The organism is Neobacillus sp. GCM10027624, assembly GCF_042675345.1.
Classification (GTDB): Bacteria; Bacillota; Bacilli; order Bacillales; family Cytobacillaceae; genus Neobacillus; species Neobacillus cucumis_D.
In genome coordinates, this window is record NZ_JBHTHD010000005.1 from 115,344 (window position 1) to 173,014 (window position 57,671).

Here is a 57,671-nt window from a genome sequence, read left to right on the forward strand (position 1 = left end):
TGTCAAACAAGTGGAATTGAATATGTAATTTGGCAATTTATAATATTGCCTATATCATAATTGAAGAAATTAAAAAAGCCAGGAGCTTACCTGGCTTAGTCACAATGGAAATGAGCTGGAAACATACTGGTTGAAGGTAATTATTTTATATATAATACTGCATATGTGGAGTTTAGTTTTGGGTATTTGCCTATTTTATAAAATATGGGCGTCCAACGGAGCATAATAGACACCTTTAGTAACTAATAGACACCCTAAATAGATACGTAGAAATACATAATTTATGAAAATAGGGGGGCCAGTTGCAGGCTCCCTTTTGAAAACATTAATGCATCGAATTGATCGCCTCATGGTTGACGATGACACGGCGGATAAAGAATGCTAGAACCAGACTGAGCAGCGTTACGATCATTGCAAACAAGAACACGTGCTGTGAGCCGAACGTCATTGCGTTAGCCATCTCGGTCGGTTGGGTTGGAGCAGGGGATACGTGCTTATACTTCTCCATACCGCTCGTTAGGATAATGATTGCAATAGTTGTTCCTATTGCACCAGCGACCTGCTGCAGTGTGTTCATGACTGCCGTACCGTGTGGATAAAGCTCCGGCGGCAGCTGATTTAGGCCGTTCGTCTGCGCAGGCATCCAGACCATGGAAATGCCGACCATTAGTCCGATATGCAAGGCGACAATAAAAGCAATTGAAGATGAAGGTGATATGCTGGAAAGACACCATAACATAATCGCGACGACGACGAGGCCGGAAATAACAAGCCATTTCGGCCCATATTTGTCGAACAAACTCCCCATGCGAGGTGACAGAATTCCGTTCAGCGCGCTACCTGGCAACAACAATAGCCCAGCAGTAAACGCGGATAGTTTCATACCGTTTTGAAGAAACATTGGCAGAATAATCATGCTTGACAGGATTATCATCATACAAGACAGTACCATAAGCAGCCCAACGATATACATTGGATACTTAAATACACCAAGGTCCATCATCGGCTCACGCATAAATATCTGCCTTAAAGTGAACAGCACGAGTGCAGCCAGCCCGATTGCAATGGAAGAGACCACGGCCGGGCTGGTCCAGACTTCCGCCCCTTCACCCGCCTTGCTAAAGCCAAAGACAATGCCGCCAAAGCCGAACGTTGAAAATATGACAGAAAGTAGATCAATTCGAGGCTTCGTGACTACGGTAACATTTTCTAAATACTTCAGCCCTACTAAAAGCCCTATCACTAAAAACGGCAGAGATAGCCAGAAGATGTAGTGCCATGTTAAATATTCGATTAGAAGACCTGCCACGGTCGGACCAATGGCTGGTGCGAACATAATCACAAGTCCGACGAAACCCATCGCCGCCCCCCGCTTCTCTGGTGGATATACGACGAGGATCGTATTGAACATAAGTGGAATCAGCAGGCCCATGCCGACCGCTTGAAGAACACGAGCGACCATAAGCATTTCGAAATTGAACGATAGAGCCGCAATCAATGTGCCTACGATGGAGCTAACCAGCGAACCGATAAACAATTGCCTGGTCGTAAACCATTGGAGGAGCAACCCAGTCATCGGCATCAAAATGCCGAGAGTGAGCAGGAACCCCGTCGTCAACCACTGTGCGGTAGCAGCCGAAATTTGGAAGACGACCATTAAATTACTAATCGCAATGTTGAGAGCAGTCTCACTGAACATGCCAACGAAACCGCAGATAAGTAGTGACGCCATGATAGCACGCGTATTGTATTGCTTCATTTTTGGATTCCACTTCCCTCTGATATCTATTTTTACACTCCTATATTTGTGTTACCTGTTAAATTTTAGTGTCCACAATTATCCAAGTCAATAAGAGAACACTGTAAGGGGAGCTCTTCTTTTTTTGAAAATTTTTTTATTGTTCCTGTTTCTTTCACTAAATATCTAATTTCAATATGTGCTAAATTCAAATTAACATTATATGTAAGCTCGGACAAATTAAGATATATAATCCAAGTGCCACCACCAAACGGTTAGCAAGGAAGAGGGATTAGGCAGGATAATAAAATAGAAGATAAAAAGTGAAGACTTGGAACCGAGGAAATTTTTAGTGAAGTGTGCAGACACTTATGCAACAGCGAGGCAAAAAGGACATCCTGTTATTGGGTTGATTGTAGAAACGCTATTTCAGGCGGCTTTTTGGCGCATGGGCTACAGTCGAATCGAATTATTGCATTAGACGATGAAAAAATTACGATTCAATCGATTTCCAAAGCTTTGGCTGCCCGAAATACAAAACGTTGCAGAACTGGAGGAAGCGACGAAAAAGGTACCTGCGATGGCATAGGATGTTCGCAGCTATAGTACATTAGGTGCAAAATACAAACTAGTTTCAAATATTAATCCTGATCAACCAACAGACACAGAGCAAAATATTGAAGAAATAGAACAAACTTTGGTTGAAGCGATTAATAGTGTGAAGGGCACTGTAACAGATTTAAATTTTTCGGCTAAAAACAAAATCAGCATAAGCTGGGGGACGTGTTGCAACAATCAAGGTCGGAAGCTGTTGAAAGAACAATGGTAATTCGACCACATGATCTTATAGAAATATCAGAGCTATCCCTATTGAAATGGAATGAAGGGAATGATTGGGTAGGTCCCTCTTTGGAACGTACTCCCTTCGTAGTTGTTCGACGTACGGAAAGGTCAAATCAGGATTATATCCCCTTTGGAATTCGGGGATATAAGCACAATCAGCGTGAAGCTGCATTCTTCATCAAAATGGTATTAAAAACATCCTTTCTCCTTATTGGCTGAAAGAACAAAAAATGTGGCAAAAATTAAATTGTGAAAGAAAACAGACGCCTGTCATAGCTGTGATGGATTTAGTAATGGAAATCAGGGCAGATTGGCGCTGGGGTCCTACTGGGAGTGCCGTTTTGGAAATAGCTACAGGATTTCCAGCTTTGAAAGTAACAAGTGATCTCGATCTGGTTATAGATGCGCCGCAGGAATTTAATTTTTACAAAGCAAAAAAACTGCTTCAAAAATTAGATACATTAAGTATTCGTATTGATATTCAAGGGGAGACGGGGAACGGTGCGTTTTTATTACGAGAATTTATTGAGCAACGTACGAAAACGGTGGTTCTACGCACAAAATTGGTCCCAAGCTAGTCAGAAATCCATGGGATATTACCTTTTTATCCAAAACAAAACTTTGACAGTAAGAGTAAAATAATAAAAAAATGGAGAAATATAATTCAAAAAACAAAAAATTACTCTTTTTCCCGAGTGTAAACTAGTAACTTGGGATTTTATTATATTTATAAGTTGAACTAATGATTTATCGTAAATACTTTTAAGTTACAGTCAATACCATTTTCTCTCTTATAGATTTGTAAGTAGACCTTTAACCAACCACGTAACCAAAACATTTCAGATGGTCCTTCGACCCAAAAAAACTACATTAGATAAAAGCACATCCCCAGTTAATTACACCTAATTCAAGGTCGTGTCGAAATTATCGATCCATTTTGTATTATGTTAATATTGCCCATTATGGATTTGAAGAAGGAGAAGTGTCTATTGAATTAATTGAATAAGAAGAGGTTCTTAAAGTATTAAAAATTAATCCAAACCCATTTGTAATTATTGATTCAGATAATACCGGTGTTGGTACAGCAAAATTTCAAAGAATGCTAAGAATTGCAAGGAAATTAAATGATATAAATCAATATAATCCTAAATTTAAACATCTGTATCTTAGTGAAATCGATGAAAATAGCATACACCAAATCTCAAATTTAAGGGTTCTTAAGGGACGAGAACTAGAAAATTACGCTCACCCAAAATTATTAAAGGAAATATATGAAAACCGTTCAAAATGTTTACTAAACAGTTTGATGTGGATTGGGATTCTAACCCATGGCGGGCCGATGGATTCCCCGATTGCGGACAATCGGCATGAGTGCAATCCCTTAAGGGGTTGCACTTTTTTAAAATAAAATTATTAGTCCCCTATTTCCTTTATTTCCAAAGATAAATTACCATATGGTTTGGTGAAATATCCTTTTGCCTGTGATGATTTATTATTCGCTTCAAATAGAACTTCCTTTTCAATTTTTTTAGCTTGTTCTTTTTTGTTTACACCAAAGCGAATTGTTTTTGAATAATCACCCATTTTTAAAATAATTGAAAAGTACCAATAGCCAGTGTTTAAATGATATTCATTTAAAGGTTTCAGTAATTGTAATGATTTTTCGATTTTATATACATATGGACGAATTTGTTGGAAAGAAACATCCGTTATAAAAGAAATAGCTCGATCACGTTCTTTAATTAATAGCTGTACTTCAGGTCTTGGGTGATAAGATCCTGGATGGATTTCCATCGAGAGCAGGGCTTTAAAGTGAAAATGATTGTCTTGATCCCAATAGCTATCTTCCAATTCTACTTTTGTAAATGATTTTACAGTGGACCCAATATCAAAACTAAGATTATCATAGTCTTTCGTATAGTAGGGGATTACTGGAATTAATTTGTCGCCTACATCGGTAAAGGATGTTAAAAATTTATTGGCGACGGATTCTATTCGTTCCTTTCCAATACGAACCCTTTTTTTATACCCATCGACTTTTAGTTCAATAAATAAATCTAAAGGACTTAGTTCGGAAAGAACTGACATGCATTCTTTAAATTCTAATTTTAAAAGAAAACCGCTATTTGTAACAGCATGGTTTGGAATTTTGTATTCCGCCAATTGTTCGTTGTTTAATGAAAAGATTGATACCGGAAATGCCATTTCTTCTTTTGTTTGCCGATTAACCAGAATGGCTGAAGCCGTTTGTGAATCGCTTTTTATATAGGATGAATAAATATAACCGTTGATTACTATATTCTGACCATTCCAATCAATGGAGAGTATTTTGTATGACACCTTGTTATCATTCGTAATATCTCTAAATGTAATGGGCAGGTCTAGATTAGGTGGATGGTTAAGAATAATTCTTCCATTTACGACCTCTCCTAATAAATTGTCTTCATTTGAAAGGAACTGAATCAACCCATTTAGATTGCTTTCTTTTATAAAAAAAAGACGTGCTCTAATTTTATCCGTTAGTTGTTGTTCAATTTCCTCAGTGATATTTTTTTCTACAAATATTTTTAACTCTGTTAACCATAATTCTTTTTCCTCAAAAGACGAGTTTTCTATACAAAATGTTTTACTTCGCCCTGTATTAAATTCTCTTTTAAGATATTTAACTAACAAAATATCTCTTTTTTCTTTATCGGGGCTATAGGTATGAATCATATCAATTGCATTGTTTATTGTTTGATAAAATTCCTTTGGATTGACCTGAATGGAAGATGCATGATTTCGATTAACATCTTGAACGACATAATAGCTAGGGTAGTCTGCCACAATTGAAATTCCATTCGCTAAAATATAGGCCTTTAACATAAAAGGCTGATCTTCAGCCGTAGCTGTTCCGATAGGAAACCAAATGTTTTCATCCCTTAAAAAAGAACTTCTAAACATTTTAGTGGGACCTAATGTATTTATAATAGTTGATTGATATATATCCGTTTTCTTTTGATTAAACTGAAACATCGATTTTGCCACATCTCTGCCGTTGACCCCAACCATTTTTCCTAAAATAATATCTGTTTGATTGGATACACCCATTTTATACAAGCGTTCTATGGCCTCTGGACCTAAATAGTCATCAATATCGACGAAAAAGATATATTCACCTGATGCCATCTCAATCATTTTATTTCGAGGTAAACCAGGGCCTCCTGAATTATCTTGGTGAAGTAAAATCATGTTACTAAGCTTTTGTGAGTAATGTTCTAAGATTTCTCCACTTTTGTCTGTTGAACCATCATTTACAACGATGATCTCAATGTCTTCTTGGAGCATGGTTTGAGCTAGTATTGAATCTAAACATGTGCTGATATATTTTTCAGAGTTATAAACGGGGATACCAATTGTTACTTTTACGTTCTTCATATTGCACCTCGTAGGATGATATTCAGTTGTCCAAGCCTGAGCTCTTAAATATTGTACAAATCTTACTAAAATTAATTATTAAATCTTCATTAATATTTAAAACAATTAAGCTTAAGAATATTATTTAAAGAAGTATATAACGTATTTTTTAGACTAAGGTCTGTGGTGAATCGTCCTATTATTGGGCGGATTTAATAGAAAATATCATCCATCTTTTGGAGAATACAAGGGTAATCGTGAGATTTTCCTTTCTATTGGAGATATATTACTCAGTATTCCACTATCAATCTGCTTAAAACATATGAAAACCACCGACATTTTGTAGGTGGTTTTCATAACTAATATATTCGAACTACATAATGTTTTTAGCTGACACTTTTAGCAGTGGTTGAAATAGTTTTTGATGTAGATTTTTTATGCAACCATTCATAAATAATCGGAATAATTATAAAGCTGTTGATTGTTGATGCTACCATACCACTAATTACCACAATGCCAAGTGTTTGAGAAATAACTGTATCCGCATTATGTGAAAATGCAAGTGGTAACAAAGTTAGGATTGTTGCTACTGCTGTCATAAAAATAGGTCTAATCATTGAAAGACTACATTCATTACAGCCTCTTTTACACCACTCCTCCTTTTCGATTTCTTTCAATTTTATCAATTAATACAATACCGTTTGTAACCACAATACCTGTAAGCATCAGAACCCCAATTAATGCAGCTTTAGAGAAATGTGCTGGCTCGATTATCTTAATGATTTTTCTGAAACCGATGAAATGAATACAAGCGTAAAGGTTTATTTTTATTTTTTGGATTTGATTGTATTGTGTATGGTTGGATTTGTTCCAAGCAAAATGATGTAGATATTTAATTTCCACTTCACTCTTATTGTGACTTCCTTATCAACAATTGGAATGGCTATTTTTAGCTTCAAATACTCTAAATTTTTTACCAATATATTCAAATACCTAAGAGAAAAAGAGTATTCTTTAGTTAATGCTGTCGTCGGTATCGAAGAAACACAAAGGGAAGATAGTAGGGCTTATTTTATAATGAAAATTGAGCCTTATAAAAAATTACAATAAAATAATATGAAATTGACTCAAATATGTAAAGATACGGAAAAATTATTTCTACTCATTTTTATGTATAATGTCTATGAAAAACTAAACAAAACTATAAATGCTTGTTTATGAAATAATAATTGTAACGTTCAGCCGTTAGCATTTGTAGACGTTCATTTCAACTTTAGACCCTCAGATAGAGTAGGAGTATAGGGGAGGGTTAGTTTGAAGGATTTTGTTATTTGTTCTTCTTTATAGAAGGATTTAAATGAGAGGAAATAATGATAGAGCTAGATGTTAAAAAGGAACAGGTTATGCAAGAAATAATAGAAAAGATTGAACAGCGTAAATACCTTATTTCGAAAGACGTAAATGGATGATTAGATTTTTACTAATTTAATTCGTTATAGACGGATTTTACATGAAAGTAATGTACTAAAATCAGTCTCTCATCAGTCAGAGATAAGTTATTGATAACTGCTTCTTTTTAAATCAACTTTTAGTAACTTACACGTAGGAGAGAAGATGAATGTCAGAAGAAACGTATCGTTCTCGTCACGAACGAAAACAAGCTGTAAAAATAAGACAAAATCAAAAAAAAAGTAATAAAACGCCAAAAAAAGCATCCTTGTTGAAAAAAGTGTTAATTTCCTGTTTGGTGCTGGGATTTGTTTCGTCAGGAGTAGGTGCCATTACCTTCGCTACTATGATTAAAGATGCGCCTAAATTAAATTCTTCAAAACTAGTAGATCCACTACCAACAAAATTTTATGATAAAGAAGGGAATTTCATTTATGAATACGGTAAAGAAAATCGAACGAAAATTACGTATACTCAAGTTCCAAAAGTGTTGGAACACGCATTTATTGCTACCGAAGACGCAAATTTTTATAAAAATGACGGTATAGATTTTAAACGGACCGCTATAGCGATTTTCAAGAATCTAACCGGGCACTTCGGTTCTCAGGGCGGTAGTACCATAACACAGCAGGTAATTAAAAACTCCTTTTTGTCTCCAAAGAAAACCATAAAGCGAAAGGTAAGAGAATGGTACTTGGCGTATCAATTGGACAAAAAATATTCTAAACAGGATATTTTAACGATGTATTTAAACAAGATCTACCTTGGAGATGGGGCCTATGGAGTGGCCGCTGCTGCAAAAACTTACTACGGAATTGATGCAAATAATTTAAATAAATTAACGCTTCCGGAGGCTGCTATGCTGGGAGGGCTCCCACAAAGTCCAACTAATTACGATCCGTCTAAACCAGCAAATAGAGAGGCTGCCACCAATCGACGTAATCTTGTGTTAAGCTCCATGCATAAACAGGGCTATATTACAGAGAAACAAATGCAGGAAGCGATGAAAGTACCCGTAACGGAGGGCCTTGTTCCGAAAACCACTCAACAAGGTATTCCTTATGAAGCATTTTTTGATGCAGCTGTTAAAGAAGTGGAAGGAAAACTTAAAAGTGTAGACATCAGCACAGATGGATTATCTATTTATACCACTTTAGATCCAAAAGCACAGGATTATGCGGATAAAATGATGAACACAAATAATATCATTGCTTATCCTAATTCTAAGTTTCAAGGTTCATTTGTTTTTTTAGATACAAAAACTGGTGAAGTCCGGGCAATAGGGAGCGGACGAAATGAATATAAAGGAACATTTCTAGGAAACAACTTTGCAATTGATATAAAACGTCAACCAGGTTCTTCGTTTAAGCCGATTTTTGATTATGGTCCCGCGATTGAATATTTGAAATGGTCAACTGCTCACCAAATCAATGATCAGCCGACAACGTATACAAATGGTCAATCTATTTCAAATTGGGATAATCAATATCACGGGATGTTGTCAATACGGACGGCACTACAATATTCTTATAATATCCCTGCGCTTCTTACTCTTCGTGAGGTTGGCATGGATAAGGCAAAGAATTTTGCAGAAAACCTCGGTATTCCTTTTAATAACAACCAAGTGTACGAATCCTACGCGATTGGAAGTAATACAGTTAATCCTTTAGAAAAGGCAGGGGCCTACAGTGCTTTTGGAAATGAAGGAGTATACAATCAACCGCATTTTGTCCAAAAAGTAGTCTTTCCTGATGGCAAAGTTATGAGCTTTACGCCACAGCCAAACCGTGTTATGCATGATTACACAGCCTATATGGTAACAGATATGTTACGTACAGTCGTAAACTCTGGAACTGGAAAAACGGCAAATGTCCCAGGATTGGATATTTCTGGTAAAACAGGTACAACCAATTTTGACCATAAGACCAGTGCTCAATTTGGGTATCCATCCAACGCAGTAAATGATAGTTGGTTTGCGGGTTATACCCCACAATACACGATGGCTGTATGGACTGGGTATGTGAATAACGGTCCAGGCAACTATATGCTTGGAGATACTACCAAAATCTCGCAACTAATGTTTAAGGACATGATGCAAGCGTTTGGAACAGATTCAACCAGCTTTAAGCAGCCAAGTGACGTTAATAGAGTGAATAATGAACTGTACGTTAAAGGAGGAAATTCTGACGATGCTCCGAACCAGAATAAGGAGCATGTTACAAGCTATGATTCAAATTCTCAAGATTGGCAGGAGATGCTTCAGACAATCTCTTCTGCTATTGGAATAAATCAAAGCAATATAACTGTATGGTGGTTAGGGAACGACAAAAGCAACCCAGGCGGCTCAGTTGGGATTGTATCAGCAAAAGGAAATGGCACGCAAAAATATCGTGTGTATGTCCAATGGGATGGTTCAAGCTATAAAGCAACAAAGGTTGAACCAGCTTCATAAAAAGGAAAAGGGGCTGTCCGATAATTTCTAAAAAAAAGCAAGTGAAGAAAAACGGATAGTATTTCTCCACTTGCTTTTGTATTTTTATAATTTTTTTCTGAAAGTATCTGGCGGATGCCTGCTACTTTTAGTTTATTTTGGGCTAAAGCCACAATTTGAGGGAATTGTTGGGATAACGCTCCACAAGAGTCTTTTTTTGGCCATTTTAAGGATGAGGCATTTATAAACCAGTGTAATTCTTTAGAAGAACAAAAAAAGAAATAAGGCGTTATATGATCTACTATAACAATTTTAGTTATCAATGGAATTTAAAGAAAATGACCCCTTTTCACTTCATGTACAATCAATAATCTTAAAATTTTTATGTGCTAAACATTTACGAACGAATCTATATCTATGGTATGTTCTATTTTTCTTTTCACTCTTTGTAAAGCATTATCTATTGATTTTATATGTGTATTTAACTCCTCCGACATTTCTACATACGATTGTCCGTCTAAATAAAGGGCTAACACTTTTCTTTCTAGTTCACTCAATAACTTAGTTAACTTTAATTTAAATTCACAATCCATTTCTTTATTTAACACCAACGACATAGGATCGCTATTACTAGTACAAGGAATCAAGTCCATAAATGTAACAGAACCATCTTCCTCATATACAGGCTTATCTAAAGAAATATAAGAATTTAGAGGTTTGTGCTTTTGTCGGGTAGCGTGTTTAACAGCAGTAATCAATTGTCTTTTGATGCACATATCAGCAAATGAAAGAAATGAGGACGTTTTTTCTTTCTGGTAATCCCTAATTGCTTTGTACAATCCAATCATTCCTTCTTGCACAATATCTTCTCTGTCTCCACCTATCAAAAAGTATTTACTTGACCTTGAACGGACAAAGTTCTTATATTTAAAGATTAATCGTTCTAACGATTCACTATGTCCGTTATGTATATTATCTATTAATATCTCATCTTCAAGCTCATTGTTTACTTGAATCCCATTAACACATATCGCCATTCTTACCACCCTTTCGCCCAGAGTCAGTTGTTAATTTAATGAAAGCGTTATTAAATAATAGTAACTTAAACTACCTCTTTTATAAATGGAGATTCGTTATTAATGATAGACGAATTACGACAAAATATGAAAACTCTAATTGTTGTACTATCTCCAATTTATATCTATATTCTAATACAGAAATATGCACTAATTAACTTGATGAAAAATCTCCTTCCAATGTAAGTAATAAATAACCAACATTTTTACAATGCCATAGTTCGCAAAAGTACACTTACGAACGTTTTATAGTAGTTAGTTTTAAAATTTCCAACTTCTCCTTATTGATAGATTTTTATATTTGGATAAAATTAACTGTAAATATTCAACTTACTTTCAATTTTTCAGGATAAGGTAACCCGTCAAATAGTGAATTGTTATCTACAGTTGAAATGAGGAAATGGTATGCAAAAAGACACTTTAGAAAATAAAAATTTTATAGAGACGGAACTTCGGCAGCCCTTTTTATTCCGCTAAAGGGGCAGGTGTGCGGCCGAGCCTAGGTCGTATCATATAGCGGGTGGGATTCCCGCCGAGTAAGAACTAGCCATTCGCTCGTAGCGAGTCTTGGAGGGCTAAAGGTAACTTTAGTCTTTAAGCGTAGACAGTTAGGTGGCGGGCCGAAAGCTAAGTGGTTGAAGGGATTGAGCTCCATAAACTTTAGTAAAACCGAGAGGGCTGATGCCTTACCTGCGTGCAGAAAGCAACATTTTATCCATCGTCAAAGGCAAGAAGGATAAAACCTCTCTGGAGTCAGAGACCTTGGCACGTTACACATTGATATGATACGGCAACTCGGGAGACCCTACCGGTCTTTTCTACTTTATAGAAGAGTATGGTGTACAAGCGATAACAAGCAAGGAAACCAAATGCCGTGTAGGGAGTCGGATAGCAGCGTAGTACCAATGAAGTTGGGTAATGCCGATGGAGGGAAGGCTAGCTACCAGTTATCACCCTTACTAGGGACACATTTACTACACACAGAGGTAGGAATAATAAATGGAAACAAAACTAATAAGGATAGCAGAATTAGCAAAATCTGAGCCTAGAATGAAATTTACATCACTTGCACACTTATTAAATGAGCAATCCTTAACACAGTGTCATCATGAACTACCTAATAAAAAGGCGACTGGTGTTAATGGAACGACTAAAGAACAATACAGTGAAAGCATGGAAGAAAACATAAAGGATTTAGTAAGTAGGCTTAAAAGCAAAAGTTATCGACCTGTTCCAGTAAGAAGAATGTATATTCCAAAACTTAATTCAAACAAGAAAAGGCCTTTGGGGATACCTGAACATGAAGATAAAATAGTACAAAAGGGTATTACTAAAATACTAAATACCATCTATGAAAATGACTTCCTAGATTGTTCATTTGGGTTCCGTCCTAATCGAAACTGCCATGATGCCCTGAAAATACTGAACCATTATATTGAGAAAAGGTCAGTAAGTTATGTAGTGGATGTAGATATCAAAGGTTTCTTTGACAACGTTGACCACAAATGGATGATAGAGTTCTTGAAACTCCGAATCGCTGACACTAACCTACTAAGAATAATAAGTAGGTTTCTTAAAGGTGGATACATGGAGGAAGGGAAGAAGTACAAGACAGACAATGGTACACCGCAAGGTGGAGTAATATCTCCGATATTAGCCAACGTATATCTCCATTATGTTCTCGACTTATGGTTTGAGAAAGTGGTTAGGAAACAATGTAAAGGACAGGCATACATAGTAAGATACGCAGATGACTGTGTGCCACGAAAGTAAGCAAAGTGTGCCTGACGGCACATTCAGCAAGCTGTGCTGCACTCAAGATGAGAGTTGGCCTCTCGCAATCGCTATACAGGTAGAGATTGCAAACCACCCTAAGGTGCTATAGTCAAAAGCTATGGTATTGAGCGTTAGGGAAAAGGCAGAGCGAGACTTTGTCAGGTACATATTAAGGAGACGAAAACCATTGAACCGCTGAAGAAGTATCGAAAGCGTAGGGATGTCATCAAAACTGAGGGGGAGTCGTTAACTCAGGATAAGTTCGGAGGAAACCTGTTTACTGTCCGTTCGGTGACCGGTATAAAGGCGGCGTGAACTTAATATAGGCTTGGGTGTGGAACGTGGGAACCTACGACATGGATGCCAAGGGAGAGATTTCAAGTGGAAGCCCCACAAGAATCAGAGTACCAATGCCATGTATAGGGGCGGAATAACTCGTAGTAGCTATGAAACCTCCTAACGGAGATGGAGCAAAGGGGTTATGTTATTCAGTTTTATTAACAGGTCAACCATTAAAGTGGGAGGAACTTATGAATAAAACAAAGCCGTACAATATATCTAAAAAGGCAGTCTATGAAGCCTTTCTTAGGGTAAAAGCAAATAAAGGGTCAGCAGGAATTGATGAAGAGTCAATAGCAGAATTCGAAATGAACCTAAAGGATAATCTCTATAAACTCTGGAATAGGATGTCCTCAGGAAGTTATTTTCCACCAGCCGTTAAAGCGGTTGACATACCAAAGAAAGCTGGAGGTACTAGAACATTAGGAATCCCAACGGTAACGGATAGAATTGCACAAATGGTTGTGAAATTGTACTTCGAGCCGTCAGTAGAACCTTTCTTTCATGAAGATTCTTATGGATATAGACCTAATAAAAGTGCCATCCAAGCAATTGAGATTACTCGTAAAAGATGTTGGAGATTTAATTGGGTTCTTGAATTCGATATTAAAGGCTTATTCGATAATATTGATCATGACTTACTAATGAGAGCAGTTGAAATGCATACACAAATTAAATGGGTTAAGTTATACATCAATAGATGGCTGAAGGCACCTTTTCAAATGAAAGATGGAATAAATGAACGTACATCCGGCACACCGCAAGGTGGGGTCATAAGTCCAGTATTGGCAAATGTATTTCTACATTACACATTTGATAAATGGATGTCTATTAAACACCCAAACAATCCGTTCGCAAGATATGCGGATGACGCAGTCATCCATTGCAAGACAGAAGTTGAAGCAGAGGGTCTTCTTAAATCTCTAAACAAAAGAATGAACGACTGTAAACTTGAACTACATCCAACTAAAACAAGAATTGTATATTGTCAGGATGCAGATAGGAAAGGAAAGTATGAAAACATCGCATTTGATTTCCTAGGATACACGTTCAGACCAAGGCTGTCCAAGAACAGATGGGGAAAACATTTTATAAACTTTACACCTGCCATTAGTAACAAAGCAAAGAAATCAATTCGGCAAAAAGTAAGGGACTGGAAACTTCAGCTGAAAGCTGAAAAGGACCTTACGGACCTATCAAATATGTTTAACTCAAAAATCATAGGCTGGATTAACTTCTATGGCAAGTTCTACAAATCCGAAATGTACTCAACGTTAAGGCATATTAACAAAGCCTTAATTATGTGGGCAAGAAAGAAATACAAAAGGTTAGCTCGTCACAAGAAAAGAGATAAGCTATATTCAGTAAATGATGACTAGGAGGAGCCGTGTGCATTAATAGTGCAAGCACGGTTCTCTTCTACTCGACTAGTTGAACAATCGTCATTAGCTTTCCTAATGAAAAAGGAGGAGAGTATTTGGAGATTAAATTAAGCCGACAGATTTTTAATTCTCTTGAAGATTCACAACTCGTAAGAGCATGTTTTGAACCGCTTATCCCGCTCATTCGCGGGAAAAGTAATAAGGTAAAAGAGGAGATTTACGATCAGTTAACAGCCGAGCAAAAGAAATTATTCATTTTTAATGCCTATTACAACCACGCATGCAATTCATTGGCTGAATTTTACTGGTGGAGTGCCTTTTATTTGGCCCAACCGAAAATATGGTCTGAACTAAAAAGCGTACTGCGATATTTCAATACGGATGGAATGCTGAAGATCCTTTTTGAGATGGAACAGATTCTTAAAATACAAAACCACTCCAAAGAAGTAGAAAATTTTAATGTTTTATATAATGACCTCGACCATAATCCAGAGCTGTATTCATTTGTTAGTCCCCTTTTTAAAAATTTCAACGAAGTCTCTCATGCAACCTTAAATTTAATTGGGAAGGCGATCAGGAACAACCCCACGGCGTTTATCCTTTTTGATGAATAGGGATATTTTGGTCCAAGAATAAAATTTGGAAATTAGCAAACTCTATTTTTACAAGAAGATGATTGGGCGGGGTTTATATGAAATTTGGTTGTCATATCAGCATTAAAAATGGATATCTAGGAGCGGCTAAACGGGCGGTTGCATCTGGTGCATCCGCTTTTCAATATTTTCCGAAAAACCCGAGAAGTCTTTCGGTTAAAGATTTTGATTTGGAAGATACGGTCAGCTGTAAAAGTTTTTGCGAAGAGCATGGGCTAATTTCCGTTGCCCATACACCCTATCCTACAAGTCTTACGCCAACGGAGGATAAACGGGAATTAACGATTTTCTCCTTGTTAAATGATTTGGAGATTGCTAACACATGTGGCTCGGTAGGGGTAGTTGTGCATTTTGGCAGTCAAATCAGCAAAACAGATCCACTGGCCAGCTATCACTTGATGCTCGATATGTTAAATTCGGTTCTTCGCCAGTGGGACGGGGACTGTCTGGTATTATTAGAAAATAATGCGGGGACGAAAGGGGCACTTGGCACCACATTTGAAGAATTGGTCCAAGTCAAGAATTTATGTGAATATCCGGAGAAAATCGGTTTTTGTCTCGATACTTGTCATGCTTTTGCAAGTGGACTCTGGAACGGTGAAAATGCTGAGGAATTATTTGCAAAAGGCCAAGAATTGGGTTATTGGGAAGAGTTGAAAATTATACATTTGAATAACTCGAAATATCCAACCGGTTCAAAGAAAGACCGTCATGCCAATATTTTTGGCCCTGGTCATATTAACGAAGAGCAATTCGAAACCTTCATACCTTCGACACTTTTAAGGGAGATTCCTTTTATTTTAGAAACACCGGATGACGAGGGGATTAGTCATAAAGTGGAGATTGAGATGCTTAAGAGGAAATGGGGGTGAATTGCAAATTGTCGATATCCCTTTAAAAAGTGTTGATAATTCTAGTTTTGTGTCGATAATTCCCCTCTAAAGAATATTGATATCGGCTAATAATGTGTTGAATAGCCCCAGCGAGTAAAGGATTTCCGCCTCCGATTGTCGAAATCCTTAAAATATAAGGGGGATTTAATCGTGAAATACAACTGGAATCAATTAGAAGCCTACATTAATGAAAAAATGAAACAAGAACATATTGCCGGAGCCGCAGTTGGAATGATGAAAAATGGTAGTATCATTTTTCAAAAAGGCTTTGGATACCGTGATCTAAAAGCACAATTACCGGTTACACCGGAAACAAATTTTGGAATTGCTTCCGTCACAAAGTCATTCACCGCATTGGCGATATTGGAAATGGAAGCGAAGGGATTGCTTTCAGTCGACGACCCGGTTCAAAAATTTCTTCCTGAGTTTAACCTTAAACAGGTAAAAGACATAGAAAGCATCAGCATCCATCACTTACTCTCCCATACAACCGGACTCCCACCGATTGAACGGAAAGAGTACCTAACTGAATTTAGCAAACACCTTTCCTATTTAGCAGAGTTAGAGATTAACATGTTGGGGAAACCAGGAGAATTTTTTAGTTATTGTAATGATATGTTTCTATTATTAGGTGCCATAATTGAAAAAATTTCCGGTAAACCGTACCATCAGTATATGACAGAAACCTATCTGCAGCCATTTCAAATGAATCGGTCTACCTATTATCTTGAAGAGCTTTTTCAAATGGAAAACGTATCGATCCCCTACGATTACAATCCAAAGGCAGGGCGATTAGAAAAGGTTGCATGGCCAACACTAGGAAACTATGAAGTTGGAGGTGGGATTCGTTCCAATGTAGTCGATTTGTTAAAATACGGTCATGTCTATTTAAATAACTCGTATACGAATAAAATGTGGAATCCTATACATAAAATTGGAAGAAATTCGTTTTATGGCTATGCCCTGAACGTAACTCCCAATTATGCAGAACAATATACCCTTGTTCAACATGGAGGCGGTCAACCGGGTGTGTCTTCAAATTTCGGCTTTATCCCAGAAGAAAATTTATTTGTAGTTGTATTAACAAATGTAGGCGGTGTCAGTGCTGGGGATCTATGGCTTGCAGCGGTTCATACTGCGTTAGGCCTTCCATTGGAAGAAAAGATAAGTGAAGAACCGGAATATGAAATGACTTTAGATGAAATGCGAAAGTTTCAAGGAATTTACTCCTCATTGGAAGGAGATCGGCTGAAGATCCAAATAGAGGGAATTCAAGCTTTTGCAGTTGTTGAAGAGCAGAAATATCATTTACGGGCAAGTGCTCCAGATACTTTGGTTATGATTCAAAATGAAAAGCTGCTTCGTTTCTTTTTCAATGAATTGAAGCAACCGTGGGCGGTTATGTATGGCTTGCGGATGTTGGTAAGAGAAAATGAATTTTAGAAGTAACTTCTGTTAATAAATGGATGTAGATGATATACTCAAAGTGATAATAGTGGTCTTAGTGACCGAACATGAAAAAAATCCGGTTCATCGGTCACCGAAGTCCAATGTCGATGCCCGACAGAGGAAAAATCCGGTGTCCATGGTAACCGAAGAGCAATCTCGATGCCCAGAAGAGCAATAATATGATGTCCGCGGTAACCGAAGACCAATCTCGATGCCCGACAGAGGAAAAATCCGGTGTCCATGGTAACTGAAGAGCAATCTCGATGCCCGGAAGAGCAAAAATATGATGTCCATGGTCATCGAAGATCGGCCTTAGTGCCCGACAATGCGCGAAAACTAGATCATCGATCACTGTGCCATTTTTAGAAATTCTTCCTTTAAAATCGCATACATTTTTAAATCCCAGTGATTTTCTTTAATAAACAAAGCTTTTTTCATGATACCTTCAAGAGACATGCCTGCTTTTTCCATGACTCGAGCAGACCCAATGTTTTGAACAAAACACCTTGCTTGGATCCGCACTAAATCCATTTCTTCAAAGCCATATTGAATAATTTTCTTTGCAGCCTCCGTGATGATTCCCTTTCCCCAATAATTTGGTGAAAGAACATAGCCAATTTCCGCTATCTTATGGTGCTGCTGCCAGGAAACAAAGTCAATCGATCCAATCATTTTGCTCGTTTCTTTGTATTCAATTCCCCACGGCGCAATTTTCTTTTGCTCATATTGATTTAAAGCAAAATCAATAAACACCTGTGAGTCCGCTAACGTCCGGTGTGTATTCCATGTAACATATTTGGTTACCTCTTCAATGGAACCATAGGAAAAGATGTCTTCCAGATCTTCCTGCGTTACTTTTCTAAGAATGAGCCTTTCTGTTTCTAAAACAGGTAACTCGAAATCCATAAACCCACCTTCTTAATGTTAGTTATTTCCATTATATATGAAACTGGTAAAATATAAAGTAAGGGGGAAGCGAAAATGGACGATAAAATTCAAATTTTAAAACAGTGGCTAGAGGAATCGAATTATACCGTTATATTTACAGGGGCAGGAATGTCCACGGAGAGCGGATTACCTGATTTTCGCTCCGCTTCATCCGGTTTATGGAAAGATCAAGATCCTATGAGACTAGTAAGTACCGAAGCGATGCAAAATAATCGCTATGAGTTTATTGAATTCTATCAAAATCGGATTGAAAAGATTGATAAGTATAAGCCCAATATCGGGCATGAAGTTCTAGCTCAATGGGAACGGGAAGGGAAACTTAACGCGATTATTACCCAAAACGTGGATGGCTTTCATCAGGAAGCAGGCAGTAAAAATGTAGCCGAATTACATGGCTCATTAAGAACCTGTCATTGTTTAGAGTGCCGAGATATTTTTCCAATCGCGAGATTTATGGAGCAAAATTTATCCTGTGAATGTGGTGGATTCATCCGCCCATCTATTGTCCTGTTTGGCGAAAGACTGCCGGAAGCAGCTTTAATACAAGCAGCACGGGAAACAAAGAAAGCTGAGCTGTTTATTGTTCTCGGTTCCTCCTTAAATGTCTCACCGGCAAACTTTTTTCCGCAAGAAGCAAAAGAGAATGAAGCAAAACTCGTCATTATCAATATGGAGCCAACGGGAATGGATGATGTAGCTGATTTGATGATTTATCACAGGAAAATTGGCGAGGTATTACAGGAATTAATTCAATAGATTTTTTAAAAAATATACGGAACGACCTTTCTCATAGAAATATATTTTCAGGGAAAGTGCGAACAGGAAGATTGGGGGTCTTATAGATGAAAACGTCAAACGATCAAACAAGTTTTATGGTAGACAAATCGAAAATAAGCTATCATAGATGTTCTGAGGTAGAGGATCATTTTATTCATCAAGCCTTTCAAGATGGTTTTTCGGATTATATGATAAAAATGGAAATTTCAGAGCAGGATTTTATCCAGCGCTTTTTTGGTCCTGAAGGCAATTCAAGAGATACCTCCTTCATCGCTTTTTATGAACAACAGCCTGTGGGAGTAATATTGGGCGGCATTAAAAAGTATGAAACCATTAAAACGATGAGATGTGGAACATTGGCGATTCACCCTGATTTTAGAGGAAAGGGCATCAGCCAAAAGCTATTTGGCCTCCATAAAGAAGAAGCAATTAAGCAGGGATGTAAGCAGCTTTTTCTTGAAGTAATCGTCGGGAATGACCGAGCGATTCATTTTTATAAAAAATTAGGCTACGAAAAAATCTATGATATTGTATATTACTCAAATCAAGATTTATCGGGACTAAAAATTATTTTAGAAACAAAATCAGCAGCGATCATAAGAAGTTTGGATTTTAATGATTTTCAAACGCATATTCAAAAATGGACCTATCATATTAACTGGCAGAATGATATCGATTTTTTAGAAAAATTGACCGATAATTATTATTTTGGGGCCTACCAAAACGAAGAATTAGTTGGTTGTCTATCCATCAATTCGAATGGCGGGATTAGTTTATTAATGGTGGATAAAAATGTAAGAGGACAGGGCATTGCAACATTGCTTTTGCAAACCGCCTGCAAAAATCTCGATTTATCAAAAATGTCTACTGGATTTCCGAACAATAGTTTACTTGAGGGTTTTTATAAAATGCATGGTTTTCAAAAAGGAAACCTCGCACAATATGAGATGTATCTGATCCTTTAATAGGAAAAAAGCATTGGTTGAAGTGACCAATGCTTTTTTCTTTAGACAAACAAATATTCCTTCATTTCCCCATATTTACTAAATCCGAGTTTCTCGTAAAGCCGCAGCCCGGCTGGGGTTGCATGGAGAATCGCGGTATGATATCCATCAAGTTTCGCTTTTAAGAGTAACGCTGTCATAATATCCATACCGATGCCTTTTCCTTGGAAGTCCAGTAAGGTGGCTACATTGTATATTCCTGCTATTCCATTACGGTAATAAAGCGTTGCAGTCGAAACTACTGTGTCATCTACATAACCAACAAAATTGACGATATTGGGATCCTCTTTATGGATTAGTTCACCAATCGGCTCAAGAAATTGCTTTGGAATACCGAATGAAGTGCAGGCACATTGAGAGAAATTTACTGCATCTCTTTTCATACCGATTGTTTGTATGGTTAGTTCAGGAAGCGGTGGTGTGAGCGGTTGAAAGGTGTCCAAGTTGATCGCCATCAAGATCGTACCAGGAATTTGCTGGGCACCATTTTCGAGCAATACTGACCCGATTTCAACTGGTTCATCATGGTCCCAGATGCGCCAAAGAAAAGGGATTTGCTGGCTTTTGTAATCGTTTACAATTGAATCTACAAATCTATGAACGTCCTGAACGACATTTGTTTTTAATATATTGTTAAATAAAGGGTGTTTAAGTGGCGATTTAATTCGAAAACAATTTTCGTTCTCGATCACTTGAAGTGCATCGGATAATCCTCCCCAGGTATGCATAAGGCCAATCATATTATCCTGTGTTAATTTAATTACTTCAGGAACGGTCAAATCTTCCAAGGAAAAATTCATTCACGTACCCCCTTTTTCTCATCCTATGGATATGTTCCTAGTTTGTCTTTAGAACCATTTCACAAAAAAACAGAAGATTGACACTAATAAAAATGCCCTATACAATATTTTTATATATTAGTAGATTGGGGCTAAGACATGCTTAAAACTGAGATAAACACCGTTGCAACCTTATGTCAGCTTCATACAGACCTATCAGATGAAGAGATCCAAAAGATTCAAGAAGTGGTTCAAAACCTCCAGTTAATTGCGGACCTGAATCAAGCAAATGTATTTATCGACTGTCAAACGCGGGAAAAGAAACATGCGATTGTCGTGGCTGAGGCGGCACCTTCGACGGCCAAATCTGTCTATAAAAATCCGGTTGTCGGTAAATTTGCTTATGAAACATTTGAACCCGCTGTTTTTTATGCCTTTCGAACAGGAAAGCCGCTTTTTCTCAATCATGCCTTTACCCAAGAAGGTAAAAAAGTCGAACAAAGTGTGGTTCCGATTATGGGTGTTCATAACCGGGTTATTGGCACGTTAATCATGGAGAAGGACAATAGCGATAAGCTTCAAAATCAAAATAAACTGAAAGCGCTAACAGAAGCAAATGAGACACTCAGTGAACTATTATTGGGAATGGCCGAAAACCGTCCGTTTATTCCGGAAGTCATAGAGGAGTCCTTATTCATTATTGACCAAGATTTACGAATTCAATATTCGAATCCTGTGGCGATGAACCTTGTGTTAGAAATGTGTTCGATGGAGTGTAAAAGTGGAAATCTTTTTACCACCTTTTTTCCTAATTTAGAAGAAATCTGTCTGCGATCAGATGAACTTGTGATTCAAGAAGTAACGATTAAGAATAAAGTCTTTCAAATGAAAAAAATTGCGCTTGTGCAAAATGAACAAAACAGCGGCTCTTTTATTATTTTTCGTGATTTAACAGAGCTTCGTGAAAAAGAGCGAGAGCTTACTGTGAAGACGGTAGCGATCCGCGAAATTCACCATCGAGTGAAAAATAACCTGCAAACAGTCGCAAGTCTACTCCGTTTGCAGATGAGAAGGGGAATTCCCGAGGAGAGCAAGGTCCATTTCGTCGAAAGCCTTAACAGAATTTTAAGTATTGCTTCTGTATATGAAATTATTTTATCCAACTCGCAAAACCAGGATGATGTGGAGATTGTTAGTTTGATAGAAAAAATTGGCAATATGCTGGTCTTTAGTGATGATCATGAAGGCAAAACGATTATGATTGATTATTCAGGACCGAAGCTTTTTATTAAATCAAATTTAGCTGTTTCGGTTGCCCTTGTTATTAATGAATTAATTCAAAATTGTGTGAAGCATGCTTTTACGGAGATGTATGAAGGACAAATACATGTGGTCATCGAGGAAGATGTTTCAGCCATAAGGGTTCTGGTAAAAGATAATGGAATTGGCTATACCTCTACCATGAAACCATCTTTAGGGCTTGATATTGTCAAGATGATGATTGAACATGATTTATCGGGACATTTTGAGATCGAGGGAACGAGTGAAGGCACAGTTGCGACCGTCGAATTTCCCTTTACGAGGGAGGATTAAGGCATGAAAAAGCGAATTATGGTAGTAGAAGATGAATCCATCGTCCGATTGGATGTTTCGCTGATGTTAAAGGATGCCGGCTATGATGTTGTTGCAGAGGCGGCAGATGGCGAAAAAGCAATTGAATTAGCTTATTCCCTCAAGCCAGACTTAATCATCATGGATATTAAGATGCCAAAGTTGAATGGTTTGAAGGCGAGCGAGATTATTTCGAATAAATTCAATATCCCGATTTTGCTGTTAACGGCCTATAGTCAAAAGGAATATATTGAGAAAGCGAAGAGGGCCAATATTTTAGGGTATTTGGTAAAACCAATCTCGGAGGCAAATCTGATTCCAGCGGTTGAAATTGCCTTGATGCAGGCTGAAAATGCAAACTTTTACAAAGAAAAAGTAGAAGAAATGAATCGAGAGCTGAAAAACCGAAAGCTGGTAGAAAAAGCAAAAGGAATTTTAATGAAACAATTGAATTTACCGGAAGAAACGGCTTACAATAAGATGAGAGACCTCAGCATGAAAAAACAGCTGCCAATGGAAAAAGTGGCAAAGTACATTATTTTGAAATACCCAAGTTAGTTTACAAGTGAATAGATGAAGCAATGGTGCTTAGTAGGGTTTATTTTTGAGAAAAAATAAAGTCTATTAGGCATTTTCTTTTTTTAGGAAATGGAGAGGTGATCGTGATGAGTGAAGAAAAAAAACGGTTTATACAAGAGTTTGTCCCAGGGAAGCAGGTAACCTTAAGCCATATTATTGCGAATCCGGACCCGGATATGTTTGAAAAATTGGGGATTCAGGAGGCTGGGGCTCTTGGAATTTTAACGTTAACGCCAAGCGAGACAGTAATCATTGCCGGGGATTTGGCGACGAAATCAGCAAATGTTAAGTTAGGATTTTTGGATCGTTTTACCGGAAGCCTTGTGATTGTCGGCAATGTTTCTGAGGTAGAAATGGCGATGGCAGAAATCAATCGGTTTCTCGCGGATACGCTAATGTATACGCCGGCGAAAATAACGAAGTCGTAGATTTGTTGATATATTCGTAAAAGTGTTGATATCCTTTAAATTTTTGTCGATATCCGTCCGAAAAGTGTTGATATCATTTAAAATTGTGTCGATATCGGGTGATTTTGTGTTGATATCCGATGAAAAAGTATCGATTTCGCAAAATTTCTCATGAAAGGAGGCCATCCTGTGGCTAAAAAGAACCGAGCGATGCTCATCGGCTCCGTTGGTGCGGGAAAATCGACGTTAACCAACGCGTTACTTGGCCGGGAAGTGCCTGCTGTCAAAACCCAGTCGCTCATCTATTATGATTGGATTGTTGACACCCCGGGAGAATACAGTGAAAACCCGTTCTACTATAAAAATATTATGTCAACTGCGTTAGAGGTCACCCATGTCCTCTATTTGCAGGATGCGACTAAGAAAAAAATGGTATTTCCACCTGGATTTAGTACAGGGATTAATAAAATCCCAATTGGAATCGTCACAAAAAGTGATTCAGATCAAGCGGATGTGGAGCTGGCCATTTCTTTATTAAAAAAGGTAATCGTGAACAAGGGACCCATCATCATTACCTCTTCAGTTAAAAATGAAGGAATCGAGGAGATTCGAAAGCTAGTAAACTTAAGCTCGATCCAGGAAATGAAACAGTATTTAGAAAAATATCCATCTCCATTTGTAATTTTTTGAATGAAAGCCTTTACAGTATCCAGAAAATAATTTATATTATGAATAACAAATGAATTTAACGGCAATGGCGCCTCTTATAAACTATTCGAAATTGGATAGTTTACAAGGGGCGCTTTTTGTTTTTTGGGGGAGTTGAGATGAATTTCAGAGGCCCACAAAAAGAAATGATGATCAGTGCCGGAATTGATATTGGCACAAGTACAACCAAGCTCGTAATCAGCCGTTTCACCTTAATGAATATGGCAGGCGGGGCACATGTGCCGCGGATTGAAATCATTGATAAACAGGTCATTCATCGAAGTCCGATTTACCGGACACCGCTGACTACACCAACAACCATTGATATCGAAAAAATTGAAGACCTTGTCAAAATAGAATATCAGAAAGCAGGGATTGAACCGAAGGACATCCAAACAGGGGCAGTGATTATCACGGGTGAAACAGCCACAAAAACCAATGCCGAAGTGATGCTCCATCAGTTATCAGACCATGCCGGGGAGTTCCTAGTTGCAACTGCAGGGCCGGACTTAGAAGGGATTATTGCCGCAAAAGGCTCGGGTGCTTATGAATATTCTAAAGAGACGGGAAAGGTTATTGCCAATATCGATATCGGCGGCGGAACGGCAAATGTAGCGGTCTATAAATCAGGAAGGCTTTGTGGAACCTGTACGCTCCATATCGGCGGCAGATTGATTGAATTTAAAGAAAACAAAATTCAAAGTATCTCTCCTCCAGTTAAGGACCTGCTTCAACGATGGGGGGCCAGAATGGAAGTGGGGCAAAGCCCTGATCCAATCGAATTAAAAAGAATTACCAATTTCATGGCCGAGGTTATCGTGAGAATGTTAAAAAGGGCACTCACTCTTGAAGACCACGCATTATTGCTGGGTCATGAGCCAAACTGGGTGGAAGACATAGAGGCCATCATGTTCTCGGGCGGGATTAGTGAATGTATCTATCAGTACGAGAACGGTTCCGGACAAACGGCACAATACGATGATATCGGGCTGATGCTGGCAGCTTCCTTAAAGGAATGTACCAGTTTATCAGAATGGACTTGGGTTATGCCGCAGGAAACAGTCCGGGCCACGGTGCTCGGCGCTGGAATGCAAACGACGGAAATCAGCGGGGCGACCATCGAGGTTGATAACGGAAAATTACCGATAAAAAATTTACCGGTTTATCAGGTCCGATTTGAGGCTGATTTTAAAACCGAAATGAATCAATTTTCTAAACGAATTGAAGAAGCAATTGAACTCTATGATCCGCAGCGGGATGGGCAGAATTTTGCGGTTTATTTTTCAGAGCTGCCTTACTTAAGGTTTCGTGAAATTGATGAGTTTGCCGACACCATTCTAACTGCAATGAAACAAAAACCGAATCCGGCACAGCCGCTGGTCCTGGTTCTCGATCGCGACTATGCAAAGGTTCTTGGGCAAACGCTCAAGCGAAAGGATCCTACACAGTCGGTCATTTGCATTGATCAAATCAAAGTTGAAAATGGGGACTATTTGGATATTGGCCAAGTGCTTGAAACCGATGTTGTTCCTGTCATCATAAAAACATTAACATTCCAGAAATGACGAAAGGGGGACTTTTTTGTGAGATTAAAAACCACCTACTTAGGTACCGTCTACCAATTTTCCTCACTAAAGGATTTATTTGCAAAAGCAAATGAAGAAAAATCCGGCGACCGCTTAGCGGGGATTGCGGCTGAAACCGTTCAGGAAAGGATTGCAGCTAAGCAAGTATTGAGCTATTTAACACTACAGGATATCAGAGAAAATCCCTTGCTATCCCCTGAAGAGGATGAGGTTTCAAGGATCATCGAAGGGCAAATAAACGAACCAATCTATCAATCCATCAAAAATTGGTCCGTTTCCGAGCTTCGCGAATATATCCTGAACGATACTACAACTGGGGAGGATTTGAAACGGCTCAGCAGAGGGTTGAACAGTGAAATGATCGCGGCAGTGGCAAAAATCATGTCTAACCTTGATTTAGTCCATGCAGCGGGCAAAATTGAGGTTTTATCCAAATGTAATATAACCATCGGGCAAAAAGGCGTTTTAGCATCAAGGCTGCAGCCAAACCATCCGACGGATAATGTCGAGGGCATGATGGCCTCGATGAAAGAGGGTCTTGCTTATGGAATCGGCGATGCGGTGATCGGGATTAACCCAGTGGATGATTCCGTGGAAAGTGTAAAACGCCTACTGCATGCAACGCACGATTTTATTCAAAAGTGGGAAATTCCAACACAAAACTGTGTGCTTGCCCATGTTACCGCGCAAATGAAGGCGGTCCAGCAGGGGGCCCCTGCAGATATGATTTTTCAAAGTATTGCTGGAACAGAAGCAGCCAATCGTTCCTTCGGAATCACGGCTTCGCTATTAGAGGAAGCTAACGAAATGGCTAAAATTTATGGAACCGGAACGGGTCCGCAGCGTTTGTATTTTGAAACAGGCCAAGGCTCGGAATTATCCGCAGAAGCTCATTATGATATTGACCAAATTACCTTGGAATCACGAAATTACGGCTTTGCCCGCTACTATGACCCGTATATCGTCAATACGGTAGTCGGCTTTATCGGACCTGAGTATTTGTACAACAACAAGCAGGTTATTCGTGCCGGTCTTGAGGATCATTTTATGGGAAAAATGCATGGGATTCCAATGGGCGTAGATATATGCTACACGAACCATATTAAGGCAGACCAAAATGATATCGAGGATCTTGGAGTGCTGCTGACAGCGGCTGGGGTGAATTTTATCATCGCTGCACCAATGGGGGATGATTGTATGTTAAATTATCAATCCTTGAGCTATCACGATGTCGCTACATTGAGACAGACGCTGAATAAACGGCCGGCACCACAATTTGAAGCATGGCTTGAAAAAATGGGGATTTTTGAAAACGGGAAATTAAGTAAATATGCAGGAGATCCAACGATTTTTTCGCGATAGGGGGTGTAGGAAATGAATCCTGAGTTAGTGGAACAAATCACGAAAATGGTGGTTGAAAAATTGCAGACAAAGGCTGTGGTTGGCAGTGAGTCAACGGTGGAAGAGGTTCATACAAAGGTAACCGATGAGCCAGCCGCCAGTGTTGAAGTAAAGTTTTGGAATCACCGTTCAAATAAGGTTGAAGAGAATTGCACATCGGATTGTACCGAGTCTGAGCCGGAAAAGGAAATAGCAGTGGAACCAAAACCGCCGGTAGGTCTCGAAAATCCTTTTAACAAAGAAGAGCTGGATCTTCTCATTAGTAAAACACCAGCAAGGATAGGTGTTGGCCGTGCGGGCTTACGGCCAAAAACGGATACATGGTTGAAATTTCGCTTTGACCATGCGGCCGCGGTTGATGCGGTCTATGGTGATGTCGATCCGAAAATCTTGGAAAGCCTGTCCTTATTCAAGGTCAATACAAAGGTTGCTGACAAAGAGGTATATGTCCGCAGACCTGATTTTGGCCGTAAGCTTTCGGAAGAGGCCAAACAATTAATCAACGAAAAATGTAAAAAGTCTCCGACTGTACAAATTATTGTTTCTGATGGCTTGAGTTCAAAAGCGGTTGAGGAAAATGTAGAGGATGTCTATCTCTCTCTGAATCAATCACTTCAAAGCTTAGGACTGGATGTTGGTACACCATTTTTTATCGAAAAAGGCCGGGTCGCGGCGATGGATGATGTCGGGGAACTGCTCACACCGAAGGTAATTGTTTATCTAATCGGTGAGCGACCAGGGTTAGTTAGTGCGGAGTCATTAAGTGCATATTTATGCTACGAACCGCGCCAGGGCACTATTGAAGCCGACCGGATGGTTATTTCCAATATTCATAAGGGCGGCATCCCGCCGGTTGAGGCAGGGGCCTATATCGGAACGGTTGTCCAAAAGATCTTAAAATATGAAGCTAGCGGGGTATCGCTGGTCAATAAGGAGGGGTAAAAAGTGGCTTTAGAACGAATTCATGCAGAAATTTTAGCAGTTCGGATTATCCCAAACGTTGACCCTGCCTTAGCTGCCCAGTTTCAATTAAAACCGCATCAACGGAGTTTAGCGATTTTTACTTCAACGATTGATGATGTCGGCTATACCGCTCTCGATGAAGCAACCAAACGGGCGGACGTTGATGTCGTTTATGCACGTTCTTTTTACGCAGGATCCGGGCATGCCTCAGGGCCTTTGTCGGGCGAAATGATTGGCGTGTTGGCCGGCCCGAGTCCGGATGAAGTGAAAAGCGGAATTGATGCGGTCATTCAAACTGCGGAGAATGATGCCTATTTTGAAGCATTAAATGATGAAAAAAGCCATGCGCTATATGCCCATGTGGTCGCGAGAACGGGTTCTTATTTATCGGCTGAGGCAGGGATAAATCAAGGGGAGGCGCTTGCCTATCTGATTGCACCGCCGCTTGAAGCAGTGTATGGAATTGATGCAGCCTTGAAGGCAGCGGATGTGGAACTGGTTAAGTTTTTTGGACCGCCATCGGAAACAAACTTTGGTGGCGGGCTGTTGACGGGGTCGCAATCAGCATGCCAAGCGGCTGCAGATGCATTTCGCGATGTCATTATCGAGATTGCGAGAAATCCGAGGCAGTACTAGATTGATTTTTGATTCGCGGATAAATTGATGTAATTCGCGGATAAAGTACTTACATTCGCGGATAAACTGCTGTAATTTGCGGATAAAACACAAATAATTGCGGATAAACTCGAACTGAGAGTAATTTTACACTAAAAAACAAGAGAGAAAGGAGTGTCCCTGGTGCAATTTGATTTAGATCTTCAATCCATCCAGGAAATGCGGGATGCACTTCAAAAAGCAAAAGAAGCACAGCAAAAATACTTATCGTATTCACAAGAACAAGTCGATAAAATCGTCAAACGGGTCGCTGAAGCTGCTGCTGCAAAATCACTTGAACTAGCCCAGATGGCGGTGGAAGAAACCGGTATGGGTGTTGTTGAACATAAAAAAATGAAAAATGATGTGGGTTCGCTGGCAGTCTATGAATCCATTAAAAATGAAAAAACCGTTGGAATTATCAACGAGGACAGCACAAAAAAAATCATGGAGGTCGCCTATCCTTTTGGTGTCATTGCCGGGATCATTCCAACGACGAATCCAACATCGAGTGCGATTTTTAAAGCATTAATTGCCTTAAAAACAAGAAATGGAATTGTTTTTAGTCCACATCCACGTGCGGTAAAATGCTCGGTCGCTGCTTTAAAAATTTGTTTGGAGGCAGCGGTTGAAGCGGGGGCTCCAGACGGAATTATCGGCTGGATCTCAAAACCAACGATGGCGGCAACCACCGAATTAATGCACCATCGCGATATTGATTTAATCTTAGCCACAGGCGGGAAAGACTTAGTCCGTGCTGCTTACAGCTCTGGTAAGCCAGCCTACGGTGTAGGTCCTGGAAACGTACCGGTTTATATCGAAAAAACAGCCAATATCCAAAAGTCGGTCAAAATGATCGTCGAGAGTAAAACCTTCGATTATGGCACAATTTGTGCCACGGAACAGGCGATTGTTGTTGACCGGAATGTAAAAGAAATGGCTGTAAGGGAGTTCAAAAAGAACGGTGCCTACTTCTTAAATGAGCAGGAAAAAGAGCTTTTAGAAAAGGTGATCTCGCCGTTTCCAGGAAAGCTCAATCCGGACATCGTTGGGCAAAGTGCAGTAAAAATTGCTGAACTCGCTGGAATTTCAGTTCCGGCCGATACATCGATCTTAATTGCGGAAGAAACACGGATTGGGAAGGAAGTTCCTTTTTCCATCGAAAAATTGTCACCGATCTTCCCGATTTATACAGCAGAAAGCTATGAAAACGCGAAAGAGCTTTGTGTGAAAATATTAAATTTAGGCGGGATGGGGCATAGCTTATCGCTCCACACCAATGATGACAAGGTGGCCCGTGAATTTGCGTTGGAAATGCCGGTATCCCGTCTGATGGTCAATACACTTTCTTCCATTGGTGCGGTTGGCGCAACCACCGAATTGATGCCATCGCTGACACTTGGCTGCGGTTCGTTTGGCGGAAATATTACTTCCGATAATTTAACGGCCCGCCATTTAATCAATATCAAGAGAATGGCCTATGGTACGAAGGAAGTAAATGTTCCAAAGCCGTCCAATCAAAATTCTGGTCCACAATGGGGCGCAAGCAATCAGGTTGACGAGATTGTGAATCAGGTATTACGCAACGTAAATGGATCGGGTTCACTGGATCCGAAGGTGATTTCTGAAATGGTAAACCAAGTATTAAAAAAATATCAAATGAACTAATAGGAGGAATTTAAAATGGCTAGAGAATTAACAGCATTAGGAATGGTAGAAACAAAAGGTTTGGTAGCATCCGTGGAAGCAGCTGACGCAATGGTGAAGGCAGCAAATGTACACTTAATCGGGAAAGTTCATGTTGGCGGCGGACTTGTAACCGTTCTTGTTCGCGGTGATGTTGGTGCAGTAAAAGCAGCAACCGAAGCAGGTGCGGCAGCAGCAGAACGTGTCGGCGAACTTTTATCTGTCCATGTGATACCACGTCCACACAATGAATTGGAAAGCATTTTACCAAAATTAGATGTTGAAGTGTAAGAAGTAAGGAGTGGGTTGGATGAATGAACAAGCCATTCGAACGATTGTTGAAGAAGTCATACAGCAATTGTTTAAAAAGGACTCAAGACCGAATACGATCCCAATGGCTGTTTCTGCCCGCCACTGTCATTTAAGTCAAACTGATTTAGAGACGCTTTTTGGTAAAGGGTATGAATTAACGAAAAAAGCGGATTTGTCGCAGCCAGGTCAATTTGCGGCAAATGAAACGGTGGTCATTGTAGGACCAAGAGGAAGCATTGAAAAAGTGCGCATCCTTGGTCCGGCCCGTTCCTTAACACAGGTTGAGGTCAGCAAAACGGATGCGGTGAAACTCGGTGTGAACCCGCCAATAAGGGAATCGGGTAATATTGCGGGCTCCGCTCCGATTACCCTGGTAGGGCCGAAGGGAAGTATTTATAAAAATGAAGGACTGATCATAGCCCAGGCCCATATCCACATGCATCCCGATAATGCAGCGCATTTCGGAGTGGAAAATGGGGAATATGTTCGAATCAGAACTGAAGGTGAGCGCCCGGTTTCGTTTGAAAAAGTACTCATTCGGGTGTCGCCAAGATATAGGCTAGAGATGCATATTGATACCGATGAAGCGAATGCGGGTTTAATTACAAGTGGTCAGTCGGGTATTCTTGTTAAAGATGGTGAGAAGCCGGTTAGCACCCAAGCCACTTTGAAAGAACCAGTTCAAACGAAGGAACCAGAGGCTGTTATTTTTCAAAAAAATCTCTTAACGAAAAGAGATGTGCAGGCCTGTAAGGGCGACTCGATTTCAGTTCGAAAAGGAACAATTGTAACGCCGTTAGCACGGGATACCGCAAGAGAGTTGAAAAAAACCATCCGGGTTATGGACTAAGTAAGGGGATGATTTTTTGCAAGTAGGAACGGTGATTGGAAATGTGTGGGCGACCAGAAAGGAAGACAACCTGACAGGATTAAAATATTTGTTTGTCCAGCCGGAGCTTCCAACCGGGGTACCGATCCTTTCACCGTTTATTGCGGTGGACCGTATTGGTGCAGGTGTCGGGGATAAGGTGATGGTCACAACGGGAAGTGCCGCGGCAAATATTATCGGGAATCAGAAGCTGCCGATTGATGCTGTGATTATCGGAATAATTGATTCGATTGATGTAGAAGGAGGTGCGTAATATGTCAAAAGCATTAGGAATGATTGAAACCAGAGGACTGATTGCTTCGATTGTCGCGGCCGATGCGATGGTTAAAGCAGCGGATGTCACTTTAATTAAAAAGGAAAAAGTAGATGCGGGACTCGTTTCGATTTTAGTAGAAGGGGATGTTGGGGCTGTTCAGGCAGCAGTCGATGCTGGAAAGTATGCGGCACAAAGTGTTGGTGTACTTGTTACCGCACATGTCATCCCGCGTCCTGATGAGGAAGTGGGGCAAATGCTGGCGAAGGCGCCGAAGAAGGCGGAGGAAAAGCCCAAGCCTGCAAAACGAGGTCCAAAAGCAAAACAGGAAGAGCCTCCAACAATAACGGAATAATTTTTGAAGGAATGGAGGAAAAACGATGGCATTCAGACGTAAAAAAATTGCAGTCATAGGTGCCGGTTTTACCGGTGCAACGGCTGCACTGATGCTGGCTCAAAAAGAATTAGGGGATGTTGTGATCGTTGATATACCAGCCCAAAGCGATCCTACTAAAGGGAAAGCCCTTGATATGCTCGAGGCCAGTCCGATTCAAGGCTTTAACGCAAACATCACGGGTACCTCGGATTATGAGGATATTCGGGATGCTGATTTGGTGCTAATCACTGCCGGCCTGCCGCGAAAACCGGGGATGAGCCGGGACGATTTGGTTTCTACGAATGCTAAAATTATGGAGCAAGTCTCGGAAAATATTAAAAGATATGCTCCTAATAGTTATATTATCGTGTTAAGTAATCCGGTCGACGCAATGACCTATGTATGTTATAAAACGACTGGTTTTCCAAAAAATCGTGTCATCGGACAGTCCGGTGTCTTAGATACCGCTCGTTTTAACACCTTTGTTGCCCAGGAATTGAATGTGTCGGTGGAAGATATTTCGGGTTTTGTTCTTGGCGGACATGGGGATGATATGGTCCCATTGGTCAGGTTCTCCTATGCCGGGGGAATACCGGTGGATAAGATTCTTCCGCCGCATCGCATCGAAGCGATTGTGGAAAGAACGCGTAAAGGCGGGGGAGAGATTGTTAGTTTGTTAGGTCAAGGAAGCGCTTACTATGCACCTGCCGCTTCGATGGTACAAATGGCCGAAGCGATTTTAAAGGATAAAAAGCGAATTTTACCGTGTATTGCTTATTTAGAAGGGGAATATGGCTATCAGGATTTATATTTGGGGGTACCTACCATCCTTGGCGGAGATGGGATTGAAACGGTGATTGAAATTGCCTTGACGCCGGAGGAGAAAGCAGCCCTTGATCAATCTGCTCAATCTGTGCAGAATGTAATGTCTGTTTTGAAGACACGATAATTTTTAGAAAAATTAACCTGTGTAATCCTTCTACGATTCTATATTAAACTAGGAGCTAACTAGTTTAATTACATAGTCGGGTTTAGGAATTGTTTGAAGCTTACTTTTACCAGGAGATTTAATTTTGAAAGGGGAAGGGTTTATGGAGCAGGGAAACAACCATTTACAAAAAGCGCTTAAGCCAATCCATCTCTGGGGAATTGCCGTCGGGATGGTTATATCCGGTCAATATTTCGGCTGGAACTATGGGTTTGAATCAGGCGGCACCATTGGTCTTGGCATTGCAGCACTCATTATTATTGTCTTCTATACGACCTTTATTTTTAGTTACTCAGAGCTTTCAACTTCCATTCCTCACGCAGGCGGCCCTTCTGCCTATGCAAGAAAAGCGATGGGGCCATTTATGGGCTATGTTACAGGGTTAGCCTGTTTGCTCGAGTTCGTGTTTGCACCACCAGCGATTGCCGTTTCGGTAGGTGCTTATATTAACTTCCTGGTCCCAAGTATTAATGCTGTTTATGCAACAGTTGGAATGTTTATCTTATTTATTTTGGTTAACCTCATTGGTGTAAAAGGTGCGGCAGTGATTGAGTTAGTGGCAACGGTGATGGCACTGATTGGTCTTGCGATTTATTATGTTGCCGGCTTACCTCACGTTCAAGCGTCAAATATCTTTAATGATATGGCTTTTAGTCATGGCTGGTCCGGCGTTTTGGCTGCGATTCCATTTGCGATCTGGTTCTTCCTGGCGATTGAAGGGGGAGCGATGGCAGCGGAAGAGGTGCGCGATCCGAAGAAGGATATTCCAAAAGGATTTATTTCAGGAATTTTAACACTTGGTATCGCTACCATTTTAACCTTAGTGGTAACCGCCGGTCTAGGCGGAGGTACCGGTAAACCAGCGGATTATCCGCTTCCACAGGCATTGGCTAGTATTTATGGCGAAGGCAGCTTTATTCCAAAATCGGTTGCGATTATCGGTTTATTCGGTCTGATTGCCAGCTTGCATGGAATTATCATTGGGTACTCCCGTCAAACGTTTGCATTAGCTCGTGCTGGCTACCTGCCTAAGTTTTTATCAAATCTTTCAAAACGCGGTGTTCCTCACTGGGGCTTGATTGTTCCGGGAGCGATTGGAGTCATTGCGGCTGGGTCTGCAAACTTTGCGAATGCCCTGATTATCCTTTCTGTATTTGGTGCGATCACGATGTACTGTTTAAGTATGGTTTCGTTGTTTGTGTTACGGAAAAAGGAACCAAATTTGGAAAGACCGTTTAAGGTAATTTATCCAGTGGTACCAGCGATTGCGTTGGTGCTGGGCGTTTTCTCGTTCTTTTGTGTAGTAAAATATAGTGTGTTAACGACGACTCTGCCATTGTTTGGGGTTCAGTTGCCATTGGCAGGAGTGATTCTGACGATTTTTGGTGTCGCGATTGTCTATTACATCTTGGTAGGGTCCAAGAATTTGCGTCCTATGTCAGAGGAGTTTGTTTCGATTGAGGATGTGACCTCTGGGTCTGAGGTTGGCGAGGAAAAGATTGGTTAATAGATTTAGAAAAGGATGTCCTGTGGAGGCATCTTTTTCTATTTTCGGGAATGTCTTGAATTTGCATTGCCCGAAGGAGGTAGAATTTCGTGTGGAGGGTAAAAGCAAAGGCGTTTCATTGCCCAAGGGAGGTAGATTTTCTTGCAAAAGGTAAAAGGAAAGGCATTGCATTGCCTGAGGGAACTAGATTTACATGTAAAAGGTAAAAGGAAAGGCGTTGAATTGCCCGATGGAAGTAGATTTACATGTAAAAGGTAAAAGGAAAGGAGTTGCATTGCCCGATGGAAGTAGATTTACATGCAAAGGGTAAAAGGAAAGGCGTTGCATTGCCCAAGGGAGGTAGATTTTCTTGCAAAAGGTAAAAGGAAAGGCGTTGCATTGCCCGATGGAAGTAGATTTACATGTAAAAGGTAAAAGGAAAGGAGTTGCATTGCCCGATGGAAGTAGATTTACATGCAAAGGGTAAAAGGAAAGGCGTTGCATTGCCCAAGGGAGGTAGATTTTCTTGCAAAAGGTAAAAGGAAAGCTGTTGCATTGCCCGATGGAAGTAGAATTTCATGCAAAAGGTAAAAGGAAAGGCGTTGCATTGCCCGATGGAAGTAGATTTACATGTAAAAGGTAAAAGAAAAGGCATTGCATTGCCTGAGGGAAGTAGAATTTCATGCAAAAGGTAAAAGGAAAGGCGTTGCATTGCCCGAGGGAAGTAGATTTACATGTAAAAGGTAAAAGGAAAGGCGTTGCATTGCCCGAGGGAAGTAGATTTACATGTAAAAGGTAAAAGGAAAGGCGTTGCATTGCCCGAGAGGAGATGATTCGCTTAAATAAGGTAAAAGGAATACACTCTTAATACCCAAATGAACCTCATTTTTCTTTTCAAGGTCAAAGGAAACCTTATCAACTTGTAAAAAAATGAGCAAAGGTGACAGGCACTATGTGAAAACTTCACAAGGTATATTTAATGGTTTTCAAGAATAATATGGTGATAACTTGACCATATTTGGTCTTTTTATTTAAACCGAAAGGAGGGGAGCGAATGGGGGTTGTAATCGGATTTGCGATGATTATCTTTACGCTTGTTGTCGGTACAGCCATTGGGATGAAGGCAAATAAGAATGTAAGATCCTTTAATGATGAAGAACATGAAATTTTTGTCGGTAATGAAGCAGAAAAGGAATCATGAAAGGGGAGAATCGAATGAAGAGCAGGGACCAACAATTGCTCGAGGATAAAAAACACCTCAATCGTTATGGATATGCCCAGGAGCTCTTACGCGACATGGGCGGCTTTTCGAACTTTGCGATCTCATTTTCAATTATTTCCATATTAACAGGTGCAGTTTCCCTTTACGGTCACGGATTAACCTACGGCGGTCCGGGAATGATGGGATTTGGCTGGACCATTGTTGCCTTTTTCGTCATGCTAGTCGCCGCCTCACTTTCAGAACTAGCTTCAGCCATTCCAACCGCCGGGGCACTTTACCACTGGGCCGCTGCCTTAAAAGGAACGCGAATCGGCTGGTATACTGCCTGGATTAACTTAATTGGTCAAATTGGAATCGTCGCCGGAATCGATTACTCTGTAGCCTTATTCGCCGACCCACTTCTTGCAGGAATCTTCAACTATCAATCTACTGATACAACCACCTTAATCGTTTTTGGCGTTGTCCTCCTATTACACGGAATCCTCAACCATATCGGTATCAAAATTGTCGCAAAATTAAATGATTTCTCTGCTTGGTATCACATGGCTGTCGTTGCCATTTTAGTGGTCAGTTTAGCCTTCTTCACGAAGCACGGTCTACAGCCGATTGATTATCTATTCCATGTTGGCCAAACCTTTTCAGACAAACCTTATTTCCTGGCATTTTTAATTGGATTATTGCAGGCACAATGGACCTTTACTGGCTATGATGCTTCGGCCCACACCATTGAAGAAACGGTTCATCCACGTGTCCGTGCCCCTTGGGGAATTTTCAATTCGGTTGCTTTCTCATTTGTCTTTGGTTTTATCATGCTCGCGTTTGTCACACTTTCGATACATGATGCCAACGGTGCGGTGAACTCTGATAATGCCTTTATTTTTGTTATCAGTAAGGCACTAGGTGGAACATTTGGAAACATTGTTTTGTGGCTAGTAACCTTTGCCATGTTCTTCTGCGGCCTTTCATCGATTACTTCATTTTCGAGGATGATGTATGCATTTTCAAGGGATAATGGAATGCCGCTCAGCCGTCATTGGGCAGAAATCAGCCGCAAATTCAGGACACCGGCAAAGGCCATCTGGCTTGCTGTTATTCTTTCCTTTATCTTAGCGTTGATCGATTACATTACGAAGTTGGTCAATCCGAATGCTGGCTACTCAACGATTGCCTTCTTAACCGCGGTAAGTGTGGTCGGTTTGTATGTGGCTTACGGAATCCCTATCTATCTGAAACTTAGAGCCGAATCGAAAGGTTTATTTTTACCAAAGCATTATGGTCCTTGGGCGTTAGGGAAATGGAGCAAACCAATCAATGTGATCAGCTTAATCTGGATTGTATTTATTTGCGTCATCATGGTCATACCGCCAAATCAAATGGCAGCCTACGCCTTGATTGGGATGTTTGTGGTGTTGGTCATCATGGACCTTGCCTACTACAAGAAGCATTTCAAAGGCCCGCAGGCTGCACTTGAAAAATCAGTGGATGAAATCAGAAGGCTGGAAGATGAATTTGAGCATGAGAAAGAATAATTTTAGCAAAAGGTGCCTTATTTTGGCACCTTTTTAGCATTCTAGTAATCTTCAAAGTTTGAAATCATTCCGTCTTGTTCTATAATTGTTCTATTAGTATTACTTTTCTGAATATTCGAGAGAGGGCTGGCTGAAAATGATATTATTAGACGAATTAAGAAAAATTCTACCCGAGGAACAGGTCACGGAAAACCCAACGGTTTTAGAGCAGCATAGTAAAGATGAGTCCTATCACACACCGCATTTACCGGATGTGGTTGTTTTTCCGAAAAATAAAGAAGAAGTCAGTGCTGTCCTAAAGTATGCAAATGATCACGAAATCCCAGTAACACCATTTGGCTTTGGGTCGAGTTTGGAGGGGCATGTGATTCCCTATCAAGGTGGAATTTCCCTTGATTTTCAACTGATGAATCAAGTCCTTGAGGTTCGCCCAAACGACTTTTTAGTGCGTGTACAACCAGGGGTTACCCGGACGCAATTAAATAAAGAGTTAAAAAAATATGGTTTATTTTTCCCGGTGGATCCAGGAGCGGATGCAACGGTTGGTGGTATGGCGGCGACCAATGCAAGTGGAACAACCTCTGTCCGCTATGGGGTGATGCGGGATCAAGTCCGTGATTTGGAAGTGGTTTTAGCAGACGGACGCATTATTCATACTGGCAGTATGACGGCGAAATCGTCCTCAGGCTATCATATTACTGGATTGTTTGTTGGATCTGAAGGGACACTGGGGGTATTTACAGAATTAACCTTACGTGTTTTCGGGATACCGGAAGTGATCAGCGCGGCACGGGCTGTTTTTCCAAGTGTGGAAGAGGCTGTTGCAACGGTTACCGATATTCTCTCCGCCGGGATTCAGATGGCACGGATTGAATTAGTTGATGCTCGCTCGATTATGCAGGTAAATCTTTATAACCACACGGATTATCCGGTTAAACCAACACTGTTCATGGAATTCCATGGGAATGAGGCTGGTCTTCAGTATGATGCTGATTTTGCTGAAAAAATTGCTCAGGACCACGGTTGCGAAGAGTTCTTGTTTGAGACGGATTCAAAGGCACGTGCCCAGCTTTGGGAGGTCCGTCATAATTTAGCGTATGCTTTTGTACATAAGTCTCCCGGGAAAAAAATGATGGTTACCGATGTGTGTGTTCCGATGTCAGAATTGGGCGGTGCGATTCATGATGCCCGCGAGGCGATTGATCGGATTGGCTTGGACGGTGCTCTATTAGGACATGTAGGAGATGGAAACTACCATTCCATCATTATGATTGATGTTGATGATCCGGAAGAGATGAAAAAAGCGGCTGATCTGAATGCCCATTTGGTTGATTATGCCCTCAGCCGGGGCGGTTCCTGTACAGGCGAGCATGGGGTAGGGGTTGGAAAAACTAAATATCAGCGCAAGGAACATGGGGAGTCATTGGATGTAATGAAAGCCATTAAATTTGCGCTTGATCCGAAGGGGATTTTGAATCCGGGGAAGATATTTGATTGAATAAACCTGTTATTCTTTTTCTAATCCCGAATGAGCAGATTCTATTGGGTTTCTTTCCCCGTGTGGTACACTATCTTTATTCATCAGAAAAATGAGGTGTAACCATGAAAATAGAGGTATGGTCAGATTTTGTTTGTCCATTTTGTTATATAGGAAAACGTCACCTGGAGGAGGCATTGGCACAATTCCCGAATCGGGACCAGGTAGAGGTTGAATTTAAAAGCTTTGAACTCGATCCAAACTCGCCAAAATACAGTGGTGAATCTATTCATGAAGTACTCGCTGGCAAATACCGCATGAGTCTTGAACAGGCAAAGCAAGCGAATCAAGGCGTCGGGCAGCAGGCCGCTAACGTCGGCTTAAGCTATAATTTTGATACGATGAAACCAACGAACACCTTTGACGCTCATCGTCTAGCCAAATTTGCCAAAGAACATGGAAAAGAAACCGAAGTTACTGAAAAGCTACTCCATGCTTACTTTACAGATGGAAAGAATATCGGCGATTACGAAACCTTGGCAGATATTGCTGCAGCAGCAGGCTTAGGCCGTCAAGAAGTATTAAATGTACTACAAGACCAAACGTCTTTCGCCAATGATGTCCGCATTGATGAATCGATTGCCCAGCAATACGGCATCAGCGGTGTACCGTATTTTGTTATTAACCAAAAATACGCGATTTCCGGAGCACAGCCAATCGCAACCTTCTCAGGTGCACTCCAGCAAGTATGGCAAGAGGAATCCGCTGCACCAGTCGTGCTAAAGGACCTCTCAACTGAAAGTGCAGTGGACGCAACCTGCACAGATGGCAGCTGCGGAATCCCAGAAAAAAAATAAACTACAGAACAACAGGCACCGCCCGATTGGGGAAGGTGCCTGTTTTTTATTTTGATTGTCCACCCAGGACGGACAAAATAGTGCAAAAGTCCACGGGCGGTGCCTGTCACTGCTTTAAAGGTTTCGGATTCTTAGTTCCCACATGTTGCCGTCGTCCCAGCAGGTACTGATTTCTTGGTTGCCCCGAACCATGGTTCTCCAGTTGGAGCGGTGTGCGCAATGGTTGTGGTGTCTGGTGGTATTTCGTCTAGAAGTAACTCTTCTAGAAGTATGCTTACGTGAAGTTTTTCTTCTGGTTGTTGTACGCTTCCTAGAAGTGTTGCGTCTTGAAGAAGTTTGTCTCCGTGAAGTACGGCCAAATCCCGGATCTCTGAACATGAAATCACCAAATCCGCCTCTTTGTACTTCCTCTGCTGCTCTCTGAATATCTTCTGATGAATATTCGTTCATAATTGCACCTCCTTATTTCACGAAAGAGGGATTAAAACGAAAAAGCCATAACCTCTCTCTTCTTTTATCAAGTTACGTAAATCGGCTCGTACTTGTTTGGGGCATTCGCCCAATCCTACGTAAATTGTTGTCCGCTGGTGACCTAAAAATTTTTCCTGAATACGAATAAACTAGGAGGGGGAAATCATGGACGAGACTTTCAAATTACCTCAATATAAAATCTTTATAAACCCAATTGACTTACGGGAACTAAAAAGGGATATCTGGATTGACGATCCAGTCCCGGCCCAGCTTGCGATCGAAGGGAAGAAACTCGAGATTGATCTCAGCTACCGGGGATCACATATTCGTGATTTTGAAAAAAAGTCTTATCAAATTGCCTATTATAAACCTAAGAAATTTAAAGGATCCTCATTAGTTCATCTTAACGCTGAGTTTAAAGATCCTTCCCTCATCCGTAACAAATTATCCTTTGAATTTTTTAAAGAAATCGGCTGTCTTGCACCCCAATCCCGCCATGTCTTTTTAACGATAAACGGAAAAGCAGAAGGCGTATATTTGGAAATTGAGTCGGTGGATGAAAATTTTATCAAGCGAAGGAGTCTGCCAAATGGTGCCATCTTTTATGCAGTCGATGGCGATGCCAATTTTTCACTCATGAGTGATTTAGATAAGGAAACGAAAAAATCGTTGAAGTTAGGATATGAACGACAATGGGGAAGTGCTAAAGATGATCTCCATTTACAGGAGTTTATTTATAAAGTTAATACCCTTCCAAAGGCTGAATTTGAAAAAGAAATCCAAAAATATATAAATGTAGAGAAATATCTTCGCTGGGTCGCAGGAGTGGTGTTCACCTCGAACTACGACGGGTTTGTTCATAATTACGCACTCTACCGCAATGGAGCCACTGGTTTGTTTGAGGTCATTCCATGGGATTACGATGCAACTTGGGGAAGAGATGTGAATGGGAAGCGAATGGAAGCGAACTATGTTCCCTTTGATGGCTTCAATACATTAACCGCCCGAATCCTAAATGAAAACCGCTTTCGCAGTCAGTATCACAGGCTGCTTGAGGATATTATGAATCATCAATTCACGGTTGAATTTATGGCACCAAGAGTGGAGCAACTCCTTCAATCGATTCGCCCCTCTGTCTTACATGACCCCTATAAAAAGCAACAAATCGATCAATTTGATCAAGAATTGGCCATTTTCACCTTATATATTGAAGAAAGAAGAAACTATTTGAAAAAGAAAGTAGCGATGTTTGATTAGGTACTTCAAAACCAATTGGAGTGCCTGTTATTATTTTCACTTGAATAATAATTTTGAAAATTCTTTTTGTTATAACGAAGGTTGATGTTCAAATTTTTATGTATTAAGATAAGTATGTTTGATATGCTAAAAAACTAAAACGCTACCAAATTGCAGTAAAAAAATTATTTTACGAAAATTTGTAAAATAATCCTGATTAAAAAAACATGCTATAATTAAATCAAAAAGAACAAGGGGTAATTGCTATGTTAAGAGACTTTTTTATCGGCTTATCGCAAAATCATTTTTTGAATAGTGCTGCTAAAAAGTATGGATTAAAAATGGGTGCTCAAAGTGTTGTTGCGGGTACCAATATTCCAGAAGTAATCAAAAGCATTAAAGAATTAAATGCCCAAGGAATTTCATGTACGGTTGACAACTTAGGGGAGTTCGTCTTCAAAAAAGAGGAAGCTACGGAAGCGAAAGATCAAATTCTTCAAGTAATTGAAGCGATTCATGAGAATAAAGTAGATGCTCATATTTCTTTAAAACCAACACAGCTTGGTTTGGATATCGAATATGATTTTTGCTTAAGCAATTTGCAAGAAATCGTACACAGAGCTAATGAATATGGAATCTTCATTAACTTTGATATGGAAGATTATGGCCACTTACAGCCTTCATTTGATCTATTAGATGAGCTTTCAAGAGAATATGATAATGTTGGAACGGTTATCCAAGCTTATTTCTATAATGCACAGGAAAACCTTGAAAAATATAAAAACTACCGTCTGCGTATCGTAAAAGGTGCTTATAAAGAGCCGGAAGAATACGCGTACCAAGATAAAAAAGATATCGATAACAACTTTATCAAACTAATTGAATGGCATTTATTAAATGGTAAATTCACTTCGATTGCGACACATGACCACCGTGTCATTAACCATGTGAAGGAATTTGTGAAGAAGAACGATATTCCAAATGATAAATTTGAATTCCAAATGCTTTACGGTTTCAGAAAAGACCTTCAATTAAAATTAGCAAGCGAAGGCTACAACTTCTGTACGTATGTTCCATTCGGAAATGACTGGTACGGCTATTTTATGCGCCGTTTAGCGGAAAGACCGCAAAACTTAAATCTTGTGGCAAAACAAGTATTTAATAAGAAAACTAACACCATGATTGGGTTGGCAGCTGGTGCTTTCGTAATAGGAAGAATGACTAAAAACGGTAAGAAAAAACGTAAATAAATTGATAAAAGACCTGTACATCGTGAATGTACAGGTCTTTTTATTAGATTCCTACTTCGATATGCCGAAACTTTCCAACATCAAAAAGTCCCAAATCAGTTAGTTTCAGTTCAGGTATCACCGGAAGGGTTAAAAAGGACAAGGTCAAAAACGGATTAAAGTTGCCGGTAAAACCAATTTGTACGAGTGCTTCATTGATTTTTTTCAATTCCTGGTGAATGGTAAGAAAACTTTGATCCGACATTAATCCTCCAATCGGAAGAGACAGAGCTGCTAAAATTTCTCCATCTTTCATCACTACACAGCCGCCATTCAATTCCTTGATTGCTTGAATTGCGGCTAATAAATCCTTGTCATTTGTGCCTGCAGCGACAATATTATGGGAATCATGTGCAATCGTGGTCGCGATGGCACCATTTGTATAGCCAAAACCCTTAACAATTCCTAGTCCAATATTTCCAGTGTTTTTGTGACGTTCAAGAACGGCAAGCTTTAATTGGTCCTGTTCAAGTGAAGGGATGAAGAAGTCTCCATTCGTTTGAACTTTTTCCTCAAGCTTTTTTGTCACAATACTATTTGGAATAATTCCAATAATATTCGCACGTTCCGTTTTACCGATTGGAATCTGCAAATCTTTTTCCAGAATGTTAGGGATGTGCACCGTTTGGGTCAAGGTTTCTCCAGGTACGTTAGCTTGGAGAGGTTCTCCAACATACATTCCATCCTTTGCAGTCAGTTTACCCGATACGTAAACCTCTGAAATCTTCATCGTTTCCAGATCGTCTACTAAGATAAAGTCTGCCTTATATCCGGGTGCAAGCGCCCCTTTTTGGTGAAGTCCAAAGCATTCCGCAGCATTTAAGCTAGCAATTTGAATGGCCAATAGCGGGGACAATCCCGCGCGAATGGCTAAACGGACATTTTGGTCAATGGTGCCTTCGTCGACAATTTCATCCAAGTGCTTATCATCCGTACAAAACAAGAAGCGGCGCGCATTATTTGGGTTTACAGCAGGAATTAAGGCCTTGAGGTTTTTAGCCGCAGAACCTTCGCGAATCATCACATACATCCCGCGACGCACCCGTTCCAATGCCTCCGCAGCTGTTGTGCATTCATGATCAGTGCGAATTTCTGCAGTGCGGTAGATATTTATTGCAGTTGTATCCAGTCCGGCTAAATGCCCGTCAATCGGACGGTTGTGTTCATCTGTTAGAAGGATTTTGTCGATAATATGATCATCGGCATTTTGTAAGGATGGATAATCCATTACCTCAGCCAGTCCAAGGACACGATCGTGATGGTAAAAATCTTTTAAGTCATCAGCTAATAGCCTTGCGCCGCTATTTTCAAACGGCGTTGCTGGAACGCAGGAGGGCAGCATGATTTTTACATCGAGAGGAAGATGATCTGAATCATCTAACATAAACTGTATCCCAGGGGCACCTGATACATTGGCGATTTCGTGAGGATCCGCTATTACCGTTGTAATCCCATGAGGAAGAACGGCTTTTGCGAATTCTGTTGGTGTGACCATCGATGACTCGATATGAACATGGGCATCAATGAATCCGGGACAAACGAAGCGATTTTTGGCATCGATCACTTCTTTACCTTCAAAGTCGCCAATTCCGACAATCATACCGTCTTGGATTGCGAGATCACCAGTTAGGATTTCTTGGTTAAATACATCGATAATTTTTCCATTTTTGATAACGAGATCGGCGGAGATTTTGCCGCCAGCTGCAGCGATTTTATTTTTTAATCTAGTTTTATTCATGGTTCTCAGACCCTCTCAGTTAGATTTGAAAAAAACCTCCAGAACATTCTGGAGGCTGACTAAGAGAGAAATATAAGGTCCAAAAAACCTTTCCCTCTCGTAGTCAAACTATTTACGGCAGTTTGGTAGAAACTTTTGGACCCTATCTCCAATATTATACGAGTTCACGTTGTATTAAATTCTCTTAAAATATTAGGACAAATTTTACCGTTAAAAAGCTGAAGGTGTCAATGAAATCAATAAAAATTGTAATTGTCAAAAAACAATTCGGATCAGTAAAAATTTTAAAAATGGGATTGACCTTGACGTTGCGTAAAGGTGTATCGTTAGATTTAGGAGGTGAGCGAATGGAGTACACAGTGCAGAAACTTGGGAAGTTAGCAGGAATTAGCACCAGAACACTTCGCTATTATGATGAAATTGGAATTCTTAAGCCGGCAAGAATCAATTCATCAGGCTATCGGATCTACGGGCAGGGAGAAGTGGATCGTTTGCAGCAAATCCTATTTTACCGTGAGCTTGGTGTTAGTTTAGACAATATTAAGAAAATCGTTACCGCACCATCCTTTGATGGGGCACAAGCACTGCGGGAACATCGTGAGAAACTCCTGGAAAAAAGAGCGCAATTAGAGGTGCTGATTGCCAACGTGGAAAAAACGATCGCTTTAACGGAAGGGAGACTCGATATGTCGGATCAAGAAAAGTTTGAAGGCTTTAAGCAAAAAATGATAGATGACAATGAGAAAAAATATGGGGCAGAAGCTCGCAGGAAGTATGGAAACGATGCAGTGGAGAAATCCAATGCGAAGGTAAAGAACATGACGCAGGAGCAATATCAAGAGGTTACTACACTTGAACAGCAGGTAAGGGAAACCTTAGCCCAAGCGTTCGCAACGGGGGATCCAGCGGGTGGGTTAGCACAAAAAGCGGCAGATCTCCACAAACAGTGGCTCACCTATTATTGGAGTGAGTACAGCAAGGAGGCTCATGCTGGGCTTGCGCAAATGTATGTTGACGATGAACGATTTAAGGCTTATTACGATAAGGACCAGCCGGGGACTGCTGAGTTTTTGAGGGATGCAATACAAATTTACACTGGAATAAAACCATAACTATAATAAATCAGATGCCAGATGCTATCCATTATTTGGGCAGTGCCTGGCATCTTTTTTTTCGATATACTTTCTGTAAAAAGTATATTCCACGAAAACTTGAACATCCTTTCCGAATTAACCCATCCAATTATGAATGACAACTTTGAAAAGCCTTACAGGGGGTACACTCTTTGACCAGCCTTGATTATATTATCCTAATACCGATTGTTGTTTTTTTCTTAGTTATTTCTTCCTTCAAGCGAAAAATTTCAGGTCAATCTGAAGCATTGCAGCTGAATGAACAATATTATAAGTCACTCTTTGAACAAAATCCGGACATCATTATTACCTTTGATTTAGAGGGGAAAATCTTGAATGCCAATAAAGCGGTAGATGCCTTAGGGTATTCACTAGATGATATACGCCATAAGCCATTTACTCCTTTTATTGTTCCAGAGGAATTAGAAGCAACGACTCGCAATTTTAACAAAGCGGTTCATGGGAAATCAGTTACGTATGAGTGTGAAATTTTTGATCATAAAGGAAGAAAACGGGATATCGCGGCTACAAATATTCCAATTTATATAAATGGAAAAATAACCGGTGTCTACGCAATTATTAAAGAAATTACTGTGCAAAAAAAAGCGCAAAAAAAACTAATCGAAGCGGAATCAAAATATCGAAGCTTAGTCGAGAATTCATTGGTAGGGGTTTATATTTATCAAAATGGAAAAATCATGTATGTGAACCCAAGGCTATGTGAAATAACCGGCTATCGTAATGACGAAATTTTATCCTTAAACTTAGAAGATGCGATTGCTCCTGAGGATTATCCCTCTATTTTGGAAAATATTAATAAACTGATAACCAATGTGGAAGCAACAACCACCTATCAATTCCGTATGTTTCGAAAAGACCGGGTAGGTATTACGTTAGAAACTTATGGTTCAAAAATCGATTATAACGGTGAGGAAGCCATAATTGGTACCGTTATAGATATTACAAAGCGAAAAAATAACGAGAAAATGATCAAGTATATGGCTTATCATGACCAATTAACTGATTTACCGAACAGGCATTATTTTAAAGAAAAATTTGAGGAAGTGTTGAACACCTCTAAGCAACAAAACGAAAATTTTGCCATTTTATTTTTAGATTTGGATCGCTTTAAGGCGATCAATGATTTTATGGGTCATGAGGTAGGGGACCTGCTCTTAACAGAAGTGGCTGAAAGACTGAAAAATTGCATGGATGGAAAGAGCATGGTTTCCAGGTTCGGCGGTGATGAATTTTGCTTCCTTTTACCTGAAACAAATGAAAAAAGAGCGATTTTAATGGCCAAGCGTGTAATTACAGCGTTATCCAATCCTTTTCATATTAATCATCATGAGATTTTAATAACTCCGAGTATTGGGATCAGCCTTTTTCCCGAACATGGAGAGGATTTTAATTCGATTATTAAAAATGCGGATTTAGCCATGTACCATGCAAAGGAAAAAGGCAAGAACAACTTTGCAATTTTTAATAAGGAAATAAAAAATCAATCCCAGAATGAATTGGAATTAGAAATGAAATTGCGTAAAGCATTAGAAAGGAACGAATTTATAATCCATTACCAGCCGCAATTTAACCTTGAAACCAATCAAATCATTGGGGTGGAAGCCTTAATTCGTTGGCAGCATCCTGAAAAGGGGATTATTTCTCCTAATGAATTTATCCCTGTTGCGGAAGAATCAGGACTGATTATTCCGATTGGGGAGTGGGCACTCCGGACGGCTTGTCAGCAAAACAAGGAGTGGCAGCTGGCGGGTCTGCCGGCGATCACGGTAGCGGTTAATATTTCTGCGAAACAATTTTTTCAAAGTAATTTAGTTGAAACGGTTGAAAAAATTCTGTTTGAGACCGGTCTCGATCCGAAATTTTTAGAGCTGGAAATTACCGAAAGTATGACCATGGATGTAGAGCATTCCGTTTCTACGCTGTTGGCTCTTAAAAATCTTGGGATAAATATTAGTATTGATGATTTTGGGACAGGATATAGTTCGTTAAACTATTTGAAGAAGTTTCCAATTGATAAATTAAAAATTGATCAGTCTTTTATTCGTGAGTCCACGACGGATGCAAATGACCGAACGATCGTAAAAGCGATTATTTTGATGGCCCACTTTTTAAAAATTAAAGTGATTGCAGAGGGGGTTGAAACGGAAGAACATGTTTCATTCCTACTTTCACAACATTGTAAAGAGGCACAAGGCTATTATTTCAGCAAGCCGGTTTCAGCGGGTGAATTTGAATCACGGTGTGCAATCGTTAGAAGATCGTATTCAGGATAAATCGCGAATACCTGTCAGTGCCCGAGTAGTTTAAAAATTCACCAGAACGGGAACTATGAATGCCTGTCAGTGCCCGAGCAGCTGAAATATTCATCAGAACGGGAACTATGAATGCCTGTTAATGCCCGAGTAGATGAAAAATTCACCAGAACGGGAACTATGAGTGCCTGTCAATGCCCGAGCAGCTAAAATATTCATCAGAACGGGAACTATGAGTGCCTGTCAGTGCCCGAACAGCTGAAAAATTCACCAGAACGGGAACTATGAGGCCCTGTCAGTGCCCGAGCAGCCAAAATTTACACCAAAACGGGAACTATGAGGCCCTGTCAGTGCCCGAGCAGCTGAAAAATTCATCAGAACGGGAACTATGAGTGCCTGTCAGTGCCCGAGCAGCTGAAAAATTCATCAGAACGGGAACTATGAGGGCCTGTCAGTGCCCGAGCAGTTTAAAAATTCACCAGAACGGGAACTATGAGGGCCTGTCAGTGCCCGAGCAGCTGAAAAATTCATCAGAACGGGAACTATGAGGCCCTGTCAGTGCCCGAGCAGCTGAAAAATTCACCAGAACGGGAACTATGAGTGTCTGTCAGTGCCGAGCAGCTGAAAAATTCATCAGAACGGGAACTATGAGGCCCTGTCAGTGCCCGAGCAGCTGAAAAATTCACCAGAACGGGAACTATGAGTGCCTGTCAGTGCCCAAGTAGCTGAAATATTCATCAAAACGGGAACAATATACCACTACACAGCACTCTCCATTGCCATCATTTTTACATTTTGCTTAATGGAAATCGACTTAATAGATTGACAGAGTGTGATATAATTTAGAAGTTGATTTTTTTAAATGGAGGTTTTGAAACATGGCGCAAATGAATAGTTCAATTTCGACGCCGCAGCCTAACTCCAAAAAGACTGTTGTGTATGCCATTCTATTTTTATTTATCGCGATTGCCGGATTAGCGTATGTAAAGTGGGTTCCTTATTATGGTAAATCCATTCTTGCAGCCACTACTCATTCCATCGGTACATCAATTTTAGGAGATAAAGCGGATCTGCCAGCTGCTTCATGGGACAGTGCCTGGGCTTACGCATTGACCTATTTTAATGCTGTTTGGAAGGCAGCCGTTCTCGGAATCATTATTGGATCATTAGTTCAAGTATTAGTCCCAACGAACTGGCTGTTAAAAGTTCTTGGAAAAACTTCTTTTGGCAGTACAGCTGTTGCCGGACTTGCATCACTTCCTGGGATGATGTGCACTTGCTGTGCAGCACCAATCGCTGTAGGCTTACGTAAAAAGAATGTCTCAGTCGGTGCGAGCCTTGCGTTTTGGATTGGGAATCCAACGCTGAACCCAGCCGTATTAATTTTTATGACTTTTGTATTATCTTGGAAGTTTACATTATTACGCTTAATTTTTGGTGTTATCTTAACATTCGGTGTCAGTTACTTGGCGAATCGCTTTGCACCAAATTCAAAGGCGGTAGACCTTGATAAAATGCTCGAAAAAGCAGAGAAAGAAGCATCAGGTTCATTTTTAGCAAGATGGGTAAAAGCTATGGGCAGCATGGTGTTATATATTATTCCAGCCTATATCCTTTCGGTTTTGTTAATGGGTGCGGTTAAGGTGTGGCTGTTCCCGCATATTAGTGATGCAGCTGCAAATGGGATTCTTACCTTGATTGGTTTTGCGATTGCAGGGATGTTGTTTGTTATCCCAACGGCAGCAGAGATTCCTATCATTCAAACGTTTATGTCGTTTGGACTTGGCGGCGGACCGGCTGCAGCACTTTTAGTGACATTGCCATCTGTCAGTCTTCCATCCCTTATCCTTGTGGCAAGATCATTTCCGAAAAAGGTATTGTTCTTCGTCGCAGGTTCAACAGTGGTAATTGGAATTGTAAGTGGGATTGTTGGAATGTTTATCCTTTAAAAAAAAGGTAGACACATGAGTTTTCATGTGTCTATTTTTTTTGTCAATATAAGTCGATAAACATGTGGTGAAAATTCACAAAGCTGTAACATGAAAACTGAAAAGATGGAAAAAACAGGAGATAATAGTAGTAGAGAAAGAAAAAAAGCGGCACTTGATTGTGAAACTTTTAACAAGGAGGGTAAAAAATGAATAAGCAAAAATGGATTGCTATTGTTTTGGCCGGTGGAAAAGGGACACGATTAAATCTGCTGACCCACACGATGGTAAAACCAGCGATGCCATTTGGCGGGAAGTACCGCATTATTGATTTTGCTTTAAGCAATTGTAAAAATTCAGGGATTGAGACTGTTGGGATTTTAACACAATACATGCCGCTTGCTTTACATTCACATCTTGGAAGTTACAACCAATTTGATCAAAAAGGAGGCTTAGCCATTCTTCCTCCCTATCAGCGGAATGATGATGGTGTTGAATGGTATGAAGGCACTTCCCATGCTGTGTACCAAAATATTGAGTTTATTGAGCATTACAATCCTGAGCATGTTCTTATTCTTTCCGGTGACCAAGTCTATAAAATGGATTATTCTCTTATGCTCGAACAGCATATCGAAACCAATGCCGATTGTACAATCGCAGCAGTTGAAGTTCCATGGGCGGATGCCAAGCGTTTTGGTCTCCTAAAAATGAATCATGCTACCAAGCGAATCCTTGATTTTGAAGAAAAGCCAGATTATCCATCTTCTAATTTAGCTTCTATGGGTATTTATCTTTTTAAATGGTCTGTTTTAAAAGAATATTTGATTTTGGCCGAGCAAAAGGAACATCGGGATTTTGGTAAGGATTTAATACCCGCGATGCTTGAGGATCGGCAAAAGCTTTATGCGTATCTATTCAAGGATTATTGGAAGGATGTTGGGACCGTTCACAGTTATTGGCGGGCAAATTTAGATCTTTTAGATCGTGAAAAAAATATTTTCCTTCAAAATACAGATTGGCCGATTCAAACGGTTGCGAGCCATTACCCGCCATTATTTTTGGATGAAGGGGCAAAGGTGCAGAAAAGCTTAATAAGCGAGGGCTGTGAAATCTTCGGAACTGTTGAGAATTCCGTATTATTCAACGGTGTAATAATCGGGAAGGGGGCACATATCAAAAATGCCGTGATCCTGCCGCAGACCATTGTGGAAGAAAATGTCTGGATCGAAAATGCCGTCGTGGGCGGCCAATCCTTGATTAAAAAAGGAGTGATTATCTTTTCAAAAAATGCTGTACGGCACTTAATGGTTGTGGGGAATCATGTAACGATTGATTTAGCGATTGAACAATCTAAGCTGCAATCGAGGGTTAAGATGGTCATGACGTAAAATAATTTTTTGTGCTCGCCAAATTGGCGAGTTTTCTTTATATTTTTTTTATTTCAAAGATGGTAAACTATTAAAATATAAATCATAAACAAGGTGAGGTTCAAAATGTTAAAAGCAATATTTTTCGACTTAGACGATACACTTCTTTGGGATCAAAAAAGCGTGAAGGAAGCATTTGTTGCGACTTGTAAGGTCGCAGAAGAACGTTATGGAGTTGATCATGAACAATTGGAGGAAGCAGTTCGTGAAGAAGCGAGAAAGCTATACTCTTCCTATGAATTCTATCCATTTACGCAAATGATTGGAATCAACCCTTTTGAAGGACTATGGGGGAATTTTTTAGATGAACACGATGAGTTCCCGAAAATGAAGGAAATGGTTCCACTATATCGTAAGGATGCCTGGACTGCAGGTTTGAAAAAATTAGGAGTGGATGACCCTGAATTTGGCTATGAATTAGCAGAGCGTTTTCCAGAGGAGCGCCGGAAGACACCATTTGTTTACGAGGAAACGTTTAAAACATTGGATGCGCTAAAAGGAAATTATCGATTGCTGCTTTTAACCAATGGTTCACCTGATTTACAAAATACGAAACTAACGATTACCCCTGAGCTGGTACCGTATTTTGATAAAATCTTGATTTCTGGGGATTTTGGCAGAGGAAAGCCGGACCCGTCTCTTTTTGAACATGCACTTTCCTTAATGGAGCTGGAAAAAGAAGAAGTGATTATGGTAGGGGATAACCTGATGACCGATATTCTTGGGGCTAATCGTGTTGGGATTCAATCAGTTTGGATTAACCGCCATGAGAAGGAACGTAATGAAGTCATTCCTACTTATGAAATTAAACATTTAGAAGAGCTTTTTTCGATTATTGAGGAAATAAAGTAAGCCAGGCGCATTGCCTGGCTTTTTGGTTTATCCGTGTAATGCCTCGTTTGCTCGGCTACTTCTTTGGATAACCACAGCCCCGCATAACAGGAACAAAAATAACGTGATGTATAAGCCATCATCGCCGCCGATTTTAAATAGCGCAGATCCTAGAAGTGGACCAATCGCGGCACCGGTGAAGCGGACAAAATTGTAGACCCCCATCGCAGTTCCTTTTTCCTTGGCAAATAAATTGACGAGCGAGGTCGATTGGGACGGTAAGCTCATCCCGAGCATTACGCCATAGAAAAGGAGTAAGACAATCAGGGCTGGTATATTTAAGAGACCCCAGTGCATGCACACCCAAAAGACGGTTACCACGATTCCAATTCCATAGGCCGTATAAATCAGAATGGAGGTATGCCTCATGAACGATTGAAGTTTTCCGCCAAGAAGCGAACCCATTACGATCCCTGCGGTAAGCGGCAGGAAAAACAGCCCTTTTACAGCCAATGGAACCTGAAATAATTCATCTAACAATCCGGGAATAAAGACAAGGTAAATATAATAGCCGTAAAACTGAACAAAGCCTAAAAGTAAAACAGAAAAGGCGGCCCGATTCGTCAGGATTCCTAAAAAGGTTTGAATCGTGATTTTTCTAGGAGCTGTTTCTTTCGACAGGGTTTCCGGCAGGATGACGCGATTATAAAAGTAGGCAAATAATGCGCCGGCTGCTAAGACAGCAAAAGCAGTGTGCCAATCAGCGGAGGCAGCAATAAAGCTTCCAACGACTGGACCAAGAACGGGGCCAAGGAACACCATCGTCTGGTACACACTCATTGCTTTACCTCGTTCTTTTGGTGGATAAAGATCGCCGATAACCGCTGCTGCAACGACGGAGCCAGTCGTAATTCCGAATGCCTGCAACGCTCGCCCAAACAGAAATAGATAGTAGTTGGGGGAGAGGAAACAAATCAAGGACCCTACTATAAAAATAAGCAGGCCTGGAAGCAGGGTCGCTCTTCGCCCGCGGGTATCTGCCAATGGGCCAACTAGGAATTGGTTTGTCGCTAACACAAAGGTATATAAGGAGATGGTAAGATTGACCATAAATTGGCTGGCATGATAATAATGTCCAACCTCCCCCAAGCTTGGTGTATAGATGGTTTGGGTAAACGGCCCCATAAAGGCGGCAATCGATAATCCAAGCAAAATTTTCCCGTTTCCGGATTTCAAGATGCTCACTTCCTTCGGTTTGCTAAATATCTTTCATTTTACCAGAATGTCTTGCTTGAGAGGGGGAGTGGGAGAAATTTTCTTTGGTTGAGAAGTGGAAGGACAAAACTCATCCCCAATCTTCAAGCGCAAACACCTGATTTTTCTCAAAATCGTTAATAATTTCAAGTTTCAAGAACCCTTTTATTTCCTCTTTGCTGACCCATTTATGAGACGTATGCTCCTCTGAGAGAGTGACTTCATTATTTTCGCTCGCACATTGATAGGTTAGGATAATGAGCTGTGTGGAAGGACTATTTTTAAAAGTAGTTGCATATAAAACTTTTCCAACCTTAATCTCTAAACCGGTTTCTTCCTTTACTTCTCTCCTAAGGGCGGCTTCTAAATCCTCGCCAAACTCGATTTTACCCCCGGCACATTCCCATTTACTGTGGCCGATTCTATTGGTTTTTGCCCGCTGAACAATTAAAACCTTGCCATTATGAAAAATAACACCCTTCACTACAACAACCATTTTGTTCATCCATAACACCTTCATCTTAAAATATATTGCAATACTTTCTATATTTAATGAATTGAAAGGTTAAAACTCTTGGATTCTGTCGAATTATCTGACGAAACGGGAGAATAGTCCTATTTTTTTGAAAATACCAAGGTGAGATAATAGCTTCTAAGTAAGCGTTTTCCATTGCTATTTGTGCAAACGTTTGCCTAAAATTATAAAAAAGAAGAGGAGGAATTTTATGAAAGGAAAATCTAGTAAGTTTGTAAGTTTGCTAACTCTCTTTTTCCTTATTGTGCAAACGATTGCAGGTGCTGCGCTAATGAACCCAAAACAAACAAACGCAGCGGAACGGGTTGTAACCCTTGTTGGTGATTTGCAGAATGAACTTGGGGGATCGGGTGATTGGAATCCCTCCGACCCCGCCACCCAAATGAAGCAACAAGACAACGGAACATACATATTCACAGGAACACTGCCTGCTGGTAATTACCAATATAAAATAGCCATCAATGGCTCATGGGATGAAAATTACGGGGCGAATGGGGTTGCTGGTGGAGAAAATTACAAATTGAGCCTTGAAAAAGAAACAAAAGTTAAATTTATTTACGATGATAACACCCATAGGGTAACCGTTCCATTAGAGTTGCCAGATGATCAAAAGCCAAGACTTGTCGGGGATATCCAGCCGAAAATCAATGCCGGCGGTGAGTGGTCGCCTGGTGATTCCACGGCTATTTTACAAGATGAGGATCAGGACAATGTTTACACATATACCACTCAAGTACCGAAAGGAAAATACGAGTTTAAGATCGTTTTAGGAAAAGATTGGTCAGCCCCTGCTTATCCTGGAAATAATTTTGTCCTTAATGTCTTAAAGGATTCGACGATTACGTTTTTTTATAATCATGATTCAAAAGACGTATCCACTGACTATGACCCAGGAGTGCCGGACGGTAAAATCCATGGGGACCAGCTTTTGCATAACACATGGGACACTGCTTACCGCTCACCGTTCGGTGCAGTAAAAACGGGAGATACGGTGAAGCTTCGCCTTCAAGCGAAAAAGGGAGATTTAACTGGTGCAAAAGTTCAGCTTAAAAACTATAACACTGGAAATACCTCCACCGTTGAGATGAAAAATGCCGGATGGCTTGAGCAGAATGGCAAACAAGTAGAGCTTTGGGAAGCGTCATTTAAGCCGGTAGAAAAAGGTGTTTATGGCTATAAATTTATTGCCCGTGATGGCAATGCTCTAGAAGAATATGGTGAAGACACCCAAGAAGGTGGAAAAGGGACAGCTTCCGAATCAAATGCATCCTTATTCCAATTAACTGTTTTTGACCCAGAGTTTAAAACACCAGATTGGATCAAGGAAGCTGTTGTCTATCAGATTTTTCCAGACCGTTTTTTTAATGGAAATAAAAAGAATGATGAGGCAAAATCAAATGCACGGGGCGATGAGCCGATTGAACATCGCAGTTGGAATCAGCTGCCTGACAACCCTCGTCAAGAAAACACTGATGGGTATGATGGCGATAAAATATGGTCAAATGATTTCTTTGGCGGGGATATTGCTGGTATTCAACAAAAGCTTGATTATATTCAATCATTAGGTGTGAACACCCTCTATTTAAATCCAATTGCTGAAGCGGCATCCAATCATAAATACGATGCAACCGATTATAAAACGATTGATCCGATGTTTGGGACGCCAGAAGAATTTCAAGCTTTTACAAAGGAATTAAAGAAACGGAAAATGCATTTAATTTTAGACGGCGTGTTTAACCATGTCGGAGATGATTCAATTTATTTTGACCGTTACGGAAAATATAAAACGGTCGGAGCATATGAATACTGGTCCGCCATTTATGACCTAGTGAACAAAGGGGTAAAAGAAGCTGATGCCAAGAAACAGGTAGAGGAAAAGTTCAAAGCGGATGGACAAATTTTCAGCCCGTACGGTTTTCAAAACTGGTTCAATATTGAAAACAAAAAAGTGGATGGTGTTTATCAATATCAAGGATGGTGGGGCTATGATTCACTTCCGGAAATCAAATCAATCCCAGGAGAAGCTGTCGATTATAATTCAGAGTTAAACAATAAACAGTTTGCCAACTACATTATGTACGATAAAGATTCAGTAGCGAAAACCTGGCTCGACCGCGGTGCATCAGGCTGGCGTTTAGATGTTGCGAATGAAGTCGACCCTGAGTTTTGGCGGGAGTTCCGTAAAGAGTTGAAAACCGGAAAGAAGGATGATCCATTAATTCTAGGGGAAATTTGGGACGATGCCTCCAAGTATTTCCTTGGTGACCAATATGATTCCGTCATGAACTATCGTTTCCGTGATGCCATGATCAATTACTTGAAAAATGGGAATGCAGAAGGCGCAGAAAATCAGCTTAATGCCGTGTATGAGGACTATCCGAAGGAAGCTTTTTATTCCTTAATGAACCTGATGGGTTCCCATGATACAGCGCGTGCTTCCTTTTTATTAGGGAATGGAACGGATTCCTATGAACGGGCGGAACTGGATAAAAATTATAATCCAAAACTCGGGATTCAACGTCTTAAGATCGCGGCCATTCTGCAAATGGGTTATGCCGGCGTGCCGACCGTTTATTACGGGGATGAAGCGGGTGTGACGGGCTCAAAGGATCCAGACAACCGCCGGACCTATCCGTGGGGGAAGGAAGACAAGGATCTTGTGAAACACTATCAAGCAATTGGCAAAGTGCGCAACGATTATCATGATTTATTCAGCTTTGGTGATTTGAACCATCTCTATGCCAAAGGGGATATGCTTGCATTTTCCCGCTCCGATAATAAGAATTTCGCAGTGGTGTTAACCAACCGAGGAAACGAAGCAAAAACGGTTGAACTGAAAGTGGGAGATCTATTGAAAAATGGCATTTCCTTAACGGATCAGCTCGATAAAAAATACACAGCCATTTCGAAAGAAGGGAAGCTAACAGTTACGGTTCCGGCAATGAGCGGGCGGATGCTTGTATCGGATAAAGGTCAGAACCTGAAACGTCCGGAAGCAGTTAGCGATTTAACCGTAAAAGAAGGAAGCCATTCGGCAACACTATCTTGGGAAGGCGATGCAAAAAGCTACGCTATTTACCAAACGACAATTTCCGGAGCTTTTTATAAAAAAGTAAAAGAAACCGCGGGAAATTCTGTAACCATTGATGGATTGGATAACGGCCGTAAATATTATTTTGCCGTTGCGGCACTTGATAAAAACGGTAATAGCTCTGAAAAAGTGGAAACATCGAAGGCGGTTATTCCGCATGTAGAGTTAACGGATGGTCTTTATAAAATGGATCACATTACAGCGCTGCAATCTGCTACGATCGACCTTGCGAAACCCCAAACGGTTACCGCCAATATTTTTGTAAAAGGTGAGACAGAAAAAGGCCAGATGGAAGGATTGCTGGCAAAGCTGCAGGTGAAATCACCTGGGAAGGATACTTGGTCTGACTATGAAGCAGTTTATGTGAATCAAGATGAAACTGCGAATGTCTTCAGTGCAAATTTCCTTCCGTTAAAAGAAGGAAGCTATCAATATCGATATTTGATCTCAACAGATTTAGGACGGACCTGGGTAGTGAGTGACGCACAAACAGCGGAGTTTACAAAAGGAGACGATACCACTTTTCCTGCTGATAAAGTAAGTTTGAA

The 57,671-nt window shown here is 40.3% G+C and carries 47 protein-coding genes, 2 pseudogenes and 1 riboswitch (1 of these 50 only partly in view); of the genes and pseudogenes, 39 read left to right on the forward strand and 10 right to left on the reverse strand.

All coding sequences use genetic code 11. The annotated features are described in order from the left end of the window. Positions 1-325: 325 nt before the first annotated feature. Positions 326-1,759 carry an MDR family MFS transporter gene (locus tag ACFQZ9_RS10305; protein WP_498943694.1) on the reverse strand — a complete coding sequence of 478 codons (1,434 nt, stop codon included), beginning with the start codon at positions 1,757-1,759 and terminating at the stop codon, positions 326-328. Between the two features lie 420 nt (positions 1,760-2,179). Between ACFQZ9_RS10305 and ACFQZ9_RS10310 the strand changes: the two genes are divergently transcribed. From ACFQZ9_RS10310 to ACFQZ9_RS10320, 3 genes are all read left to right on the forward strand, one after another. Next, positions 2,180-2,344 (forward strand): hypothetical protein, encoded by a 165-nt coding sequence (locus ACFQZ9_RS10310; protein ID WP_498943695.1) that lies wholly within the window; start codon positions 2,180-2,182, stop codon positions 2,342-2,344. Positions 2,345-2,524: 180 nt separating this feature from the next. After that, positions 2,525-2,800 carry a hypothetical protein gene (locus ACFQZ9_RS10315; protein WP_498943696.1) on the forward strand — a complete coding sequence of 92 codons (276 nt, stop codon included), beginning with the start codon at positions 2,525-2,527 and terminating at the stop codon, positions 2,798-2,800. Positions 2,801-2,811: 11 nt separating this feature from the next. After that, positions 2,812-3,159: a phosphoribosyl-dephospho-CoA transferase MdcG domain-containing protein gene (locus ACFQZ9_RS10320; RefSeq protein ID WP_498943697.1), complete on the forward strand. Its 348-nt coding sequence runs from the start codon at positions 2,812-2,814 to the stop codon at positions 3,157-3,159. An 835-nt stretch (positions 3,160-3,994) separates the two neighbouring features. On the opposite strand, the gene ACFQZ9_RS10325 is transcribed toward ACFQZ9_RS10320, so the two are convergent. Next, positions 3,995-5,998 carry a glycosyltransferase gene (locus ACFQZ9_RS10325; RefSeq protein ID WP_498943698.1) on the reverse strand — a complete coding sequence of 668 codons (2,004 nt, stop codon included), beginning with the start codon at positions 5,996-5,998 and terminating at the stop codon, positions 3,995-3,997. 365 nt (positions 5,999-6,363) lie between these two features. After that, the gene (locus ACFQZ9_RS10330; protein WP_498943699.1) at positions 6,364-6,663 is read right to left on the reverse strand and encodes an efflux RND transporter permease subunit; all 300 of its coding nucleotides are present in this window, start codon (positions 6,661-6,663) and stop codon (positions 6,364-6,366) included. 932 nt (positions 6,664-7,595) lie between these two features. Here ACFQZ9_RS10330 and ACFQZ9_RS10335 point away from each other — a divergent pair. Then, positions 7,596-9,878, forward strand: a complete 2,283-nt coding sequence (locus ACFQZ9_RS10335; RefSeq protein WP_498943700.1) for a PBP1A family penicillin-binding protein — start codon at positions 7,596-7,598, stop codon at positions 9,876-9,878. Between the two features lie 159 nt (positions 9,879-10,037). After that, positions 10,038-10,228, forward strand: a pseudogene (locus ACFQZ9_RS10340) (IS3 family transposase); the annotation flags it as partial. A gap of 18 nt (positions 10,229-10,246) precedes the next feature. Here ACFQZ9_RS10340 and sigH read toward each other — a convergent pair. Further along, positions 10,247-10,894: a sigma-70 family RNA polymerase sigma factor gene (sigH, locus tag ACFQZ9_RS10345; RefSeq protein WP_498943701.1), complete on the reverse strand. Its 648-nt coding sequence runs from the start codon at positions 10,892-10,894 to the stop codon at positions 10,247-10,249. Positions 10,895-11,932: 1,038 nt separating this feature from the next. On the opposite strand from sigH, the gene ACFQZ9_RS10350 reads away from it, so the two are divergent. From ACFQZ9_RS10350 to ACFQZ9_RS10370, 5 genes are all read left to right on the forward strand, one after another. Then, positions 11,933-12,706 (forward strand): reverse transcriptase domain-containing protein, encoded by a 774-nt coding sequence (locus ACFQZ9_RS10350; RefSeq protein WP_498943702.1) that lies wholly within the window; start codon positions 11,933-11,935, stop codon positions 12,704-12,706. 533 nt (positions 12,707-13,239) lie between these two features. Then, positions 13,240-14,427, forward strand: a complete 1,188-nt coding sequence (ltrA, locus tag ACFQZ9_RS10355; protein WP_498943703.1) for a group II intron reverse transcriptase/maturase — start codon at positions 13,240-13,242, stop codon at positions 14,425-14,427. A 98-nt stretch (positions 14,428-14,525) separates the two neighbouring features. Then, positions 14,526-15,044 (forward strand): hypothetical protein, encoded by a 519-nt coding sequence (locus ACFQZ9_RS10360; RefSeq protein ID WP_498943704.1) that lies wholly within the window; start codon positions 14,526-14,528, stop codon positions 15,042-15,044. A 77-nt stretch (positions 15,045-15,121) separates the two neighbouring features. Next, positions 15,122-15,955, forward strand: coding sequence for a deoxyribonuclease IV (locus ACFQZ9_RS10365; RefSeq protein ID WP_498943705.1), 834 nt, complete (start codon positions 15,122-15,124; stop codon positions 15,953-15,955). 171 nt (positions 15,956-16,126) lie between these two features. Beyond that, positions 16,127-17,419 carry a serine hydrolase domain-containing protein gene (locus ACFQZ9_RS10370; RefSeq protein WP_498943706.1) on the forward strand — a complete coding sequence of 431 codons (1,293 nt, stop codon included), beginning with the start codon at positions 16,127-16,129 and terminating at the stop codon, positions 17,417-17,419. A gap of 354 nt (positions 17,420-17,773) precedes the next feature. On the opposite strand, the gene ACFQZ9_RS10375 is transcribed toward ACFQZ9_RS10370, so the two are convergent. Beyond that, positions 17,774-18,331: a GNAT family N-acetyltransferase gene (locus ACFQZ9_RS10375; protein ID WP_498943707.1), complete on the reverse strand. Its 558-nt coding sequence runs from the start codon at positions 18,329-18,331 to the stop codon at positions 17,774-17,776. A 75-nt stretch (positions 18,332-18,406) separates the two neighbouring features. Between ACFQZ9_RS10375 and ACFQZ9_RS10380 the strand changes: the two genes are divergently transcribed. Together ACFQZ9_RS10380 and ACFQZ9_RS10385 are read left to right on the forward strand one after the other, a co-directional pair. Continuing rightward, positions 18,407-19,129, forward strand: a complete 723-nt coding sequence (locus tag ACFQZ9_RS10380; RefSeq protein WP_498943708.1) for an NAD-dependent protein deacylase — start codon at positions 18,407-18,409, stop codon at positions 19,127-19,129. An 86-nt stretch (positions 19,130-19,215) separates the two neighbouring features. Further along, positions 19,216-20,115 (forward strand): GNAT family N-acetyltransferase, encoded by a 900-nt coding sequence (locus tag ACFQZ9_RS10385; protein WP_498943709.1) that lies wholly within the window; start codon positions 19,216-19,218, stop codon positions 20,113-20,115. A gap of 41 nt (positions 20,116-20,156) precedes the next feature. On the opposite strand, the gene ACFQZ9_RS10390 is transcribed toward ACFQZ9_RS10385, so the two are convergent. Next, positions 20,157-20,954, reverse strand: coding sequence for a GNAT family N-acetyltransferase (locus tag ACFQZ9_RS10390; protein WP_498943710.1), 798 nt, complete (start codon positions 20,952-20,954; stop codon positions 20,157-20,159). 138 nt (positions 20,955-21,092) lie between these two features. Here ACFQZ9_RS10390 and ACFQZ9_RS10395 point away from each other — a divergent pair, with 138 nt between their 5' ends. The 19 genes and pseudogenes from ACFQZ9_RS10395 to ACFQZ9_RS10485 all read left to right on the forward strand — a co-directional run bounded on the left by ACFQZ9_RS10395 (position 21,093) and on the right by ACFQZ9_RS10485 (position 39,917). Continuing rightward, positions 21,093-22,526: a GAF domain-containing sensor histidine kinase gene (locus ACFQZ9_RS10395; RefSeq protein WP_498943711.1), complete on the forward strand. Its 1,434-nt coding sequence runs from the start codon at positions 21,093-21,095 to the stop codon at positions 22,524-22,526. A 3-nt stretch (positions 22,527-22,529) separates the two neighbouring features. Further along, a complete protein-coding gene (locus tag ACFQZ9_RS10400) occupies positions 22,530-23,102 on the forward strand; it encodes an ANTAR domain-containing response regulator (protein ID WP_498943712.1) in 573 nt (190 codons plus the stop codon). Positions 23,103-23,209: 107 nt separating this feature from the next. Further along, positions 23,210-23,551: an ethanolamine utilization microcompartment protein EutS gene (gene eutS, locus ACFQZ9_RS10405; protein ID WP_026576653.1), complete on the forward strand. Its 342-nt coding sequence runs from the start codon at positions 23,210-23,212 to the stop codon at positions 23,549-23,551. Between the two features lie 168 nt (positions 23,552-23,719). Next, on the forward strand, positions 23,720-24,220 hold the full coding sequence (locus ACFQZ9_RS10410; protein WP_498943713.1) for a EutP/PduV family microcompartment system protein: 501 nt from the start codon (positions 23,720-23,722) through the stop codon (positions 24,218-24,220). Positions 24,221-24,357: 137 nt separating this feature from the next. Next, positions 24,358-25,803, forward strand: coding sequence for an ethanolamine ammonia-lyase reactivating factor EutA (locus ACFQZ9_RS10415; protein ID WP_498943714.1), 1,446 nt, complete (start codon positions 24,358-24,360; stop codon positions 25,801-25,803). 18 nt (positions 25,804-25,821) lie between these two features. Then, positions 25,822-27,186 (forward strand): ethanolamine ammonia-lyase subunit EutB, encoded by a 1,365-nt coding sequence (locus ACFQZ9_RS10420; RefSeq protein ID WP_498943715.1) that lies wholly within the window; start codon positions 25,822-25,824, stop codon positions 27,184-27,186. Between the two features lie 12 nt (positions 27,187-27,198). Next, positions 27,199-28,167: an ethanolamine ammonia-lyase subunit EutC gene (gene eutC, locus ACFQZ9_RS10425; protein WP_498943716.1), complete on the forward strand. Its 969-nt coding sequence runs from the start codon at positions 27,199-27,201 to the stop codon at positions 28,165-28,167. Positions 28,168-28,170: 3 nt separating this feature from the next. Further along, positions 28,171-28,824 carry an ethanolamine utilization microcompartment protein EutL gene (eutL, locus tag ACFQZ9_RS10430; RefSeq protein ID WP_498943717.1) on the forward strand — a complete coding sequence of 218 codons (654 nt, stop codon included), beginning with the start codon at positions 28,171-28,173 and terminating at the stop codon, positions 28,822-28,824. A gap of 162 nt (positions 28,825-28,986) precedes the next feature. Continuing rightward, the gene (locus ACFQZ9_RS10435) at positions 28,987-30,510 is read left to right on the forward strand and encodes an aldehyde dehydrogenase family protein (protein ID WP_498943718.1); all 1,524 of its coding nucleotides are present in this window, start codon (positions 28,987-28,989) and stop codon (positions 30,508-30,510) included. A 15-nt stretch (positions 30,511-30,525) separates the two neighbouring features. After that, positions 30,526-30,819 (forward strand): BMC domain-containing protein, encoded by a 294-nt coding sequence (locus ACFQZ9_RS10440; protein WP_026576647.1) that lies wholly within the window; start codon positions 30,526-30,528, stop codon positions 30,817-30,819. 19 nt (positions 30,820-30,838) lie between these two features. After that, a pseudogene (locus ACFQZ9_RS10445) lies at positions 30,839-31,468 on the forward strand (phosphate propanoyltransferase); the annotation flags it as partial. 238 nt (positions 31,469-31,706) lie between these two features. Then, positions 31,707-31,982: a EutN/CcmL family microcompartment protein gene (locus tag ACFQZ9_RS10450; RefSeq protein ID WP_498943719.1), complete on the forward strand. Its 276-nt coding sequence runs from the start codon at positions 31,707-31,709 to the stop codon at positions 31,980-31,982. Between the two features lies 1 nt (position 31,983). Next, positions 31,984-32,337 carry a BMC domain-containing protein gene (locus ACFQZ9_RS10455; RefSeq protein WP_498943720.1) on the forward strand — a complete coding sequence of 118 codons (354 nt, stop codon included), beginning with the start codon at positions 31,984-31,986 and terminating at the stop codon, positions 32,335-32,337. A gap of 25 nt (positions 32,338-32,362) precedes the next feature. Then, positions 32,363-33,307, forward strand: coding sequence for a malate dehydrogenase (gene mdh / locus ACFQZ9_RS10460; RefSeq protein WP_498943721.1), 945 nt, complete (start codon positions 32,363-32,365; stop codon positions 33,305-33,307). A 142-nt stretch (positions 33,308-33,449) separates the two neighbouring features. Then, on the forward strand, positions 33,450-34,853 hold the full coding sequence (gene eat / locus ACFQZ9_RS10465; RefSeq protein WP_498943722.1) for a permease: 1,404 nt from the start codon (positions 33,450-33,452) through the stop codon (positions 34,851-34,853). A 1,033-nt stretch (positions 34,854-35,886) separates the two neighbouring features. Beyond that, positions 35,887-36,033 carry a hypothetical protein gene (locus ACFQZ9_RS10470; RefSeq protein WP_155925835.1) on the forward strand — a complete coding sequence of 49 codons (147 nt, stop codon included), beginning with the start codon at positions 35,887-35,889 and terminating at the stop codon, positions 36,031-36,033. A 14-nt stretch (positions 36,034-36,047) separates the two neighbouring features. Then, positions 36,048-37,583: an amino acid permease gene (locus ACFQZ9_RS10475; RefSeq protein ID WP_232490255.1), complete on the forward strand. Its 1,536-nt coding sequence runs from the start codon at positions 36,048-36,050 to the stop codon at positions 37,581-37,583. A gap of 136 nt (positions 37,584-37,719) precedes the next feature. Then, on the forward strand, positions 37,720-39,081 hold the full coding sequence (locus ACFQZ9_RS10480; RefSeq protein WP_498943723.1) for an FAD-binding oxidoreductase: 1,362 nt from the start codon (positions 37,720-37,722) through the stop codon (positions 39,079-39,081). 104 nt (positions 39,082-39,185) lie between these two features. Further along, the gene (locus ACFQZ9_RS10485; RefSeq protein ID WP_498943724.1) at positions 39,186-39,917 is read left to right on the forward strand and encodes a DsbA family oxidoreductase; all 732 of its coding nucleotides are present in this window, start codon (positions 39,186-39,188) and stop codon (positions 39,915-39,917) included. Between the two features lie 114 nt (positions 39,918-40,031). Here ACFQZ9_RS10485 and ACFQZ9_RS10490 read toward each other — a convergent pair whose 3' ends face one another. Next, entirely contained in the window at positions 40,032-40,367 is a 336-nt protein-coding gene (locus tag ACFQZ9_RS10490) for a CotG/ExsB N-terminal domain-containing protein (RefSeq protein WP_498943725.1), read from the reverse strand. Positions 40,368-40,553: 186 nt separating this feature from the next. On the opposite strand from ACFQZ9_RS10490, the gene ACFQZ9_RS10495 reads away from it, so the two are divergent. Continuing rightward, complete coding sequence (locus ACFQZ9_RS10495; protein ID WP_498943726.1) at positions 40,554-41,645, forward strand: CotH kinase family protein; 1,092 nt, start codon at positions 40,554-40,556, stop codon at positions 41,643-41,645. 245 nt (positions 41,646-41,890) lie between these two features. Beyond that, on the forward strand, positions 41,891-42,874 hold the full coding sequence (locus tag ACFQZ9_RS10500; protein WP_498943727.1) for a proline dehydrogenase family protein: 984 nt from the start codon (positions 41,891-41,893) through the stop codon (positions 42,872-42,874). Between the two features lie 43 nt (positions 42,875-42,917). Here ACFQZ9_RS10500 and ade read toward each other — a convergent pair whose 3' ends face one another. Beyond that, complete coding sequence (gene ade / locus ACFQZ9_RS10505; protein ID WP_498943728.1) at positions 42,918-44,651, reverse strand: adenine deaminase; 1,734 nt, start codon at positions 44,649-44,651, stop codon at positions 42,918-42,920. An 80-nt stretch (positions 44,652-44,731) separates the two neighbouring features. Next, a riboswitch (purine riboswitch) is annotated at positions 44,732-44,833 on the reverse strand. A 165-nt stretch (positions 44,834-44,998) separates the two neighbouring features. On the opposite strand from ade, the gene ACFQZ9_RS10510 reads away from it, so the two are divergent. From ACFQZ9_RS10510 to ACFQZ9_RS10530, 5 genes are all read left to right on the forward strand, one after another. Then, positions 44,999-45,763, forward strand: coding sequence for a MerR family transcriptional regulator (locus ACFQZ9_RS10510; protein ID WP_498943729.1), 765 nt, complete (start codon positions 44,999-45,001; stop codon positions 45,761-45,763). Positions 45,764-45,936: 173 nt separating this feature from the next. Further along, entirely contained in the window at positions 45,937-48,078 is a 2,142-nt protein-coding gene (locus ACFQZ9_RS10515; RefSeq protein ID WP_498943730.1) for a sensor domain-containing protein, read from the forward strand. Between the two features lie 857 nt (positions 48,079-48,935). Next, the gene (locus ACFQZ9_RS10520; RefSeq protein WP_198313346.1) at positions 48,936-50,006 is read left to right on the forward strand and encodes a permease; all 1,071 of its coding nucleotides are present in this window, start codon (positions 48,936-48,938) and stop codon (positions 50,004-50,006) included. A 188-nt stretch (positions 50,007-50,194) separates the two neighbouring features. Then, the gene (locus tag ACFQZ9_RS10525) at positions 50,195-51,373 is read left to right on the forward strand and encodes a glucose-1-phosphate adenylyltransferase (protein ID WP_498943731.1); all 1,179 of its coding nucleotides are present in this window, start codon (positions 50,195-50,197) and stop codon (positions 51,371-51,373) included. A gap of 105 nt (positions 51,374-51,478) precedes the next feature. Continuing rightward, positions 51,479-52,264 carry an HAD family hydrolase gene (locus ACFQZ9_RS10530; protein WP_498943732.1) on the forward strand — a complete coding sequence of 262 codons (786 nt, stop codon included), beginning with the start codon at positions 51,479-51,481 and terminating at the stop codon, positions 52,262-52,264. Between the two features lie 27 nt (positions 52,265-52,291). On the opposite strand, the gene ACFQZ9_RS10535 is transcribed toward ACFQZ9_RS10530, so the two are convergent. Both ACFQZ9_RS10535 and ACFQZ9_RS10540 read right to left on the reverse strand, forming a co-directional pair. Then, positions 52,292-53,479 carry an MFS transporter gene (locus ACFQZ9_RS10535; RefSeq protein ID WP_498943733.1) on the reverse strand — a complete coding sequence of 396 codons (1,188 nt, stop codon included), beginning with the start codon at positions 53,477-53,479 and terminating at the stop codon, positions 52,292-52,294. A 109-nt stretch (positions 53,480-53,588) separates the two neighbouring features. Beyond that, positions 53,589-54,002, reverse strand: a complete 414-nt coding sequence (locus ACFQZ9_RS10540; RefSeq protein WP_498943734.1) for an NUDIX hydrolase — start codon at positions 54,000-54,002, stop codon at positions 53,589-53,591. Positions 54,003-54,222: 220 nt separating this feature from the next. Here ACFQZ9_RS10540 and ACFQZ9_RS10545 point away from each other — a divergent pair, with 220 nt between their 5' ends. Next, positions 54,223-57,671 carry the 5' portion of a pullulanase X25 domain-containing protein gene (locus ACFQZ9_RS10545; RefSeq protein ID WP_498943735.1) on the forward strand. Its footprint extends 895 nt past the window's final position, so 3,449 of the gene's 4,344 nt are visible here — the first part of the coding sequence; it begins with the start codon at positions 54,223-54,225; the stop codon falls past the right edge of the window.

Coding starts and splice junctions, on each gene's coding strand:
- ACFQZ9_RS10490 (WP_498943725.1), bottom strand. CDS start 40,367: ATGAACGAATATTCATCAGAAGATATTCAGAGAGCAGCAGAGGAAGTA.
- ACFQZ9_RS10415 (WP_498943714.1), top strand. CDS start 24,358: ATGAATTTCAGAGGCCCACAAAAAGAAATGATGATCAGTGCCGGAATT.
- ACFQZ9_RS10470 (WP_155925835.1), top strand. CDS start 35,887: ATGGGGGTTGTAATCGGATTTGCGATGATTATCTTTACGCTTGTTGTC.
- ACFQZ9_RS10380 (WP_498943708.1), top strand. CDS start 18,407: ATGGACGATAAAATTCAAATTTTAAAACAGTGGCTAGAGGAATCGAAT.
- ACFQZ9_RS10440 (WP_026576647.1), top strand. CDS start 30,526: ATGGCTAGAGAATTAACAGCATTAGGAATGGTAGAAACAAAAGGTTTG.
- ACFQZ9_RS10350 (WP_498943702.1), top strand. CDS start 11,933: ATGGAAACAAAACTAATAAGGATAGCAGAATTAGCAAAATCTGAGCCT.
- ACFQZ9_RS10475 (WP_232490255.1), top strand. CDS start 36,048: ATGAAGAGCAGGGACCAACAATTGCTCGAGGATAAAAAACACCTCAAT.
- mdh (WP_498943721.1), top strand. CDS start 32,363: ATGGCATTCAGACGTAAAAAAATTGCAGTCATAGGTGCCGGTTTTACC.
- ACFQZ9_RS10520 (WP_198313346.1), top strand. CDS start 48,936: ATGGCGCAAATGAATAGTTCAATTTCGACGCCGCAGCCTAACTCCAAA.
- ltrA (WP_498943703.1), top strand. CDS start 13,240: ATGAATAAAACAAAGCCGTACAATATATCTAAAAAGGCAGTCTATGAA.
- ACFQZ9_RS10385 (WP_498943709.1), top strand. CDS start 19,216: ATGAAAACGTCAAACGATCAAACAAGTTTTATGGTAGACAAATCGAAA.
- ACFQZ9_RS10485 (WP_498943724.1), top strand. CDS start 39,186: ATGAAAATAGAGGTATGGTCAGATTTTGTTTGTCCATTTTGTTATATA.
- ACFQZ9_RS10480 (WP_498943723.1), top strand. CDS start 37,720: ATGATATTATTAGACGAATTAAGAAAAATTCTACCCGAGGAACAGGTC.
- ACFQZ9_RS10395 (WP_498943711.1), top strand. CDS start 21,093: ATGCTTAAAACTGAGATAAACACCGTTGCAACCTTATGTCAGCTTCAT.
- eutS (WP_026576653.1), top strand. CDS start 23,210: ATGAGTGAAGAAAAAAAACGGTTTATACAAGAGTTTGTCCCAGGGAAG.
- ade (WP_498943728.1), bottom strand. CDS start 44,651: ATGAATAAAACTAGATTAAAAAATAAAATCGCTGCAGCTGGCGGCAAA.
- ACFQZ9_RS10510 (WP_498943729.1), top strand. CDS start 44,999: ATGGAGTACACAGTGCAGAAACTTGGGAAGTTAGCAGGAATTAGCACC.
- ACFQZ9_RS10500 (WP_498943727.1), top strand. CDS start 41,891: ATGTTAAGAGACTTTTTTATCGGCTTATCGCAAAATCATTTTTTGAAT.
- ACFQZ9_RS10335 (WP_498943700.1), top strand. CDS start 7,596: ATGTCAGAAGAAACGTATCGTTCTCGTCACGAACGAAAACAAGCTGTA.
- ACFQZ9_RS10540 (WP_498943734.1), bottom strand. CDS start 54,002: ATGAACAAAATGGTTGTTGTAGTGAAGGGTGTTATTTTTCATAATGGC.
- ACFQZ9_RS10530 (WP_498943732.1), top strand. CDS start 51,479: ATGTTAAAAGCAATATTTTTCGACTTAGACGATACACTTCTTTGGGAT.
- ACFQZ9_RS10525 (WP_498943731.1), top strand. CDS start 50,195: ATGAATAAGCAAAAATGGATTGCTATTGTTTTGGCCGGTGGAAAAGGG.
- sigH (WP_498943701.1), bottom strand. CDS start 10,894: ATGGCGATATGTGTTAATGGGATTCAAGTAAACAATGAGCTTGAAGAT.
- ACFQZ9_RS10455 (WP_498943720.1), top strand. CDS start 31,984: ATGTCAAAAGCATTAGGAATGATTGAAACCAGAGGACTGATTGCTTCG.
- ACFQZ9_RS10305 (WP_498943694.1), bottom strand. CDS start 1,759: ATGAAGCAATACAATACGCGTGCTATCATGGCGTCACTACTTATCTGC.
- ACFQZ9_RS10375 (WP_498943707.1), bottom strand. CDS start 18,331: ATGGATTTCGAGTTACCTGTTTTAGAAACAGAAAGGCTCATTCTTAGA.
- ACFQZ9_RS10320 (WP_498943697.1), top strand. CDS start 2,812: ATGTGGCAAAAATTAAATTGTGAAAGAAAACAGACGCCTGTCATAGCT.
- ACFQZ9_RS10400 (WP_498943712.1), top strand. CDS start 22,530: ATGAAAAAGCGAATTATGGTAGTAGAAGATGAATCCATCGTCCGATTG.
- eat (WP_498943722.1), top strand. CDS start 33,450: ATGGAGCAGGGAAACAACCATTTACAAAAAGCGCTTAAGCCAATCCAT.
- ACFQZ9_RS10390 (WP_498943710.1), bottom strand. CDS start 20,954: ATGAATTTTTCCTTGGAAGATTTGACCGTTCCTGAAGTAATTAAATTA.
- ACFQZ9_RS10325 (WP_498943698.1), bottom strand. CDS start 5,998: ATGAAGAACGTAAAAGTAACAATTGGTATCCCCGTTTATAACTCTGAA.
- eutC (WP_498943716.1), top strand. CDS start 27,199: ATGAATCCTGAGTTAGTGGAACAAATCACGAAAATGGTGGTTGAAAAA.
- ACFQZ9_RS10495 (WP_498943726.1), top strand. CDS start 40,554: ATGGACGAGACTTTCAAATTACCTCAATATAAAATCTTTATAAACCCA.
- ACFQZ9_RS10365 (WP_498943705.1), top strand. CDS start 15,122: ATGAAATTTGGTTGTCATATCAGCATTAAAAATGGATATCTAGGAGCG.